The 55,371-nt window shown below is 66.4% G+C and carries 51 protein-coding genes and 4 pseudogenes (2 of these 55 cut by a window edge); 25 read left to right on the plus strand and 30 right to left on the minus strand.

The window, feature by feature from the left end:
- Nucleotides 1-185, plus strand: partial view of an ABC transporter permease gene (locus tag AC1RRW_RS15615; protein ID WP_492901675.1) — the 3' end only. It extends 598 nt beyond the left edge of the window; only the last 185 of its 783 coding nucleotides appear in the window; its start codon lies off the left edge, out of view; its stop codon occupies nucleotides 183-185.
- On the plus strand, nucleotides 182-1,261 hold the full coding sequence (locus AC1RRW_RS15620; RefSeq protein WP_492901676.1) for an ABC transporter ATP-binding protein: 1,080 nt from the start codon (nucleotides 182-184) through the stop codon (nucleotides 1,259-1,261). The genes AC1RRW_RS15615 and AC1RRW_RS15620 overlap by 4 nt, the downstream gene beginning before the upstream one ends.
- Nucleotides 1,262-1,288: 27 nt before the next feature.
- On the opposite strand, the gene AC1RRW_RS15625 is transcribed toward AC1RRW_RS15620, so the two are convergent.
- Nucleotides 1,289-2,206: an SMP-30/gluconolactonase/LRE family protein gene (locus AC1RRW_RS15625; RefSeq protein WP_492901677.1), complete on the minus strand. Its 918-nt coding sequence runs from the start codon at nucleotides 2,204-2,206 to the stop codon at nucleotides 1,289-1,291.
- A gap of 6 nt (nucleotides 2,207-2,212) precedes the next feature.
- On the minus strand, nucleotides 2,213-3,298 hold the full coding sequence (locus AC1RRW_RS15630) for a LacI family DNA-binding transcriptional regulator (RefSeq protein ID WP_492901678.1): 1,086 nt from the start codon (nucleotides 3,296-3,298) through the stop codon (nucleotides 2,213-2,215).
- A gap of 208 nt (nucleotides 3,299-3,506) precedes the next feature.
- On the opposite strand from AC1RRW_RS15630, the gene AC1RRW_RS15635 reads away from it, so the two are divergent.
- Nucleotides 3,507-4,445, plus strand: coding sequence for a nucleoside hydrolase (locus tag AC1RRW_RS15635; protein ID WP_492901679.1), 939 nt, complete (start codon nucleotides 3,507-3,509; stop codon nucleotides 4,443-4,445).
- 360 nt (nucleotides 4,446-4,805) lie between these two features.
- Here the strand turns inward: AC1RRW_RS15635 and AC1RRW_RS15640 are convergent, their stop codons facing one another.
- Complete coding sequence (locus tag AC1RRW_RS15640; RefSeq protein ID WP_492901680.1) at nucleotides 4,806-5,561, minus strand: IclR family transcriptional regulator; 756 nt, start codon at nucleotides 5,559-5,561, stop codon at nucleotides 4,806-4,808.
- 85 nt (nucleotides 5,562-5,646) lie between these two features.
- On the opposite strand from AC1RRW_RS15640, the gene AC1RRW_RS15645 reads away from it, so the two are divergent.
- From AC1RRW_RS15645 to AC1RRW_RS15675, 7 genes are all read left to right on the plus strand, one after another.
- Nucleotides 5,647-7,338, plus strand: a complete 1,692-nt coding sequence (locus AC1RRW_RS15645; RefSeq protein WP_492901681.1) for a thiamine pyrophosphate-binding protein — start codon at nucleotides 5,647-5,649, stop codon at nucleotides 7,336-7,338.
- 33 nt (nucleotides 7,339-7,371) lie between these two features.
- Nucleotides 7,372-8,175, plus strand: a complete 804-nt coding sequence (locus AC1RRW_RS15650) for a substrate-binding periplasmic protein (protein WP_492901682.1) — start codon at nucleotides 7,372-7,374, stop codon at nucleotides 8,173-8,175.
- 76 nt (nucleotides 8,176-8,251) lie between these two features.
- Nucleotides 8,252-8,920, plus strand: coding sequence for an amino acid ABC transporter permease (locus AC1RRW_RS15655; RefSeq protein WP_492901683.1), 669 nt, complete (start codon nucleotides 8,252-8,254; stop codon nucleotides 8,918-8,920).
- Nucleotides 8,920-9,672, plus strand: coding sequence for an amino acid ABC transporter ATP-binding protein (locus AC1RRW_RS15660; protein WP_492901769.1), 753 nt, complete (start codon nucleotides 8,920-8,922; stop codon nucleotides 9,670-9,672). The genes AC1RRW_RS15655 and AC1RRW_RS15660 overlap by 1 nt, the downstream gene beginning before the upstream one ends.
- On the plus strand, nucleotides 9,635-10,876 hold the full coding sequence (locus AC1RRW_RS15665) for an FAD-dependent oxidoreductase (protein WP_492901684.1): 1,242 nt from the start codon (nucleotides 9,635-9,637) through the stop codon (nucleotides 10,874-10,876). Before AC1RRW_RS15660 ends, AC1RRW_RS15665 begins: the two co-directional genes overlap by 38 nt.
- Nucleotides 10,857-12,005 (plus strand): acyl-CoA dehydrogenase family protein, encoded by a 1,149-nt coding sequence (locus AC1RRW_RS15670; protein WP_492901686.1) that lies wholly within the window; start codon nucleotides 10,857-10,859, stop codon nucleotides 12,003-12,005. Before AC1RRW_RS15665 ends, AC1RRW_RS15670 begins: the two co-directional genes overlap by 20 nt.
- Nucleotides 12,006-12,031: 26 nt before the next feature.
- Complete coding sequence (locus AC1RRW_RS15675) at nucleotides 12,032-12,388, plus strand: RidA family protein (protein ID WP_492901687.1); 357 nt, start codon at nucleotides 12,032-12,034, stop codon at nucleotides 12,386-12,388.
- Between the two features lie 159 nt (nucleotides 12,389-12,547).
- Here AC1RRW_RS15675 and AC1RRW_RS15680 read toward each other — a convergent pair whose 3' ends face one another.
- The gene (locus AC1RRW_RS15680; protein ID WP_492901689.1) at nucleotides 12,548-13,483 is read right to left on the minus strand and encodes an IS5 family transposase; all 936 of its coding nucleotides are present in this window, start codon (nucleotides 13,481-13,483) and stop codon (nucleotides 12,548-12,550) included.
- Nucleotides 13,484-13,625: 142 nt separating this feature from the next.
- On the opposite strand from AC1RRW_RS15680, the pseudogene AC1RRW_RS15685 reads away from it, so the two are divergent.
- Nucleotides 13,626-14,615: pseudogene (locus tag AC1RRW_RS15685) on the plus strand (IS481 family transposase); the annotation flags it as partial.
- A gap of 689 nt (nucleotides 14,616-15,304) precedes the next feature.
- Here the strand turns inward: AC1RRW_RS15685 and AC1RRW_RS15690 are convergent.
- The 7 genes and pseudogenes from AC1RRW_RS15690 to AC1RRW_RS15720 all read right to left on the minus strand — a co-directional run.
- Nucleotides 15,305-15,459, minus strand: a pseudogene (locus AC1RRW_RS15690) (IS630 family transposase); the annotation flags it as partial.
- Nucleotides 15,460-16,203: an enoyl-CoA hydratase/isomerase family protein gene (locus AC1RRW_RS15695; RefSeq protein WP_492901691.1), complete on the minus strand. Its 744-nt coding sequence runs from the start codon at nucleotides 16,201-16,203 to the stop codon at nucleotides 15,460-15,462.
- An 11-nt stretch (nucleotides 16,204-16,214) separates the two neighbouring features.
- Entirely contained in the window at nucleotides 16,215-17,843 is a 1,629-nt protein-coding gene (locus AC1RRW_RS15700; protein ID WP_492901693.1) for a class I adenylate-forming enzyme family protein, read from the minus strand.
- Nucleotides 17,844-17,957: 114 nt separating this feature from the next.
- Nucleotides 17,958-18,944 carry an ABC transporter ATP-binding protein gene (locus tag AC1RRW_RS15705; RefSeq protein WP_492901694.1) on the minus strand — a complete coding sequence of 329 codons (987 nt, stop codon included), beginning with the start codon at nucleotides 18,942-18,944 and terminating at the stop codon, nucleotides 17,958-17,960.
- A 165-nt stretch (nucleotides 18,945-19,109) separates the two neighbouring features.
- Nucleotides 19,110-19,895, minus strand: a complete 786-nt coding sequence (locus AC1RRW_RS15710) for an ABC transporter permease (protein WP_492901696.1) — start codon at nucleotides 19,893-19,895, stop codon at nucleotides 19,110-19,112.
- Between the two features lie 39 nt (nucleotides 19,896-19,934).
- A complete protein-coding gene (locus AC1RRW_RS15715; RefSeq protein ID WP_492901698.1) occupies nucleotides 19,935-20,732 on the minus strand; it encodes an ABC transporter permease in 798 nt (265 codons plus the stop codon).
- 61 nt (nucleotides 20,733-20,793) lie between these two features.
- A complete protein-coding gene (locus tag AC1RRW_RS15720; RefSeq protein WP_492901699.1) occupies nucleotides 20,794-21,891 on the minus strand; it encodes an ABC transporter substrate-binding protein in 1,098 nt (365 codons plus the stop codon).
- Between the two features lie 136 nt (nucleotides 21,892-22,027).
- Between AC1RRW_RS15720 and AC1RRW_RS15725 the strand changes: the two genes are divergently transcribed.
- On the plus strand, nucleotides 22,028-22,903 hold the full coding sequence (locus AC1RRW_RS15725) for a LysR family transcriptional regulator (protein WP_492901701.1): 876 nt from the start codon (nucleotides 22,028-22,030) through the stop codon (nucleotides 22,901-22,903).
- Between the two features lie 73 nt (nucleotides 22,904-22,976).
- On the opposite strand, the pseudogene AC1RRW_RS15730 reads toward AC1RRW_RS15725, so the two are convergent.
- Nucleotides 22,977-23,326 (minus strand): annotated as a pseudogene (locus AC1RRW_RS15730) (transposase); the annotation flags it as partial.
- Nucleotides 23,327-23,487: 161 nt separating this feature from the next.
- Between AC1RRW_RS15730 and AC1RRW_RS15735 the strand changes: the two are divergent.
- Nucleotides 23,488-23,654, plus strand: a pseudogene (locus AC1RRW_RS15735) (IS110 family transposase); the annotation flags it as partial.
- Nucleotides 23,655-23,670: 16 nt separating this feature from the next.
- Here AC1RRW_RS15735 and AC1RRW_RS15740 read toward each other — a convergent pair.
- From AC1RRW_RS15740 to AC1RRW_RS15750, 3 genes are read right to left on the minus strand one after another with little or no spacing between them, the layout of a single operon-like run.
- Nucleotides 23,671-26,907, minus strand: a complete 3,237-nt coding sequence (locus tag AC1RRW_RS15740; RefSeq protein WP_492901703.1) for an efflux RND transporter permease subunit — start codon at nucleotides 26,905-26,907, stop codon at nucleotides 23,671-23,673.
- Between the two features lie 27 nt (nucleotides 26,908-26,934).
- Nucleotides 26,935-28,113 carry an efflux RND transporter periplasmic adaptor subunit gene (locus tag AC1RRW_RS15745; protein WP_492901705.1) on the minus strand — a complete coding sequence of 393 codons (1,179 nt, stop codon included), beginning with the start codon at nucleotides 28,111-28,113 and terminating at the stop codon, nucleotides 26,935-26,937.
- A 49-nt stretch (nucleotides 28,114-28,162) separates the two neighbouring features.
- On the minus strand, nucleotides 28,163-28,792 hold the full coding sequence (locus AC1RRW_RS15750) for a TetR/AcrR family transcriptional regulator (protein WP_492901707.1): 630 nt from the start codon (nucleotides 28,790-28,792) through the stop codon (nucleotides 28,163-28,165).
- Nucleotides 28,793-29,048: 256 nt separating this feature from the next.
- Here AC1RRW_RS15750 and AC1RRW_RS15755 point away from each other — a divergent pair, with 256 nt between their 5' ends.
- Complete coding sequence (locus AC1RRW_RS15755) at nucleotides 29,049-29,846, plus strand: glutamine amidotransferase (protein WP_492901709.1); 798 nt, start codon at nucleotides 29,049-29,051, stop codon at nucleotides 29,844-29,846.
- On the plus strand, nucleotides 29,843-31,087 hold the full coding sequence (locus AC1RRW_RS15760; protein WP_492901711.1) for an NAD(P)/FAD-dependent oxidoreductase: 1,245 nt from the start codon (nucleotides 29,843-29,845) through the stop codon (nucleotides 31,085-31,087). Before AC1RRW_RS15755 ends, AC1RRW_RS15760 begins: the two co-directional genes overlap by 4 nt.
- Before the next feature lie 148 nt (nucleotides 31,088-31,235).
- Here the strand turns inward: AC1RRW_RS15760 and AC1RRW_RS15765 are convergent, their stop codons facing one another.
- From AC1RRW_RS15765 to AC1RRW_RS15815, 11 genes are all read right to left on the minus strand, one after another.
- The gene (locus AC1RRW_RS15765; RefSeq protein ID WP_492901713.1) at nucleotides 31,236-32,036 is read right to left on the minus strand and encodes a succinate dehydrogenase iron-sulfur subunit; all 801 of its coding nucleotides are present in this window, start codon (nucleotides 32,034-32,036) and stop codon (nucleotides 31,236-31,238) included.
- A complete protein-coding gene (locus AC1RRW_RS15770; protein WP_492901714.1) occupies nucleotides 32,036-32,398 on the minus strand; it encodes a virulence factor in 363 nt (120 codons plus the stop codon). The genes AC1RRW_RS15765 and AC1RRW_RS15770 overlap by 1 nt, the downstream gene beginning before the upstream one ends.
- Before the next feature lie 12 nt (nucleotides 32,399-32,410).
- Nucleotides 32,411-34,243, minus strand: a complete 1,833-nt coding sequence (sdhA, locus tag AC1RRW_RS15775; RefSeq protein WP_492901716.1) for a succinate dehydrogenase flavoprotein subunit — start codon at nucleotides 34,241-34,243, stop codon at nucleotides 32,411-32,413.
- A gap of 4 nt (nucleotides 34,244-34,247) precedes the next feature.
- Nucleotides 34,248-34,640: a succinate dehydrogenase, hydrophobic membrane anchor protein gene (gene sdhD, locus AC1RRW_RS15780; protein WP_492901718.1), complete on the minus strand. Its 393-nt coding sequence runs from the start codon at nucleotides 34,638-34,640 to the stop codon at nucleotides 34,248-34,250.
- 12 nt (nucleotides 34,641-34,652) lie between these two features.
- Nucleotides 34,653-35,066, minus strand: coding sequence for a succinate dehydrogenase, cytochrome b556 subunit (sdhC, locus tag AC1RRW_RS15785; protein ID WP_492901720.1), 414 nt, complete (start codon nucleotides 35,064-35,066; stop codon nucleotides 34,653-34,655).
- A 179-nt stretch (nucleotides 35,067-35,245) separates the two neighbouring features.
- Nucleotides 35,246-36,040 carry an amino acid ABC transporter ATP-binding protein gene (locus AC1RRW_RS15790; protein ID WP_492901721.1) on the minus strand — a complete coding sequence of 265 codons (795 nt, stop codon included), beginning with the start codon at nucleotides 36,038-36,040 and terminating at the stop codon, nucleotides 35,246-35,248.
- A complete protein-coding gene (locus AC1RRW_RS15795; protein ID WP_492901723.1) occupies nucleotides 36,037-36,951 on the minus strand; it encodes an amino acid ABC transporter permease in 915 nt (304 codons plus the stop codon). The genes AC1RRW_RS15790 and AC1RRW_RS15795 overlap by 4 nt, the downstream gene beginning before the upstream one ends.
- Before the next feature lie 6 nt (nucleotides 36,952-36,957).
- Entirely contained in the window at nucleotides 36,958-37,854 is an 897-nt protein-coding gene (locus AC1RRW_RS15800) for an ABC transporter substrate-binding protein (RefSeq protein WP_492901725.1), read from the minus strand.
- 38 nt (nucleotides 37,855-37,892) lie between these two features.
- Nucleotides 37,893-38,855: a substrate-binding domain-containing protein gene (locus tag AC1RRW_RS15805; protein WP_492901726.1), complete on the minus strand. Its 963-nt coding sequence runs from the start codon at nucleotides 38,853-38,855 to the stop codon at nucleotides 37,893-37,895.
- Between the two features lie 284 nt (nucleotides 38,856-39,139).
- The gene (locus AC1RRW_RS15810) at nucleotides 39,140-39,757 is read right to left on the minus strand and encodes a glutathione S-transferase family protein (protein WP_492901728.1); all 618 of its coding nucleotides are present in this window, start codon (nucleotides 39,755-39,757) and stop codon (nucleotides 39,140-39,142) included.
- Nucleotides 39,758-39,858: 101 nt separating this feature from the next.
- Nucleotides 39,859-41,160, minus strand: a complete 1,302-nt coding sequence (locus AC1RRW_RS15815; protein ID WP_492901770.1) for a DUF3422 family protein — start codon at nucleotides 41,158-41,160, stop codon at nucleotides 39,859-39,861.
- A 372-nt stretch (nucleotides 41,161-41,532) separates the two neighbouring features.
- On the opposite strand from AC1RRW_RS15815, the gene AC1RRW_RS15820 reads away from it, so the two are divergent.
- Entirely contained in the window at nucleotides 41,533-42,930 is a 1,398-nt protein-coding gene (locus tag AC1RRW_RS15820; protein WP_492901730.1) for a hypothetical protein, read from the plus strand.
- 3 nt (nucleotides 42,931-42,933) lie between these two features.
- On the opposite strand, the gene AC1RRW_RS15825 is transcribed toward AC1RRW_RS15820, so the two are convergent.
- The gene (locus tag AC1RRW_RS15825) at nucleotides 42,934-43,656 is read right to left on the minus strand and encodes a fused DSP-PTPase phosphatase/NAD kinase-like protein (protein ID WP_492901732.1); all 723 of its coding nucleotides are present in this window, start codon (nucleotides 43,654-43,656) and stop codon (nucleotides 42,934-42,936) included.
- A gap of 169 nt (nucleotides 43,657-43,825) precedes the next feature.
- Here AC1RRW_RS15825 and ppa point away from each other — a divergent pair, with 169 nt between their 5' ends.
- Nucleotides 43,826-44,365 carry an inorganic diphosphatase gene (gene ppa, locus AC1RRW_RS15830; RefSeq protein ID WP_492901734.1) on the plus strand — a complete coding sequence of 180 codons (540 nt, stop codon included), beginning with the start codon at nucleotides 43,826-43,828 and terminating at the stop codon, nucleotides 44,363-44,365.
- A gap of 108 nt (nucleotides 44,366-44,473) precedes the next feature.
- Here the strand turns inward: ppa and AC1RRW_RS15835 are convergent, their stop codons facing one another.
- Nucleotides 44,474-45,349 (minus strand): HpcH/HpaI aldolase/citrate lyase family protein, encoded by an 876-nt coding sequence (locus tag AC1RRW_RS15835; protein ID WP_492901736.1) that lies wholly within the window; start codon nucleotides 45,347-45,349, stop codon nucleotides 44,474-44,476.
- A 95-nt stretch (nucleotides 45,350-45,444) separates the two neighbouring features.
- Between AC1RRW_RS15835 and AC1RRW_RS15840 the strand changes: the two genes are divergently transcribed.
- From AC1RRW_RS15840 to AC1RRW_RS15870, 7 genes are all read left to right on the plus strand, one after another.
- Nucleotides 45,445-47,157 carry a serine/threonine dehydratase gene (locus AC1RRW_RS15840; RefSeq protein ID WP_492901772.1) on the plus strand — a complete coding sequence of 571 codons (1,713 nt, stop codon included), beginning with the start codon at nucleotides 45,445-45,447 and terminating at the stop codon, nucleotides 47,155-47,157.
- 60 nt (nucleotides 47,158-47,217) lie between these two features.
- Nucleotides 47,218-48,282, plus strand: coding sequence for a MaoC family dehydratase (locus AC1RRW_RS15845; protein WP_492901738.1), 1,065 nt, complete (start codon nucleotides 47,218-47,220; stop codon nucleotides 48,280-48,282).
- Nucleotides 48,283-48,378: 96 nt separating this feature from the next.
- Nucleotides 48,379-48,843, plus strand: coding sequence for a DUF29 domain-containing protein (locus tag AC1RRW_RS15850; RefSeq protein ID WP_492901739.1), 465 nt, complete (start codon nucleotides 48,379-48,381; stop codon nucleotides 48,841-48,843).
- Between the two features lie 7 nt (nucleotides 48,844-48,850).
- Nucleotides 48,851-49,474, plus strand: a complete 624-nt coding sequence (locus AC1RRW_RS15855; protein WP_492901741.1) for a hypothetical protein — start codon at nucleotides 48,851-48,853, stop codon at nucleotides 49,472-49,474.
- A gap of 124 nt (nucleotides 49,475-49,598) precedes the next feature.
- A complete protein-coding gene (locus AC1RRW_RS15860) occupies nucleotides 49,599-50,102 on the plus strand; it encodes a hypothetical protein (protein ID WP_492901742.1) in 504 nt (167 codons plus the stop codon).
- A gap of 367 nt (nucleotides 50,103-50,469) precedes the next feature.
- Complete coding sequence (locus AC1RRW_RS15865; RefSeq protein WP_492901744.1) at nucleotides 50,470-51,396, plus strand: ABC transporter ATP-binding protein; 927 nt, start codon at nucleotides 50,470-50,472, stop codon at nucleotides 51,394-51,396.
- The gene (locus AC1RRW_RS15870) at nucleotides 51,393-52,169 is read left to right on the plus strand and encodes an ABC transporter permease (RefSeq protein ID WP_492901745.1); all 777 of its coding nucleotides are present in this window, start codon (nucleotides 51,393-51,395) and stop codon (nucleotides 52,167-52,169) included. The genes AC1RRW_RS15865 and AC1RRW_RS15870 overlap by 4 nt, the downstream gene beginning before the upstream one ends.
- Here AC1RRW_RS15870 and AC1RRW_RS15875 read toward each other — a convergent pair.
- Both AC1RRW_RS15875 and AC1RRW_RS15880 read right to left on the minus strand, forming a co-directional pair.
- Nucleotides 52,166-52,975, minus strand: a complete 810-nt coding sequence (locus tag AC1RRW_RS15875) for a phosphate/phosphite/phosphonate ABC transporter substrate-binding protein (RefSeq protein WP_492901747.1) — start codon at nucleotides 52,973-52,975, stop codon at nucleotides 52,166-52,168. The genes AC1RRW_RS15870 and AC1RRW_RS15875 overlap by 4 nt on opposite strands.
- Entirely contained in the window at nucleotides 52,972-53,979 is a 1,008-nt protein-coding gene (locus AC1RRW_RS15880) for an ornithine cyclodeaminase family protein (RefSeq protein ID WP_492901749.1), read from the minus strand. The genes AC1RRW_RS15875 and AC1RRW_RS15880 overlap by 4 nt, the downstream gene beginning before the upstream one ends.
- Before the next feature lie 144 nt (nucleotides 53,980-54,123).
- Here AC1RRW_RS15880 and AC1RRW_RS15885 point away from each other — a divergent pair, with 144 nt between their 5' ends.
- Nucleotides 54,124-55,371: the 5' portion of a peptide chain release factor 3 gene (locus tag AC1RRW_RS15885; protein WP_492901750.1), read on the plus strand. 369 nt of this gene lie beyond the right edge of the window; 1,248 of the gene's 1,617 nt are visible here — the first part of the coding sequence; it begins with the start codon at nucleotides 54,124-54,126; its stop codon lies beyond the right edge, outside the window.

Consider the following 55,371-nt stretch of genomic DNA (forward strand, 5'->3'; position numbering starts at 1 on the left):
ATCAGTTCGTGACCTCCTATTTCCTGTCGCCGCCAGGCGTCACGACGCTGCCGGTCGAAATCTATGCCTCGATCCGCAAGGGCTTCACGCCCGAGATCAACGCCATTTCGACCATCATCATCATCGTGTCGATGCTGCTGCTCGTCGTCGTGTCCCGCTTCTATGCTTTTGGAGGCTCGAAATGAGCAGCGTCGACATTCGCTCGGTATCCAAGCGCTATGGCGACGTCGTCGCGCTCCACGAGGTCAGCTTGCAATTCGCCGAGCGCGAATTCTTCGGGCTGCTAGGTCCGAGCGGCAGCGGCAAGACCACGCTGCTGCGCTCGATCGCCGGCTTCGTCGAGCCAAGCAACGGCCAGATCCTCGTCGAAGGCTCCGACATCAGCCGCACCCCGACCTACAAGCGGAACATCGGCATGGTCTTCCAGAACTATGCGCTGTTCCCGCATATGACCGTGTACGACAACGTCGCCTTTCCGCTCTCGGTGCGGCGGGTGCCGGCGGCGGAGATCAAATCCCGGGTGTCGAAGATCCTGGAGCTGGTCCAGCTTGGGGGCTACGGCGCCCGCCGACCCAAGGAACTGTCAGGCGGCCAGCAGCAACGCATCGCCCTTGCCCGCGCCCTGGTTTCGCGTCCGCGCGTGCTGCTCCTCGACGAGCCTCTCGGAGCGCTCGACAAGAACCTGCGCACGCAGATGCAGATCGAGCTCCGACAGATTCAGCGCGAAGTCGGGATCACCACCGTGCTGGTCACGCACGACCAGGAGGAGGCGATGACCCTGTCAGATCGCATCGCCGTCTTCCAAAAGGGCGAAGTCGTCCAGCTCGGCCGCCCAGACGAGCTCTATGAGCGGCCGCGCAACGCCTTCGCGGCGGAATTCTTCGGCACGACCAATTTCTTCCAGGGCAAGGCGGCGGGCCGGCGTGGAGAACTCGGCATCGTCGGGCTGGAAGACGGCACGCCGCTGCTGACCAGTGATCGGTTGCCGGCTGCTGGACGACCGGTGACGGTGACCGTCCGGCCCGAGAAGTTCCTGATCTCGGCGGCCGCGGCGCCCACCGGAGACGATGCTGCGAACACACTGGCCGGAACCGTGATCCAGCCGGTCTATATGGGCGCATCCGTGATCTACCGGGTGGCGACGGCGGCCGGCGAGCTGACGGTCTTCCAGCAGAACCGCGAGGCGCGGCTGTTTGCGGTTGGCGGCGCGGTGCGGCTGAGCTGGCTGCCGCAGCATACGGTCGTGCTGTCCGACCCATAGGAACCGGTCCGGATATGGCGGGCCCGCTTAACCCGCTGTCTGGTGCGAGAACATCAGCTTGCCAGGGACATCGAGCTCGGCTGTGAAGACACAGCCGCTCTCAGCCTCGACAATATAGAGAGTGCGGTTCTGCGGGCCGCCATAGGCGAGGTTGGTTGGTGACAGGCCATCCGGCAGGTTGATCCGCAGCACCGGCTCGCCGAGCGGGCTGAACAGCCAGACCGCGCCGAGGCCGATATGCGCCACGGCGAGGCCGCCGGCACTGTCCAAGGCGATCCCGTCGGGGCCGACTCCGCCGGAGAGCCTGATGAACACCCCAACCTTCGAGACGGTGCCGTCGCGCAGCAAGGGCAGGCGCCAGATGGCATTGTCCCGTGTCACGGCAACATAGAGCGCCGTCTCGTCGAGATTCATCACCAGGCCGTTCGGGCTGGGCAGGCCGGCCAGGACGAGATCGAGCCCGCCGTCCGGCCGAAGGCGGAAGACGCGGCCCGTCGGATCGTGCAAGCCGGTCTGCCCTTGATCGGTGAAATAAAGATTGCCGTCGGCTGCGAAAAACAGGTCGTTGGCGCCTTTGAAACCCGCGCCGTCATAGGTGGTGCAGAGCGGAGTCACCGATCCGGCCTGCGGATCGAGCAGCATGATGCCGTGGCGGTGATCGGCGACGAAGATGCGTCCGTCCCGATGGATCTTCAGGCCGTTCGGCTCGCCGTCATATTCGGCGATCAGGTTGAAGCTCCCATCCGGAGAGACACGGAAGATGCGGCCGAACGCGACATCGACCAGATAAAGGTTGCCTTCGAGGTCGAAGGACGGCCCTTCGAGCAGGGAATGGCGGGGTGCGCTGCGCAAATGCAGGTCGAGCCAGGCCGAGCGCTGCCCCGAACGGCGCAGCGCCTCGGGCAGGCGCGTGAAGCAACGCGGAGTGACTGAACGGAGCGACATCGTCATTCAGCGCCCGACGGGCCGTGCTGCCGGGCGGGCACGGGGAAGCCCCGGTGGAGGCAAGGTGCTGCCGCGAACGATCAGGCTGACTTCGACCTCGGCAATCGGCAGGACCGGCTCGCCCTGGAGTCGGCGCAGTATGTAGTCGCCGGCAGCCGTTCCGATCTGGTCGGCCGGGATGCGCAACGTCGTCAGCGGTGGCTCGAGATGAGCGGCGTAGTCGAGGTCGTTGAAGCCCGTGACCGAGATATCGCGCGGCACCTCGACACCCAATGCCTTGGCTTCGATGATCGCGCCGAAGGCAAGCTGGTCATTGCCGCAGATGACGGCGGTCGGCCGCCCCGGCGCCAAGATCAGCGTCCGCATCGCGAGCCGGCCATCGAGGATGCGATAGGGATGCTCGACCAAAACCTGCGCCGCCAAAGCGAGGCCGTGGCGAGCAAGAGCGCGCTCGATGCCAGCCACGCGCGCGGCCGCGCGGTCATTGTTCTTGGTGCGTCCTGTCACGACGCCGATCGCAGAATGCCCCAGGCCGACGAGGTAATCGACGATCTGGCCGGCGGCCTGCATATTGTCGAAGCCAACTGATGGCCGCTCGACACTGAGCGTCCAGGTTTCGACATAGGGCACGCCCTTGCGCTCGATCATCGGCAGCAGTCGCGGATCGTGCTGATCTCCAACCAGCACGAGCCCGTCGACCCCATGGGTCAGCAGCGTCGTGACCTCGCGCAATTCCGTTTCCGGATTGTAGCCGCTGCTCGTCAACAGGAGCGTATAGCCGGCCTGGTCGAGCCGTCGTTGCAAGGCTGCGATCGCCATGGCGAAGCCGCCATTCTCGATCGCTGGGACGACGGCGCCCACCGTGCGGCTGCGACGGGAGGACAGTGCGCGCGCCGCACCGTTGGGCACATAGCCGAGCTCGACCTGGGCCTGCTCGATCCGGCGGCGCAGCGCTTCGCTGACATTGGCCGATCCGTTCAGGACCCGCGACACGCTTGCCGTGGACACGCCGGCATGTATCGCGACCTCGGCCAGGCTCGCCGATGGCTGATCGGCCTTCCTTGCGGAGCGTTTTCTCGCTTTTTCAGTCATTGTGCTCGAAGCGTCGTATTGAGAAGCCAATTCATGGAAGCGCTTACATCATTCTATCTGAAATCGCCAGCCGGGAGTTCGGCAGAGTACCTAATTTGCACACATGCCGCGATTGACGCCTGCTAGTTCGCATGCGAGCAATTTGTTAGCGTTTACACAAAGCGAATATCAGCTGGCCGCCGACGGCGGCAGTGCAATGGAGGGCGGCTTGCGGCGCGTCATCATCGACTGCGATCCTGGTCATGACGATGCGATCGCGCTGTTCATGGCGCTGGCCGCGCCACAGGCGCTCGACATCCTTGGAATCACTACGGTCGCCGGCAATATCGACGTCGCTCAGGCCGAACGCAACGCTCGGGCCATCTGCCTTGCGACCGGACGCGCCGAGATTCCGGTTCGAGCCGGCTGCTCCCGCCCTCTGGTCAACCCGTTCCGTGACGCTAGCGCTTTTCATGGACATAGCGGGATGGATGGCTGGACGCGCGGATTTCCCGCCACTCCCGCTCATCCCGAACATGCCGTCGACTTCATCGTCGCAACGCTGCGCGCGGCGGAAAGACCACTGACATTGCTGTGCCTCGGGCCTTTGACCAATATCGCCATGGCGCTGGTCAAGGATCCCGGCATCACCGCAAAGATCGAGGAGATCATCGTCGCGGGTGGGGCGCGCCGGACCGGTGGCAATGTCACGCCCTGCGCCACCTTCAACATCGCCTGTGACCCGCACGCAGCTCATGTCGTCTTCGACAGCGGCTGTCGACTGGCAGCCGTCGGGCTCGACGCCAGCAGCCAGGTCATCGTGGGACCAACGGAACTGGCGCGGATCAAGGCCCTCGGCACGCCCATGGCGGCGTTAGCCTACAACATCCTCGATTTCTTCAATCGAAGACGAGTCGAGGTCTACGGTTACAGCCCCGACCAGACGGCCATCATGGACCCATGTGTCGTCGCTTACCTGCTCGCGCCGGAGTTGTTCAGCGGACACGTCGCCAACATTGCGATCGAGTACCGCTCCGAACTGACGATGGGCATGACCGTGATCGACCTCCTCGGCGTCAGCGGTCGCATTCGGAATGCACAGTGGATCGACGGCGTCGACAGTGCAGGTGTCCTCGCGCTGCTTGAGCGCGCCTTACTGATAAGCTGACTTGCGGCTCTGCGGCCTCTCGATGGGTTCCGAAGGTTGAATCGCTAGCGTAGCAGGTGTGAGGTTGCGTAGCGACGAGGTGGTGGCGTGCCGGCGCCGTGATGATCTCGTCGTATGAACAGCGGAAGGCTGCTGGGCTGCGCTGATCTCCTCTTCGAGGGCCTCAGACGGTGAGCGGGAATTCGAGATGCTCACCAAGCTATCGCAAACTTCGATATCCGCCGGGAAGCTCTCGGCCGTATCGAGATCCTGCCGGCTTTCATGCGCTCCTGCTCAGTGGGCAGCAGGGTCCAGCTTCGAGCTGCCGTCGTTGAGACGAAAAAGAGCTGGCTGGTAGGGTAGTGCCCGGTGACGTTGCCTCTACATCCAGCTCGCGTCCGCCAGCTTCGTGCCGAGCTGCCGTGATAGCGTCACGAGAGAGTCGCGGACCGTCAGCTGTTCGACGCCGGACACATTCGCGACCGGGAAGGAGACGCTGAGCGCAGCATAACCCGCGTCGCCCGGCATCTGAAACGCGGTTGCGTAGGAGGTGATGCCGTCGATGACCTCCTGCCGTGTTGCGCCAACGCGACTCGTTCGGATCTCCGCCAGTTCGGCAAGCAAATGTTCCACTTCGCGCAACGTGTGGCTCGTGAAGCTCGGAAGCTGCTCGCGCGGATAGAGCGACCTGACGCGCGCGTCGTCGAGCCGGGCGAGAAGCGCCTTGCCCGCGGCTGTGGCATGGGCAGGCAGGCGGCTGCCGGCCTCGACCACGAGACGCACCGGATAGCCGCCATGGATGCCTTCAAGCACCACGATGTCGGTACCTGAGAGCGCGGAGATCCAGCAGGAGTGGCGTGTCCGGCGGGCGAGATCGTGCATCGCCGCCCGCAGGCTCTCGCGATGGGACGAGCGCGCCCCGTAGATCGTGCCTAGGCGAAGGGCCAGCGCTCCCGGCCGGTAAGTCCTGCCGCGCGGCTCCTGCTCGATCAACCCACCTTCCTTCATCGCCGCCAGCATCCGCGAAGCCGAGCTCTTCGGAATCCCGAGATGCTCGCTAACCCGAGACACGCTGAGCTCCGGAGTGGCGTCGTCGAAAAGCTGCAGGGCGCGGATCGCGTTACGGACGGATTTCATGTGCTGGCTTTTAAGGCTTGACGAGGGAAAATGTTTAAGTCTCAAATAGAGCATATAGTTCTACATTGTGCAACAGGCGATGATAATGGTCGCGACGGTCGGTGCGGGGATCGCACGCACGCTCAAAGCGTATGGGGTCACCTGCGTGTTCGGCATGGAGGATCCAGTGCACATAACTCACGGGTTCGACGGCAATGCCGTCCGCACCGTGACGGTGCATGACGAGAAGCACGGCGCGATCATGGCCCATGGCTATGCCAAGGCGACCAACCGCCCCGGCGTGTGTTTCGCCACCTGTGGACCAGGCGCCACGAACCTGATCACCGGCCTTCTCGAGGCGCAGAAATCCTCGATGCCGGTGATCGCCTTCGTGCAGGAGATTCCGATGCGCAACCGGGACCGGCACGCGGCCAGCGAAATCGATCATGCCGCCTGCCTGGCGCCTTACGTGAAGTGGATCGGCCGCATCGAGCTGCCGGAGCGCGCGCTGGAGATTACACGCCACGCCTTTCGCATCGCGACCTCCGGCCGCCCCGGCCCGGTCGTCGTGCTCTGCCCTCCGGACGTGATGTCGCAAGAGATCGCCGACACCGTCTATGCCGACGAGGACTATGCCGCCTTCCCCGCGACGCGCAGCCGCCCCGACGCGGCGAAGATGGCTCGGGCCGTCGACCTCCTTCTCGCCGCGAAGCGTCCGGCGATCCTCGCCGGTGGCGGCGTCATCATCTCGCAGGCCTGGGACGAGACTCTCGCCCTGGCGGAGCGCCTGCGCGCGCCGGTCGCCACGACGATGAACGGTAAGGGCGCGATTGCGGACGAGCACCCGCTCAGCGTCGGCGTCTCGGGCACCTCGACCGGCGGCCTCTACGGCCGCGGCAAGATCGCCAACACGGTCATCGGGGAGGCCGACGTGCTGCTGATCGTCGGCTCCCGCAACGGCCAGATCTGCTCCTTCAACTGGACGCTGCCGCGACCGGAGACGGCGGTGGTCCATATCGACATCGATCCGGTCGAGATCGGGCGCAATTTCCGCACGGCGGTACCGCTCGTCGGCGATGCGCGCGAGACGCTGCGCGACCTGCTCGACGCGCTCGGCGACAGCCGCGTCGCGGCCGAGGATCCTACGGCCAGGCTCGCGGCCCTGCGGCGGGACTGGGAGGCCTCAACGCGCGAGGTCTTCGCCTCGGAGCAGGTGCCGGTGCGGCCCGAGCGGCTGCTCCGCGAGATCTCGGCGCGCGTGGCGGACGGGAGCATCGTCGTCACCGACGCCAGCTACGTCACGGGCTGGGCCACCAGCCATATCGACAGTTCCGGCGCCGGCAATGCGATGATCTCGCCGCGGGGCACCGGCGGCATCGGCTGGTCGCTGCCGGCGGCGATCGGAGCCAAGCTGGCGCAGCCGGAGCGGAACGTTTTGTGCATCACGGGCGACGGCGCCTTCAGCTACGTTTTCAACGAGCTGGAGACGGCGGCCCGCTATCGGGTGCCGGTCGTCGTCGTGGTCTTCAACAACGCCACGCTCGGCTTCCAGAAGCACTATGAGGAGAAGCTGTTCGGCAGCTACCGCGAATGCGACTTTATGGAGGTCGACTATGCGGCTGTCGCCAGGGCGCTGCGCTGCGAGGGCGAGCGGATCACCCGGCCTGAAGACATCGGCTCCGCCCTCGACCGCGCCCTCGCCTGCGACAAACCCTACGTCCTGGACGTGATGATCGATCCCGAAGCCATGGCGCCGATCGTGGGCCTGGATCGCGAGCAGACGCTCGAATCGCATTGACGCTTCAGCCGATCACAACAAGAGGGGATGACGATGCTGAAACTGTTGAAGACAGCCTTCCTTGCCGCCGCTATCGCGCTTGCCGGCCTGGTGCCCGCCGGCGCGGGTGAAACGCTCGACCGAATTCTGAGCGAGAAGAAAATCCGCGTCGGGCTCGTGCCCGGCTGGCCAAAGTTCATCGTACTCGATCCGCAGACCAAGAAGTACATTGGGTTCCTTGCCGAGGATCTGCAGAACTTCGAGCAGCGCATGGGCATCAAGGTCGAATTCGTCGCCACCAACTGGGCCGGCATCGTCGCCGGACTGCAGGCGGGCACGTTCGACGTGATGGTGGGCGGCGGCATCACCCCGGAGCGCGCTGCCACCGTCGCCTTCGGACAGCCCTATGCGTTCTTCAACACCTCCGCTCTAACCCGGCCCGGCAATGCGGCCACCTCGCTGGCCGATCTTGACAAGGAGGGCAAGATCATCACCGTCGTCGCCGGGACGGCGATGCACAGCTATGCCCGCCGCCGCGTGACCAAGGCGAAGCTTTCGGCGCTCGCCGATTCCTCGACCGCCGTGCTCGAGGTCATGCAGGGTCGCGCTGACGCCTATATTGGCGACAACTGGACCAACTATGTCCGCGCCAAGGAGCGGCCGACGGAGCTGAAGCTGATCCCGTTCAAGGCCGACGAGACCGAATGGGGCGGGCTGGCCTATGCGGTCCGCTACAAGGATGCTGACGTGCTTGCGCTGCTGGATGCGTACGTGACCTCGATGAAGCTGCAGCGCTGGTATCACGACCTCACCGTCAAGCACGATCTACCGCCGGAAACCCCAGACGGTCCGCGCTGATCCTCAGGGCCGTGGGGCGCCCGCCGGACAGCCCCGCGGCCGTTTTCGCCAGCCATCGGTCCCGCAGCGAGCATCGATGAACTACCGCTTCGACTTCAGCATTCTCGATCGCTACGGCCCCTACATGGCGGAGGGACTGTACCAGACTGTCGGCGTCGCTTTCCCGTCGATCGTGCTCTCGACGCTTCTGGGCGCGTTGCTCGCCACGCTGCTGCTGGTGCGCAGCCGCTGGGTGCGCTGGCCCGCGGTGGCCTTCGTCGACATCTTTCGGACGGTCCCGGTAATCTGCCTGCTGTTCTGGGTGCACTACGTCATGCCAATCCTGTTCGGCACGCGCCTAAGTGCGGTCGAGAGCGCCATCATCTCGCTCAGTCTCAACGGCGCGGCCTTCGCCTGCGAAGCCTTTCGCGGCGGGTTGGAGGCGATCCCCAACACGCAGCGGCAGGCCTCGGAATCGCTCGGCTTCAACGGGCTGCAGACGCTGCGCTACGTCGTGTTCCCGCAGGCCTTCTTCGCCACGCTGCCGGCGGTCACCAACGTCCACATCACCATCATCAAGACCGTGCCGATCGCCGTCGTGATCGCGGTCCCCGAGGTGATGTTCCGCGCCCAGGAACTCACCGTGCAGTTCTTCCGCCCCCTGGAGCTCTACACCGGGGCGGCATTGCTCTACGTCGCCCTCGTCATCGCCTATACCATGCTGATGCGGCGCCTCGAGAAGCTTCGCAAATGGGAGCCGGTGTGATGGCGACCTCCGCCCCCTTCGTCGCCGCCCGCGAGGTGGTGAAGAACTTCGGTGCCCTCCAAGTGCTCCACGGTGTCTCACTCGATGTTGCTCCAAGCGAGACCGTAGTGCTGCTCGGCCCGAGCGGCTGCGGCAAGAGCACGTTGCTGCGCTGCATCAACGGGCTGGAGCGGATCGAGGGCGGCCGCATCAGCATCGACGGGCGCGATGTCAGCTCGGCCGGTCGCAAGGATTTGCTGGCGATCCGACTCGCCACCGGCTTCGTGTTCCAGAGCTTCAACCTGTTCCCGCACATGACGGTAATGCAGAATCTTACCATCGCCCCGCGCAAGCTGCTCGGCCGCAGTCGCAAGGAGGCGGAGGACACCGCGCGCGACCTGCTGGAGCGCGTCGGCATCCCGGAGAAGGCGAACGTCTACCCTTGCGCGCTCTCCGGCGGCCAGCGCCAGCGCGTCGCTATCGCCCGCGCTCTGGCGATGCGGCCGAAGCTGATGCTGTTCGACGAGCCGACCTCGGCGCTCGATCCGGAGATGCGCGAGGAGGTGCTCGCGGTGATCCGCAGCCTCCGCGAGCGCGAGCGGGTGGCGATGATCATAGTCACCCACGAGATTGGCTTCGGCCGCGACGTCGCCGACCGGGCCGTGCTGATGGATGGCGGACGCATCGTCGAGGAAGGCGCCGCCATCTCGTTCTTCCGCAATCCGCAGAGCGAGCGTGCGCGCAGGTTCCTGCGCAGCATCGTCAACGCCTGAGCGAGGGGCGGTCATGACCGTTCGCCATGCAGAGATCGCCGGTGGCGGCTTCGCCGGCCTCGCCGCCGCAACCGCGCTCGCGCGCTACGGCTGGAGCGTCATCCTGCACGAGCGCGGCCCGCAGATCCGCGCCTTCGGCTCCGCGCTGGCCCTGTCGGAGAACGGCCTGAAGGTGCTGGAGATGCTCGGCGCCTACGACGAGGCGGTGCGTGGCGCCTTTCCACTCAGCAATCGCGAGACGCGCGACGGCGCCGATCGCCTCGTCTCCGCCTACGATTGGAAGACCGAGAGCTCGACGCTGCGCATGTTCATGCTGCTGCGCAGCCGGGTGATCGAGGCGCTGAAGAATGCCGCGCTCGCAGCCGGGGTCGATATCCACACCGGCTCCGAGGTCGGCGATGCCGACCCGGCTGGCTTCGCGGTGATGGCGGATGGCACCCGCCGGCGGGCCGACCTGGTCGTCGTCGCGGACGGCGCCGGTTCGCGCGGCGCGGTGCGGCGGCGCTTGCTGAAGAAGCACCGGTGGTTCGCCGACGGCTCTACCCGCCTGTTGTTGCCGCTACGCGACAGGCTCGACTGGCGCGAGGGTACCTTTGCCGAGTACTGGAGCGGCAGGCGTCGCGCCATGCTCGCCCCGTGCAGCGAGAGCCATTTCTATCTCGGCCTGGTCGCCCGTCATGACGACCCGGTGGGAATCCGCGCTCCCATCGACGCGGCGAGCTGGAAAGCAACTTTCCCGCAACTCGCTCCCTTCATCGACGGAATCGGCGAGCAGGAGCGCTGGAGCTGGGACCGCTACCAGAGCGTAATCCTGAAGCGCTGGCACGAAGGCAGGGTCGTCCTGCTCGGCGATGCGGCGCATGCGATGTCGCCGAATTTCGGGCAGGGCGCCGCGCTCGCGATGGGCAACGCGCTGGCGCTCGCGGCAGTAGTCGACGAGGGCGGCGGGCTCGACGCGGCGCTCGACCGCTGGGAGGCGAGCGAGCGCCCGCTGATCGACCGCACGCAGCTGCTCTCGGGCCTCTACAGCAGCCTGATGGGCTGGCCGGAGGCTATGCGCTCGGCGGCGCTCTCAGCGATGGGGCGCTCCCGCTGGATTATGCGGCAGCGTACGCTCGCCGCCTATCATGTGCCGGCCGGCTATCGCCCGCTCGCCGCGCCGCAGCCCGGCCAGGACACCGAAGATGCCGTTCGAACTGCCTGACGCGTTCGACCGTCTCGCCGGCGAGGTCGCCGCTCTCGCCCGTGCGGAACTCGCGCAAGGTGCGGTCGGGCGGGCCCACGCGCCGGGCTTCCCGCGCGACGTGACGCGGCTGTTCGCCGCGAACGGCCTCACCGGCCTCGTCGCCGGCCGGGGCAGCGAGGATCGGCCGTCCGGCGTGCTGGCGGGCGTGGTCGCCGTGGAGGCGGCGGCGCGCATCTGTCCGCGCGGGGCCGACGCGCTGCATCAGGCCAATTTCGCCGCGCCGCTGCTGCTCGCCCGCTACGGCCGGAGCGCGCGCCAGCACGAGCTGCTGGCGGAGATCCTCGCCGGTCGGGCTCTCGTGCCGATCGCCGTCAGCGAGGAGCAGGCGGGCTCGCAGTCGGCGGCACTGACCACCCGCGCCAGGCGCGAGGGCGACACGATCCTGCTCGACGGTGCCAAGCGGTTCACGGCGAATTCAGCCGAGGCCGACGGTTTCATAGTCTATGCCTGCTTCGACGAGGGCGTCGGCGCCATCGGAGCCTTGCTGCTCGAGCCCGATGCGGAGGGCCTGTCCTACGGCCCGCCGACGCATTTCATGAGCGGCGAAACTTGGCGTGCGCTGCGCTTCAACGGCGTGCGCGCCACGCAGGACGCGGTGATCTTCGAGAGAGGCGGTTTCGTCGACAAGGCCGGTTTCTTCGACGTCGAGAAACTGGGCAACGCCGCCCGCGCTCTCGGTCTGGGCTGGTGCGCCCTCGATCTCGCCGTCGGCCACGCCGGCGAGCGGCGGCAGTTCGGTCGCCCGCTCGCCGAGTTCCAGGGCCTGCAATGGCAGCTCGCCGACGCGCGGCAGGCGCTCGAGGCAGCGCAACTCGTCCTCTACCGGGCGGCGGCGCGCGCCGACCGCGGGACGTCGCGTGGCGAGGATTCGTCCTGCGCGAAGCTGGCCTGCAACCGCGCCGCGATGGCAGCCGCCGATCTGGCCGTTCAGACGCTCGGCGGCCAGGGCTACTCCCAGGACGCGCTCGCCGAATACTGCTTCCGCAAGGCGCGCGGCCATCTCATCAACGGCGGCGTCATCGAGCTGATGCTGACCCGCATCGCCGAGGGCATCTTCGCCCGCAAGTTCCCGCAGCAGCCGGGCTGAGCCCGGACGATCTCAAGGAGGGCAAGATGCCGCTTCCCATCGACCGCCTCGCCCGCGGCCCGCGCATGAGTCAGGGCGTGCTCTGGAACGGCATGCTGGTGACCTCGGCGCAGGTCGCCGCCGACTTCTCGCTCGACGCCGGCGGGCAGACCAAGCAGGTGCTCGACAAGATCGGCGCACTGCTCGCCGAAGCCGGCCTCGACAAGGACCGCATCCTGTCTGCGACGATCTGGCTCGCCGACATCGCCGACTATGCGGTGATGAACGTCGAATGGGACGCCTGGGTCTCAAAAGAGGCCCCGCCGGCCCGCGCCTGCGTCGAGGCCCGCTTCTCGTCGCCGAAGATCCGGGTCGAGATCCAGGTGACCGCCGCCGCCTCCTGAGGAGGACGGGCTGCCGCGGTAGAGCAATAGCGGGCCCTTTTGTGGCTGCTCGATGCTAGGAGACCTGTGCGCGGGTCGGGGTAGACGGTTGTGGCCAATCTGTTTCGGGTAGCGTCACCATCGTCATCGTCGTTGCGCGCTGATCCGAGCCTTGCGCGATCAGATCACCGCCATGACGATCGATTGTGTACGCTTGAGGCTGTAGGCGATGGCGGTGAGGTGAACCTGGACAGCGGCTTTGGCGAGACCGCGCCATCGCATCCGGCGCGGGCCATGGCGGCGTTTCCATGTCCCGAAGATCTTCTCGATCCTGGCGCGGACGCGGTGGATCGGCTGGTTCCAGGCCAGGGGGCGGGCCTGGGCCTCGGCCTGGTCGCGTCCCCACATGCCGGTTGCCACGACGCACGGTGTTCCGCCCCTGGCACGGACCGCGTCACCAGAATGCGGACCGCGACAGGCCCTGTCGGCGAACACCTCGCCGGGATCGTCCGGCATGGCATCGGGGCCGGCACGTCCATCGTTGACGTTGGCCGGGGTGACCGAGACCTTCTCGACCGAGGCGCTGGTGGCATCCGCGCCGACATGGGCCTTGTAGCCATGAACCGCCGGCTTGCCCTTGTGCTTCACCCATCGGCCATCATCGTCCTTCTCGCTCGCCGAGGCGATGACCGTGGCGTCGACCATCGTGCCGGTCTTGACCGCTACCGCACTGGCCTTGAGCTGGGCCGTCACGGCCTCGAACAAGGTCCGGTCGAGGCTGGGCTCGATCAGCTTGCCGCGATAGCGCACGAAGGCGGTGCGCTCCGGCGTCGCCTCCGAGCGGGAGAACCCGCGGAAGCGGCGGAACGAGGCGCGGTCGTCGAGCGCCTCGGCCAGCTTCACGTCGGACAGATCATGCCAGACCGACAGCGGCAGCGCCTTGAACATCGCCAGTGGAGGCCAGGCCGGCTCGCCTTTTGCCGCCGGATAGAGCGGCCCGGGCAGCTCCGCGATCGGCTTCCAGTCGAGCAGGCCCGCGAGCTCGTCCAGAGACGACGAACTCCGCGATCCGATCTCAAAGCCGAGTTGCTCCTGACCGATCGAACGATGCGCCATCGCCGCTCTCCAACTCCGGAAAGCTCAATGGAATCAGCTATCAACGGCACCGTCTACCCCAACCCGCGCACAGGTCTCCCGCTAGATGTTTGATCCCGCGCTTTGATGGTGCAATCTCGACGCAGGAATCGAGGGATGCGCTATGGGCCAGGTTCACCATGGGAGCGCCACGACGACAGCGGCGGTCCGTCGAGCGATACAGCATGGTCAAGAGAGCCTGAGGGCTCTGGCCAAGCGCTACGGGATCAATCAGAAGACCGTCGCGAAGTGGAAGAAGCGAACCTCGGTCGCCGATGTGCCGACGGGGCCGAAGACCCCGACCTCGACGGTGCTGTCGATCGAGGAAGAGGCGGTGATCGTCGCCTTTCGGCGGCATACCCTGCTGCCGCTCGACGATTGCCTCTACGCGCTGCAGCCGACGATTCCGAGCCTGACGCGGTCATCGCTGCACCGCTGCCTGCGGCGCCACGGGATCAGCCGCCTGCCTGAGATCGAAGGCGAGACGACCGCGAAGACGAAGTTCAAGAGCTATCCGATCGGCTTCTTCCACATCGATCTCGCCGAGGTGCGGACCGCCGAGGGCAGGCTCTACATGTTCGTCGCTATCGATCGCACCAGCAAGTTCGCCTTCGTCGAGCTTCATCGTGAAGCCAAACAGCGCGCGGCCGGCGACTTCCTCCGGCGGCTGATCGAGGCGGTGCCCTACAAGGTCCACACCGTGCTGACCGACAATGGCATCCACTTCACGACACCGGGCGCCGGGGGCTCGGCGGTCCCGCTCATCAAGGAGGCGATCGCGAACGGAGAGCTGTTCCGCGCCCATGCCTTCGAACTCGCCTGCGCCCAGGCCGATATCGACCACCGCACCACAAAGCCGAAGCATCCCTGGACCAACGGTCAGGTCGAACGAATGAACCGCACAATCAAGGACGCGACCGTCAAGCGCTACCACTACGACACCCACGACCAGCTCGAACGGCGCCTCGCCGACTTCGTCACGGCCTACAACTTCGGCCGGAGACTGAAGACCCTCAGAGGCCTCACGCCCTACGAGTTCATCTGCAAACGATGGACGATCGAACCAGAAAAGTTCAAGCTCAACCCACTCCACCAAATGCCGGGATCAAACACCACCGATCACGCCCATGGGCCAGTGAATCACGAAACCGCCCAGCACGGTAGGTTCTTGCGGGTCTCCAGCTGGGAGGAGTGGCAGGCGCTTGCCGGCTGGTTCGGCGCGGTCCTGCAGGAAGAAGACTGGCGGGCCAGGATGCAGCAGATACCGGGCTCAGTCCTCGCGGCCAGCCCCAATCTCGAAGCGCTGCCGCGCCGCAGCAACCGTGACGTAAAGGACCATATCGCGCGCGAAGCCACGCTGAAGGCGATGACGGTTTCGACATACGCCACAGAGCGCATGAGCTTCGTGCAGGGATACGTTCGCCGCCTTGGTGTCTCGCTGAGCCGAACCCTGCCTTATCACGAGCGCTTCATGGCGGCGTGCCTCGCCGCGGAACTTGCGTATCTCGATGTCTTCCGTCAGCGGGAGAGCCGGCTCGGCGGGATCGGTACGGCCCATCCCGATACGACAGCCGGCCCGTGGCGTAAGGCGCGTCCGGCGATGCCCGCGATGCCCGAACCCACTGCCGTGCAGAATGCGCCCGTCGCGTCGACGGCGGTCGGCAAGACGCTCACCGACTGCGCGACCAAGTGGAGCGAAAACAGGCATCTGGCGCGCAAGCAGGTCAGGCCCGAATATCTGCGGGAGATGGAGCACACCATCTCCGATTTCACGATGCACGCCAAGGTCAAGGATATCGGCGAGATGCGCGCTTCGTCCTGGAACCAGATCTCGATGGGCTTTCGACGGGCTATCGTGCCGACATGGGCTTCGAGCCTGCGCGCGAAGTTTTTCTGAACGCCGCGATCACCTCGCCATCCGGTTCCGGATGACGCGGGCACGCGCTGAATGAGAGCCGTCAGAACTTGGCTGCCCGCCTTTCGGCAAAGGCCTTCATGCCCTCAGTAGCATCAGGTCCGCTCATAAGCATGTCGCTGGTCCGCTTCTCGAACTTATCGAAGGCCGACAGACCCTCCGCGCCGAAGATACGCAGGCCTTCCTTGATGGCGGCAACGGTATCTGGTGAATTGGCGGCAACCGCCTTCGCCAGCGTCATTGCTTCCTCGAGTGCCCTGCCCGGCGGTACAAGCCGATTGAGAAAGCCGTTCGCCATCGCCTGCGCTGCGGTAACCGGGACTGCGGTCATCATCATCTCCACCGCTGCGGCCCGCTTCATGGCGAGCGGCAGACCAATAATCTGCCGGCCGACTGGAAGCATCCCGATCTTGGCCCCCGGCTGACCGAAAACTGCATTTTCAGAGGCGATCCTCAGGTCAGAGGACATCGCAAGCATCAGGCCCGCCGCATGGCAGTGGCCGTTTACGGCCGCGACCACGGGCTTACGCATCTGCGCGGGAAAGGAGCACGGGTCGGGGCTGAGCGGCATAATGGATGCGAGTTCGGTGAGGTCATGGCCGCTGCAGAAGGCAACATCGCCCGCGCCGGTCACCACCACCGCCCGAACATCCGGATCGCGCTCGGCCTTCTGGAAAGTCGCCAGTAAATCCTTTTCCATCTTGTGGTCGATGGCATTGCGTTTGCGTTCGTTATCGATCGTGATCAACAGGACATGCCCAATCATCTCGGTGCGAATGGTTCCCATGTTCAGTTTCCTCAGTTCCACCACTTCTCGAGCATACGATCGTAGGATCCATGCCGAAGGTCGGGCTTTGCGACAATTAGCTTGCGCTTCTGGACGCGGTTGGAATCCGTCAACGGGAACTCCGAGACATATTCGATGTAGCGGGGCACCTTGAACGAAGCCAGATTAAGCTTGCAATGCTCAAGCAGCATTTCGGGCGTGATCTGCTCGGGGCTTAGGCCATCGCCAAGCTGGATGTAGGCTTTCACTTCCTCGCCGGTATGTTCGTCCGGCACTGGCACGATGGCGACCTCGATCACCTCGGGAACGGAACGCAGCACCGTTTCGACCTCGCGCGCCGCGATATTCTCGCCGCTGCGACGTACCGTGTCCTTTAGGCGCCCAACCAAATAAAAGAAGCCGTCGCTGTCCCTGCGCCCGAGATCGCCAGTGCGGAACCATTCACCGCGGAACGCGGATGCCGTAGCTTCCGGGTTGCCGAAATAGCCCTGCAGGATTCCTGGTCCCCGGACACAGAGTTCGCCATCCTTGCCCACGGCCACCGGCTTGCCGTTCTCGTCGAGAATCGCGATCTCGCGAAACGGCATTGCCACGCCGATTGTGCCAGTATCGGTCGTTGCCGCGATCTTGTGAGCTGGGACCATAGTTCCTCCGCCGATCTCGGTCATTCCATAGAAATTCTGGACCAGAAAGGCGAAGCGCTCCTGGAACAGCTTTTGCTCGCCCGAGGCCAGGGTGCCAAGTCCGCTCGAGCCAATCTTCATGCGATGATTGTGATCCTCGGGACGGGGCGGCTCCTTGCTGATCGACAGAAACGGCAGGCAGTATTCGCAATCGTAGGTCGCGACATCGATCATGAAGCGCTTGGCTGAGGGCTTGCGCGGAACGACCAGACAGCCACCGGAGAACATTGTGTTCATCAGAATGCGCTGGGGCACCATGTAGAAGAACGACAGGCTGGCATAGAAACGCTCGATCTTCGTGGCGAACATTTCTACCGAGGTCAGGCCCAAAATGATCCAGTAGCGATGAGACAGCATGCAGGCTTTTGAGAAGCCTGTTGTGCCGGACGTATACTGCAAATTCAGGATGCGGTCCGGATCATAGGGTGCCGGCGGCACGCAGGTCGTAGCCCGTTCTTGGATATCGGCCCAACTCCTGAACGCCCCTGATGCCTTGCCGATGACGACGACATGTTCATCGGGTACGCCGGCGCGCTCGGCATCCTCTACGATCGGAAGCAGTTGCTCCTCCACGATTATGTGGGTGGCCATGGATGTCTCAAGGACGTAGGTAACCTCACGAGGCGTATATCGAGCATTGACCGGCACCATGACCGCGCCGAGCTTCGCCAGCGCAAGCCAACTCACCGGGAATTGCTCGACGTTCCAAGCCATGACCGCGACATGGCTGCCTTCGCGAATGCCGAGGTGATAGAACGCGTCCGCTGCTCTGTCGACGAGGGCCAGAACCTCTTTCCATGTCTTGCTGATATTGTCGTCGATGAAATGCCAAGCAGGCCGGTCGGCATATTTCCGGGCCGTTTCAACAAGCAACTCGTAGACAGATTCCGGCAGGCGCAGGCGCTCGAGGCGCGCCTGTATCTCCGGGGCCTCTTCCGTTCTGAAGTCGGTGAACATTCATCAAATCCCTTGGTAATTATCACGCAAGCAAAATCATTCCCGGCGGAGGCCGCCGGACCTTTGTTCGCAATCGTGGAAATGCCGCCTCCGGGAGGTCGGCGGAGATGTCATTCAGTCATGTTCAATCAGGATCGCATCCTCGGCCCTCCAGCCGATAAAGACCGTATCGCCTGCATGGAAATCGCCTTCCTGTCCGTTGACCTGAGCGACCAGCTCCGCTCCAAAACACTGGAGCCGGATTTTCTGGAACGGTCCCAGATACTCGATCCATTGGATGATTGCCGTGAACTCAGCCAAATCGGTCCGGCCGGCCGAGACCCGGACATTTTCGGGGCGGATCAGGAGGCGCATCTCCTTCGCATCCGGTGCCCGGCCGGAGACGCGCACCGCCTGCCCGTCGCTCACCACGATCCTGCCGCTGGCGGGGGCGTCGGCGATCTCAAGGCAGTTCGCATCGCCCAAAAAATGAGCGCCCCAGGTCGAGCGAGGCGACCGGTAGAGGTCGCGTGGCGTTCCGCTCGCGTAGATCTTGCCGTCGCGCACGATCACGATCCGATCAGACAGGCTCATCGCTTCCTCTTGGTCATGGGTCACGTAGAGCATCGGCACGTGCAGGCGCTGCTGCAGTGAACGTATCTCGAACTGAAGGGTCTTGCGCAGTGCGCGGTCAAGCGCACCTAGTGGCTCGTCCATCAGAAGAATGGCCGGCTGGAAGACGACGGCACGGGCAAGCGCCGCGCGCTGGGCTTGTCCGCCTGAGATTTCCGACGGATAGCGATTGGCCTGAGCGGTCAATCCGACCATGCCGAGCGCCTCAGCGACCAGCGTCTTTTTCTTCTCAGCATCAACCTTCCGAATCTCGAGCGGAAAAGCAACGTTCTCTGCGACCGTCCGATTGGGAAACAGAGTGTAGCGCTGGAAGACCATGCCCACGCGGCGCTTGTGCGGCGGCGTCTGCGTTACGTCCTTGCCTTCGAAGAGGAGCCTTCCGCTGTCGGCATAGGCCGATCCCGCAACGATGTTTAGAAGGGTCGACTTTCCCGAGCCGCTCGGTCCCAGGACGGTCAGCAATTCGCCGCTGCCAACCGAGATGCTCATGTTTTGGAGCGCCGTGAAGGCGCCATACCTGACAGTGACGTTTTCGACGCTGATGGCGGGTTGCGACTGCGGGGCGCCCGTCGAGAATGGGGTCGCTGTGTCCGTATTCATAAATCCTGCTTCGTTTGCAGACTGGTCCATCGTTAGGCTGGCGCTAGCGTCCATTTACGCCTCCACGGAGGCGCGCTGCTCTACCTTGCGGGAGCGTCGCAAGGCGATCCCACCAAGCAATGCGGCGCAGATGAGCGTAATGACCAGCAGCAAGGTCGAGACGGCGGCCAGTGCCGGAGTACTCTCCTGCAACAGGAACGAAAACATCCTGCTCGGTAACGTCGGGACGACTGCGGGTCCGATGAAAACCGCCAGGGTCACTTCATGCCATGAACTCTCGAACGACAGGATCAGGCTCGATACGATGCTCGTGGCGACCAGCGGAACCATCACCTTGGCCACGATCTGCCGCGACTTCGCGCCCAGAGTACTCGCCGCCGTCCAGAAACTGCGTTCGATTGAATCAAACGCCGTGATGGACAGGATGACCGTCACTGGCAGCGCCATTGTCGCCTGGGCGATCGCCAGCACCCATTTATCTCCGAGAAGACGAAGCGGCACCAAAACCTGGAACAGACCGGTTGCCACCACGATGTGGGGAACGAGCATCGGCGATAGCAGGAGTAATCTCATTCCCGTGCCAATCGGCCCGAAGTGATAGACCACAAAGCCGACAAGGCTCCCGGCCACTGTCGCGAGGATCATCGAGATCAACCCGATCTCGAGCGACATCGAGGCGGAACTCAGCCACTCGCGGCTTGTCAAGACGTTGTCGTACCATCGCATGGAATAGGAGTCGGGCGGGAAGGTCAGGATGTCGGCAGCAGTGAAGCTCGCCGGCAACATGATTGCGATCGGTGCGAGTAGGAACAGGAAGTATGCGGCAACGAAGACATACATCCCCGCAGTCAGGAGAATCTTATTTCTACGCATCGCCGGCTACCTGCTCGATCTCAAGAAGCTGCCGCCCACAATACGGAAACCGACCGAGGCAACGACGGCTAGGATCGCTGCAAGAATAACGCCTTGAGCAGTGGCTAGGCCCGCGCCGTTCTTGTTGTTGAACACCAGATCGGCATGAATCTGGGTTCCGACCATTGACTCCCCGGGCCCACCTAGAAGTGCCGGTGCGACGAAGAAGCCAGTCGCCATGGAAAAGACCAGCACCGAAGCCAGGACTACGCTGTCGCTGACTTGAGGCCAGTAGGCGCTGCGGAAGGCCTGCCACCAGTTTGACCCAAGCGTGCGGGACGCAAGCACGATGTCGCTATCGACGCGGCGCATCGCACTGAACATGATCAACGCGGCATAGGGCGTCATGAACTGGATCATGGCGATAACAACGGCCGGGCGAGTGTAGAGCATCATCCGCGGCTCCGAAACCAACCCGAGCTGCACCAGAAACCCGTTCACAGGGCCTTTATAGGCCAGCAGAACCTGCCAGGCGTAAGTTCGCACCAGCATGGAGATTGCCAGCACCACGGTCATGGTCGCCACGAAAAAACCCGTGGCAACCTTCCCCGACTGGGCGAAGAACATGCAGACCGGGAAAGCAAGGCCGATGCTGACGATGGTGACGACGATGGCGATGGCCAGCGTGTTCAGCAGAACCTCGCTGTAAGGAGCCTGGGTCAGAACGACTTCGAAATTGAGAAGTGACCAGACTCCATTCGCCCGGAATGCGCCGACAAAGCTGACTGCGATAGGCAAGACAATCACGAAGAGGATCAAAAGCATCCCCGGCGCCAGCAGGCCGTATCTCAGCCCCGCGCTATAACCAGACCGCCTTGCCATTGGATCAGTTTCCGTAGCGACCGGTAGCCACCCAACTGGACCACATCGCGCCGATCCTTTCTTCGTTCTCCGACCACCACTTGGCATCCGCCACCAGGCCAACGGCAAGGTTGACGGGATTGGTCGGAAGGTTCGCGAAAACTTCCGGCTCGAGAAAATCGCCGACCTCGGGTCGTGAACCGGAATAGTTCATGAGCTTGGCGAATTTTGCCTGCCGCTCCGGATCCTGCATGTAACGGAGAAGGGCGAGAGCCGCCCTCGGGTTCTTTGCGCCCTTGGGAATCATATACCAGTTTTGATTGAGGATATTGCCCTTCCAGACGATGCCCAGCGGCATACCCTGCTTTTTGCCAACCAGAGCGCGACCACTCCATGCAGAGCCCGCGACAAACTCGCCGGAACTAACACCGGATATAGGCTGGTCGCCAGCCTTCCAGAAGCTGCGCACATATGGCCGAATTTCATTGAGGCGCTCGAATGCCCTCTTCACATTTTGATCGCTGATCGGGAACACGTCCTTTGGTTCCACTCCCATCGAAAGTAGCGCGAAAACCAAATTGCTCGGATCGTTCTGCAGGGTGCGCGGTCCCGGGAAACGCTTGATATCCCAGAAGTCTGCCCAACTTTTCATCTCGCCCGCGACCTTGCCGGCGTTGTAGATGAGGACGGTGGCGTAGGGTGAACCCCAGACGCCATAGTCCGTGTAGGAGCCAGGGGACATCTTGTCGGAAAGCCCCTGCCACGCGTCGGCTGGCAGCTGCTGGAGGATGTTTGCTTCCAGGGCAAGCGGATACTCCTGCGCGCCGATCGTGTTGAATATGTCGAATGGAACGTTACCACTTTCTATCAGCGACACGGACTGCTGGAAGGTGCGGCCAGGAGTTGCATAGGAAACGACCGATACGCCACACTCCTTCTTGAAATCGTCCCAATAGGCAGACTTCATGTTATTGACGAGCGATCCGCCCGTTGTGCTAAAAACGACCTCTTTTTCGAGAGGCTGCTCCTTTGTTCCCGGCCAGCAAGCGTCAGCGGAATAAGCGATACTGCACGAAGCGATGAGAGCAATCGTCGAAAGCGAGAGATGCAAAGTACGTCCCATCGGAGTTCCCTCTTTTCTGTCAGGATTGTCCTGAGCGGTTGGGCCAGAGTTTAGTCAGCGAAGCTGCGGCCTGTCGATAAAAAGTGTTTAATTTATATATAAGGATAATGTATCAGACGGAATGGACCTACGTCAGATGGAAGCATTGGTGGCCGTCGCGCACCTCGGCAGTTTTCGCTCTGCGGCGAACCGGCTGAATATTTCGCAGCCGGCAATTTCGTCCCGCATCTCCTCGCTCGAGGAGGAACTGGGAGAGGTGCTGTTCGTGAGGGATTGCCGGCCGGTCCTCCTGACTGACCGGGCTAAACAAATCCTGCCCTACGCGGAGCAGATGCTTGATCTGGCGCAGCACGTTCGCCCCCTGCAGGGATCCGGTGCTCCAAAGACAGTGGAAAATATCAGGATAGGAACGAATAGCAGCCTGGTGAGCGCCTGGCTGCCTGAGCTTTCTTGGCGCCTTACCAGCGCAATACCAAATCTTACGATCGATATCGAAGTGGGCACGAGTTATCGTCTACGCGATCGGATGATGAAAGGTGCAGTGGACATATGCCTCTCCCATGCCCCGGAGGATATTCCTGGCACGCGCCGGGAATATCTTTGTGAGATGCATGCCGTCTGGGCCGCCCGTCCGGAAGTGGTGAAAGCCAACCGCCGCCTGACAACCTTTGAGCTTTCGCACTACCCAATTGTAATATTCGGCACGCCAGGTGAGTACTATACGATTATAGAACACGCGTTTCGTGCTATTTCTCGTTGGCCGCTGCCTCATATGACCACGAATTACGCGGACATGATCGTGCATTCTATGAAAAGACTTCCTTGCGTCGGACTGGTGATGCGCGATAGCATTGCCCGCGAACTTGCTGACGGCACACTCATCGAAATCGACTGCGAGCTTAAGATGCCGAAATATGTTGTCTATGCGTGCTACTCATTGACTCGGAACGTCCGTCTTGTTCGAAATTGCGTTCAGCAATGCGTGGATTTTTGTCGAAGCAGCGAGACCTGACTCACTTCTCAGACACCAATCTCTGATTGGGGTTATTGAGGTCAGCGACGAGGGCCTGGGCGTGGTGTTTTCACTCGCGCCGCTTGCGCTCGTAGAAGGCCTTGGAAAGCGGATACTTTGCGGACACGGCGCAGAAGGCGCTCTGGAAGAAGACGCGCTTGAGAGCCTTGTCGCCTCAAAGGTTCGGGGCCATGTCCGGGCCTTTCCGGACTGGCGCAGCACGGGGGCGAGGCCTGCGGCGGCAGCCATGGCCTCGGCGCAAGCGAAGCGGCTGATGTTGTCTGCCGTGGCGATGAACTCGGCAGTCAGCATGGCCCCCATCCCCGGCAGGCTGCGGATAAGGGCCGCGTCAGGGTGCTGCTCGAGCAAGCCTTGCAGATCGGCGTCCAGGCGGGCCAGACGCTCCTTCACGGCGAGCGCCTCTGTCGTCTCGATCCAGATGCCGAGAATATCCTCGGGGCCGTCCTTCGCGAAGACAGCCCGAGGGTCTCGTCCCGCCAGCAACTGATCCAACGTGTCCTTCTTGTGATCATGAGCGCCCTCCATCGGCGTCACTATGGCCCCGGACACAAAATCCCCGACAGTCCCTGGTCGCGGCCCGCCACGACCCCACCCTCAAGGCTTCCGCGACAGGCTCGCCGCCGCCGGCAAGCCAAGGCTCGTGGCTCTCATCGAGACAGCCCAAAAACTCGTCGCAATCCTCAACGCTGTCATCCGGGGCAGACAACCATGGCGCGAACAAACCGCTTGACCAACAAGACAGTCGCTCACTCCGCCGCCAGTCTCGGCGGTGGCGGCGGCAGCTTCATCTGGCCGGCCTCCGCCCGCGCGCCCTGCGCCCGTCCCGGCGCGTGCTCGTCGATCGGCTGCCACAGGCTCTCGTCCTCGGGCTTCGAGAAGAAGCGCCCGAAGATCCAGCTCACCAGCCGCTGCAGGCCGTCCATCACCGTGTAGAAGCTCGGCACGAAGACGAGCGAGAGCACGGTCGAGACGATCAGGCCGCCGATCACCGCGATCGCCATCGGGGCGCGGAACTCGCCGCCGTCGCCGACGCCATAGGCCGAGGGGGCCATGCCGGCCGCCATGGCGATGGTCGTCATCACGATCGGCCGCGCGCGCTTGCGGCCGGCCTCGATCAGCGCGGTGAAGCGGTCCTTGCCCCGCGCCTGCTCCTCGACCGCGAAATCGACCAGCATGATCGCGTTCTTGGTGACGATGCCCATCAGCATCAGCAGCCCGATATAGACCGGCATCGAGACCGGCTTGTCGGCCGCGAGCAAGGCGATGACGACGCCGCCGAAGGAGAGCGGCAGCGAGAGCAGGATCGTGATCGGCTGGAAGACCGAGCCGAAGAGCAGGATCAGCACCGCCAGCACCAGCATCAGCCCGGTGGTCATCGCCTGGATGAAGCCCTGCACCACCTCGCCCTGGATCTCGGCGTCGCCGGTCGCGGCGATCGCGACGCCGTCCGGCAGGCCGACCTCCTCGACGATGGTGTTGAAGGTCTCCTGCGCCGTGCCGAGCTCGAAGCCGCGCTTGAGGTCGGCGCCGATCTGCGCCCGCCGCGCGCGGTCGTAGCGGTCGATCGAACTGGGGCCTTCGCCGAAGCCGATCGTCGCGACGGCGGTGAGCGGGATCGAGACGCCGCCGGCATTGGTGACGCGCAGCGCCGCGACATTGCGGATGTCAGTGCGGGCCGCCTCGTCGAGCTGGACGCGGATCGGCACCAGCCGGTCGCCGGCGTTGAACTTCGCGAGGTTCGCGCCGACATCGCCGATGGTCGCGACGCGCACCGCCTCCGAGATCGCCTCCGGCGTGACGCCGAGATTGGCGGCCTCCTCCAGCTTGGGCGTGACCCGCAGTTCGGGGCGCGACAGCGAGCCCGAGGTCGCGACGTTGAGATAGCCGTCGACCTTGCGCATCCGGCTCTCGATGCGGGCGACCGCCTCGTCCAGCGCCGCCCCGTCCTTGGCGAGGACCGAGAAGGCCATCTCGCGCTCGCCGCGCTCGTTGACATACCAGGCGCGGACATCCGGCACGCTCGCGAGTTTTTGCGCGATCACGGCCTTGATGTCCTTCTGTCGCTCCTTGCGCTCGCTCTTCGGCAGGAGCTTGATGGTGACGGCGGCGCGGCGGATTTCGCGCGTGCCGGTCGGCGAGGAGCCGCCGAGCACGAAGACCTGCGTCACCTGCGGGATCTCGCGCAGAACGTCGACGATCTTGTCGGTGGTGACGCGGGTGTCCTCCAGCGTCGAGCCCGGCGGCAGCTCGATCGAGGCGACGACGCGGCTGGTGTCCTCGTCGGGGATGAAGCCGGTCGGCAGCAGCGCCGTCGCCTTGATCGAGACGAAGAGGAAGCCGAAGCCGATCAGCAGCGTGACATAGGCCATGTTGAGCGGCAGCTTGCGCCAGCGTCCCGAGCCGTCGAGCCGGGGCAGCACCGGGATGCGCAGGCGGGCCAGCGAGCCCTTGAGCAGGCCGACATAGGCGCCCATCACGAAGCCGTCCTTCGGGTCCTGATGCTTCACCGGCTTCATCAGATAGGCCGCCATCATTGGCGTGATCAGGCGCGCCACCAGCAGCGAGAACAGCACCGCGACCGCGACCGTCAGGCCGAACTGGCGGAAATACTGCCCCGCGACGCCGCCCATGAACGAGACCGGCGCGAAGATCGCCACGATCGTCAGCGTGATCGCGATGACGGCGAGCCCGATCTCGTCGGCGGCCTCCATCGCGGCGCGATAGGGCGACTTGCCCATGCGCATGTGCCGGACGATGTTCTCGATCTCGACGATGGCGTCGTCGACCAGGATGCCGGTGACGAGCGTGATGCCGAGCAGGCTGACGAGGTTGAGCGAGAAGCCCATCAGCTCCATCGCCCAGAAGGTCGGGATCGCCGAGAGCGGCAGCGCGATCGCGGTGATCAGCGTGGCGCGCCAGTTCTTCAGGAACAGGAAGACGACGAGCACGGCCAGCCCCGCGCCCTCCAGCAGCGTCGTCATCGCGGCCTTGTAGTTGCCGTAGGTATAGGCGACCGCGTCGTCGATCGGCTTCAGCACGACGTCGGGGTGGCGCTTGTTGAGCTCGGCGATGCGGGCGGCGACGACCTCCTTGACCGAGAGCTCGCTCGAACCCTTGGAGCGGAACACCGCGAAGGTGACGACCGGCGACTTGTCGAGCCGGCCGAAGGAGCGCGGCTCGGAATTCGAATCCTCGACGCGGCCGAGTTCCTTGAGCCGGACCTCGCGGCCGCCCGTGAGCGCGATCTTGGTATCCGCCAGGTCGGCGACGCTGCGCGCGCCGGCGAGCGTGCGGATCGCCTGCTCCTGCCCGCCGACCTCGCCGCGCCCGCCGGCGAGGTCGACATTGGTGGCGCGGATCTGGCGGTTGACCTCGCCGGCGGTGATGCCGAGCGCGAGCAGCCGGTCGGGATCGAGCGAAATGCGGATCTCGCGGTCGACGCCGCCATAGCGGTCGACCCGGCCGACGCCCTTCAGCCCCTGCAATTCGCGCGCGACGACGTCGTCGACATGCCAGGAGAGCTGCTCCAGCGTCATGCCGGGCGAGGCCGCGCCATAGGTCAGGATCGACTGGCCCTCGACATCGATGCGCTGGATGATCGGCTCGTCGATGGTGCGCGGCAGGTCGGCCCTGATCTTGGCGATGGCGTCCTTCACGTCGTTGACGGCGCGATCGGTGTTGATCTCGAGCCGGAACTCGATGACCGTCTGCGACTGCCCGTCGGTCAGCGTCGACAGCACGTGCTTGACGCCGGTGATGTTGGCGACGGCGTCCTCGACGCGCTTGGAGACCTGGCTCTCTAGTTCGGCCGGGGCCGCGCCCGACTGCGTCACCGTGATCGAGACCAGCGGCACGTCGATGTTCGGGAAGCGCGTCACCGGCAGCTTCGCGAACGACATCACGCCGAGCACGCAGAGCACGACGAAGAGCAGGATCGAGGGGACCGGCTTGCGGATCGACCAGGCGGAGAAGTTGAAGTTCACGGGCTTTGCCTCAACAAGAATCTGGCCTCACTGCGTCGCGACCGGCGTGATCATGTCGCCGTCGCGCACGAAGGTTCCGGCCCGCGCCACGACGGTCTCGCCTTCCGCGACGCCGGAGACGATCTCGGCCCGGCCGTCGCCGGCGAGGCCGAGCTGGACCTGCCTGGTCGTGACCTTGCCGTCCTTGACGCTCTGGACGGTCGGTCCCGAGCGCGCATAGGTGATCGCCGAGAGCGGCAGCGTCACCGCCGTCTTCCGCCCGGTCTCGATGACGCCGCGCGCGAACGCGCCGACCGAGACCGGCTGGCCGCCCTTGAGCGCAACGCGCAGCCGCCCGAGCCGCGAGGCCTTGCTGACCTCCGGCGCGATCAGCCGGATCGACCCTTCGAGCGCAACGCTGCCGCCAGCCTGCAGCACGGTGACGCGCTGGCCGAGCTTCAGCCCGGGCAGCTCGACCTCGGCGACCTCGGCCTCGAGTTCGATCGCGCCGTCGGCGACGAGGCGGAAGAGCGGATCGGCAGCGGCCATGGCGGCGGTCGCGCCGAGCTTCGCGTAGCGGCGGCTGATCGTGCCGGCTGAGGGCGCCTTGATCTCGGTGCGGGCGAGCTTCACGTCGATGTCGCGGCCCTGCGCCTTCGCCAAGGCGAGATCGGCATTGGCGATCGCCAGCGCCTGCCGGGACGAGTTCAGCTTGGCCTCGGCCGCGCGCGCGGCCGCGTCGCGCTGGTCGTAGGTCTCGTTCGAGACGTTGCCGGAGCTGCGAAGCTGCTTGGTGCGGTCGAAATTGTTGTTGGCCGCGACGAGATTGGCCTGCGCCTCGACGATCTGGGCGTTGGACTGGGCGATCACCGCCTCGGCGCGGGCGATCTGGGCGTCGTTCTGCGCCTTCTGCACGTCGAGCGTGGTGCGCGAGAGCCGCGCCAGAACCTGCCCGACCGCCACCGTGTCGCCCTCCTCGGCCAGGATCTCGACGATCTGCAGGCCGTCGATCTCGGGCGAGACCAGGACCTCGTCGCGCGCCACCATCGAGCCGGAGACGACGACGCTCTGGACGATCTCGGTCGTCTTCGCGACGGTCACCGTGACGGAGGGGCCGGCCGAAGGCGCGGTCCGGGCCGCCGCGGGAGCAGGCGTCTGCGCCCGTGCGCCGGCAAGCGGCAGAAGTGCGAGCACGGCGAGAGACGGCAGGGACAGGAGGCGGAGCATCGGAAAGGCCTTCATCGATGAGGCAGGCAAGGCGGACGCATTGTCATGGTCAAACGTCCTCGCGCGGCAGGAGCAGCACCTGCGCCAGCCCGCGCATGGCGGTGAAGAGCGTCTCGGACGCCATCGCGGCGTCGAAGCCCGGATCCACGGCGCGGCGGCAAAAGAAGCCGTCCGCCATCATGAAGACGGCCTGGAGGAAGCGGGCGTCGTCGAGGTTTTCGGGCAGTTCGCCGCTGGCCTTCGCCGCCGCGATCGCCTGCGCCAGACCGCCGATGACGGTGCCGTCGATCGCGGCGCACATCTTCGCCATGTCCGGGTTGCGCGCCGCTTCGGCCCAGATCTGCAGGCAGATGATCGCCTTCTCGCGCGGTTCCTCGACGAGGTGGCTGCGGCCGAGCGCCTCCAACTGGTCGAGCAGCAACCCCTGAGCCGGATCCAGACTGGCGAAATCCTCGGCGATCTGGTTGCGGTCGCGCTCGGCCATGCCGGCGATGATCGCATCCTTGGAGCTGAAATAGCGGTAGAGATTGCCCGGACTCATCCCGGCCTCGACCGCGACGTCGTTCATCGTCGCGGCGTGGAAGCCGGCGCGCGCGAAGACCCGCTCGGCCGCATCGAGTATGCGGGTCTGGCGCTCGCTGACGGAGCGGTCGGGCAGGCGCGCAAGGGAAGTCGGCACGGGTCGCTCGCAATCCGAAGAATGAGAATGAACGTTCATTCTCATACCTGACGGACTGCCGCGCGTCAAGCGCGAAGATGTTTCAGGACATGTCCGGGCCCGTGAACCGCTACGTCCGGAAACTGGCGATCCATGCGATTCGGACGCCCTCGCCATGCACGGATGGCGCACAAATTGCTTGCCGGGGCCGTATCGCGACCGCATTCTGACGGCATGAATCGTCCGCGCCGGCCGGGGGACGAAACCGAAGCCCGTGATGAACGACCAGACTTTCCGTCTCCGCAACCCCCGCAAGATCCGGGCGCCGTCCCTGACAGGCCCGGAGCCGGCGCCGCTCAAGCCCGTGCTGGTCGTGCTGCATCAGGAGCATTCGACGGCCGGCCGCGTCGGCCGGCTCTTGCAGGCGCGCGGCCATGCGCTCGACATCCGCAAGCCGCGCTATGGCGACACGCTGCCGGAGACGATGGCCGACCATGCCGGCGCGGTGATCTTCGGCGGGCCGATGGGGGCCAACGATCCCGACGACTTCGTCAAGGCCGAGATCGACTGGATCGGCGCCTGCCTGAAGGAGGACGCGCCCTTCCTCGGCATCTGTCTCGGCGCGCAGATGCTGGCGAAGCATCTCGGCGCGCGGGTCTACACCCATGAACAGGGCCGCGCCGAGGTCGGCTATTACCCGCTCGACCTGACCGAGGCCGGCAGCCGTCACGCCGCGAAGGCCGGCTTCGCCTGGCCGGGAACCGTCTATCAATGGCATCGCGACGGTTTCGACTGCCCGAGCGGGGCCGAATGCCTGGCGACCGGCGGCGATTTTCCGGTCCAGGCGATCCGCGCCGGCAGCAAGGTCTACGGCATCCAGTTCCACCCCGAGGTGACGCCGGCGATGATGTGCCGCTGGTCGATCCGCGGCCATGAGCGCACCCTGATGCCCGGCGCGCAATTGCGCCATCTCCATCTCGAAGGCTGGTATCGCTACGACCCCGCGATCCGGATCTGGCTCGACGGTTTCCTCGATCACTGGCTGAAGGTCCCGGCCGCGGCTGAACCCGCGTGAGCCGCACGGCTCTCGTGCTGGGCGCCGGCATGGTCGGCGTCTCCTGCGCGCTCTCGCTGCAGAAGCGCGGGCTCAACGTCACGCTGCTCGACCGCAAGGAGCCGGGCTCGGAAACCTCCTACGGCAATGCCGGCGTGATCAGCCGCGCCTCGATCCTGCCGCTCAACAATCCCTCGCTCTGGCAAAGCCTGCCGGCCTATCTGCGCAACGACCATCCCGCGATCCGCTATCGCTGGGGCCATCTGCTGCGCAATCCGGGCTGGATCATGCGCTTCCTCGCCGAGGCGCGGCCCTCGCGCCTGCCGCTCCGGATCAGGGCGCTCGACAGCCTGACCTCGCGGGCCCTGCCGCTGCACAAGGCGCTGATGGATGAGGCCGGGGTGCGCCACCGCCTGCGCGAGACCGGCTCTCTGAAAGTCTGGCGCAGCGACGCCGGGCGTGAGAAGGCGCGGGCCGAGAAGCTCTGGTTCGAGGGCCATGGCGTGCGCTGCGAGGTCCATGACCGGCAGGGCCTCTCGGCGCTGGAGCCCGACCTGAACCCGATCTTCTCGGCCGGCCTGCTCCAGATGGATTCGGGCTCGGTCGACTGGCCGCAGGCGATCGTGCAGGCCTATGCGGCGCTGTTTTCCGCGCGCGGCGGACGGGTGGCGACGGCCGCGATCGAGGGCCTGTCGAGGACGGCCGACGGCTGGAGCGCGCGGACGGATGGCGGGACGCATCGGGCCGGAATCGCGGTCGTGGCGCTCGGCCCCTGGAGCGCCGATATCCTGAAGCCGCTCGGGCTGAACGTGCCGCTCGATGCCGAGCGCGGCTATCACCGGCATTACCGCGCCGAGCCGGGTCGGAAGCTCTCGCGCCCGTTCCTCGATGTCGAGGCGGCCTATATGCTGGCCCCGATGGAGAAGGGATTCCGCCTGACCTCGGGCGTCGAGCTCGCCCATCGCGACGCGCCCGACGACCACGCCCAGATCGACGAGGCGTTCCCGAAGGCGCGCGAGGCCTTCGCGCTCACCGAGGCGGCCGAGACCACGACCTGGCGCGGCTCGCGACCGACCTTGCCGGATTCGCTGCCGATGATCGGAGAGGCGCCGCGAAATCCGGGCCTCTGGCTCGCCTTCGGCAACCAGCATATCGGCTTCTCGACCGGGCCGGTGACGGGGGAAATCCTGGCCGCGCTGGTGTCAGGCGAGACGCCGGCCGCCGACCCGACGCCGTTCAGGCCGGAACGGTATATCGGCTGAGCGTTACCGCTTTCGCATCCCGCGATGATGACCACTGCCGTCATGCTCGCCCTTGTGGCGAGCATCCACGTCTTGGTCGCAGCGCGCGGCGGCGGAAGACGTGGATGGTCGGGACAAGCCCGACCATGACGGAAAATGGTGCGCCCGCTCAGACCTGACGGGCAACCATCATCTTCTTGACCTCCGCGATCGCCTTGGCGGGGTTCAGCCCCTTCGGACAGGCGTTCGCGCAGTTCATGATGGTGTGGCAGCGATACAGCCGGAACGGGTCTTCGAGATTGTCGAGCCGCTCGCCGGTCGCCTCGTCGCGCGAGTCGATCAGCCAGCGATAGGCCTGCAGCAGCGCGGCCGGCCCGAGATAGCGGTCGCCGTTCCACCAGTAGCTCGGGCAGGAGGTGGTGCAGCAGGCGCACAGAATGCACTCGTAGAGTCCGTCGAGCTTCTCGCGGTCGGACTTCTCCTGCGCCCATTCCTTCTCGGGCGAAGGCGTCGTGGTCTTGAGCCAGGGCTCGATCGAGGCGTGCTGGGCGTAGAAATTGGTCAGGTCCGGCACGAGGTCCTTGATCACCGGCATGTGCGGCAGCGGATAGATCGCGACCTTGCCCGAGTTCTTGCCTTTCACCTGGCCGCATTCGTCGATGCCGGTGGTGCAGGCGAGCCCGTTCTTGCCGTCCATGTTCATGGCGCAGGAGCCGCAGATGCCCTCGCGGCAGGAGCGGCGGAAGGTCAGCGTCGGGTCGATCTTCGACTTGATCCAGATCAGCGCGTCGAGGACCATCGGCCCGCAATCCTCGCGGTCGACCCAATAGGTGTCCGTGCGCGGGTTCTCGGTGTCGTCCGGGCTCCAGCGATAGACCTTGAACTCGGTCAGGTTCCTGGCGCCGGCCGGCTTCGGCCAGGCCTTGCCCGGGACGAGGCGGGAGTTCTGCGGAAGGTTGAATTCGGCCATTACGACGACTTTCTTTTCCGCCGTCTCGAAGGATCGATGACAGGCAGGAGATCGTTGTTTTCTTCGATCCGGAGCATGCGAAGATCGCGCACCGAGGGCACGAACCAGTCGAATTCCAGCGCCAGATCCTGCATCACGGCGATGCACTCCGTCGCGTCGATGTCGTCGACGGCGAAGTACACCAAGCCCTGCTTGTTCTCGAAGCCGTTATCTTCGAGAAACCGCCGGACATCCGAGTAAGCATTCCGCCAGGACGGGTTGTGATAAAGCTGCTCGAGCAATTCGGTATCGAAGTCGAAAGTCACCGCATACACGCGCTGGTTCCTTCTTGGACGATTATGACCGAATGTCGCGGCAACCATCTGAGATGATCCTCAATACACCCGCGCCTTGGGTTTGATGTACTCGATGTCGTTCGACAGCGTGTAGGTGTGCACCGGCCGGTCGTCGAGCGAGATGATGCGCTTCTCGTCGTCGATCCAGGCCAGCGTGTGCTTCATCCAGTCCTTGTCGTCGCGGTCCGGATAGTCCTCGCGTGCATGTGCGCCGCGGCTTTCCGGGCGGTTCAGCGCCGAATCCATCGTCACCACGGCCTGGGTGATCAGGTTGTCGAACTCCAGCGTCTCGACCAGGTCCGAGTTCCAGATCAGCGAGCGGTCGGTGGTGGCGATGTCGGTGATGCCGCCCCAGACCTCGTGGATCAGCTTGTGGCCCTCTTCCAGCGTCTCGCCGGTGCGGTAGACCGCGCAATTGTCCTGCATGATGCGCTGCATGCGCCCGCGCAGTTCCGCCGTCGGCGTGCCGCCCGACGCGTTGCGGTACTTGTCGAGGCGGGTCAGCGTGAGGTCGGCCGAGTTCTTCGGCAATTCGGGCTGCTTTTCGCCGGCGCTCACCGTCTCGGCGCAGCGCAGCCCCGCGGCGCGGCCGAAGACGACGAGGTCGATCAGCGAGTTGGAGCCGAGCCGGTTCGCGCCATGCACCGAGACGCAGGCCGCCTCGCCGATCGCCATCAGGCCGGGCACCACGGTGTCGGCGTTGCCGTCGACCTTGGTCAGCACCTCGCCGTGAAAATTCGTCGGGATGCCGCCCATGTTGTAATGCACCGTCGGCAGCACCGGGATCGGCTCGCGCGTGACGTCGACGCCGGCGAAAATCTTGGCGCTTTCCGAGATGCCGGGCAGGCGCTCGTGCAGGATCTTCGGGTCGAGATGGTCGAGATGCAGGTAGATGTGGTCCTTGTTCTTGCCGACGCCGCGTCCGCCCCGGATCTCCATCGTCATCGAGCGCGAGACGACGTCGCGCGAGGCGAGGTCCTTGGCCGAGGGGGCATAGCGCTCCATGAAGCGCTCGCCCTCGGAATTGGTCAGGTAGCCGCCCTCGCCGCGCGCGCCTTCGGTGATCAGGCAGCCGGCGCCGTAGATGCCCGTGGGATGGAACTGCACGAACTCCATGTCCTGCAGGGGGAGGCCGGCGCGCAGCACCATGGCGTTGCCGTCGCCTGTGCAGGTATGGGCCGAGGTCGCCGAGAAATAGGCCCGGCCGTAGCCGCCCGTCGCCATGATCGCCATCTTCGAGCGGAAGCGGTGCAGCGTGCCGTCGTCGAGCTTGAGCGCGATCACGCCGCGGCAGGCGCCGTCCTCGTCCATGATCAGGTCGATGGCGAAATACTCGATGAAGAACTCGGTGTTGTAGCGCAGCGCCTGGCCGTAGAGCGTGTGCAGCATGGCGTGGCCGGTGCGGTCGGCCGCGGCGCAGGTGCGCTGGGCCGGCGGGCCCTCGCCGAATTCGGTGGTCATGCCGCCGAAGGGGCGCTGGTAGATCTTGCCGGCCTCGGTGCGCGAGAACGGCACGCCCCAGTGCTCGAGCTCGTAGACGGCGGCCGGCGCGTTGCGCACCAGATACTCGATCGCGTCCTGGTCGCCGAGCCAGTCCGACCCCTTGACGGTGTCGTACATGTGCCACTGCCAGGTGTCCTTGCCCATGTTGCCGAGCGAGGCGGCGACCCCGCCCTGCGCCGCGACCGTATGCGAGCGCGTCGGGAACACCTTGGTGATGCAGGCGGTCTTCAGCCCGGCCTGCGAGCAGCCGACCGTGGCGCGCAGGCCCGCGCCGCCGGCGCCGACGACGACGACGTCGAAGGTGTGGTCGGTGATCGGATAGGCCTGCCCGGCGTAAGTCGCGGTGGAGCGGGCTCTGGTGATCGCCATGGGATCAGCCTCCGAACGAGAGCTTCAGCAGCGCGAAGGCGCAGGCCGCGCCGATCGCGATCGCGAAGAAGGTGTTGGCCATCACGGCGGCGATCTTGAGGCCCTCGCCATGGACATAGTCCTCGATGATGACCTGCATGCCGAGCCGCATATGCACCGCGCCCGAGATGACGAAGAGCAGCAGCAGGATCGCCACCAGCGGGTTCGACAGAACGGCCACGGCCGCCGCATAGGGCTTGCCGACGAGCGCGATCACCACGCCGAGGAAGACGAGCGTCAGGACGACGTTGGCGACGGCGGTGACGCGCTGCAGCCAGAAATGCCCGGTGCCGGATTTCGCCGAGCCGAGGCCGCGGACGCGGCCGAGCGGGGTGCGCATCGAGGAGTTGGAGTGCATCGTCTCGCCTCCTCAGCGCAGGGCCAGGGCCGCGATCCAGACCAGGATCGTGAGCCCGCCGGAGACGACGACGCTGTATCTGGCGAGGTTCATGCGGGTGTCGGGGTCATAGCCATGACCCAGATCCCAGACGAAATGGCGCAGGCCTCCGACCATGTGGTGCAGCAGCGCGAAGGAATAGCCGAACAGCACGAGCCGGCCGAGGATCGAGCCGGCGACCCACTGGGCGGTGTCGTAGGCGGAAGGGCCGGAAGCGGCGGCGACCAGCCAGGCCGCGATCAGCACCGTGCCGACATAGAGCGCAGACCCCGTGACGCGGTGCGCGATCGACATCGCCATGGTCCAGGACCAGCGATAGATCTGCAGATGCGGCGACAGCGGACGCGCCGCCTGTTTGACCTCGGCCACTCTGATCGTCTCCGGCATGCAGGTTCGCGAAGCGAACGGAATTATCCCTTTGGGATCGTCGAGACCCCTTTGGGATCATTCTAGGGTGCTTCGGCTCTGTAACCAAACCGCCCCTATGCCGCAATGCGACGCGGCGAAGAGGGATGACAGATCGTCGAATTTGTCATTGCGGGCGGCGGCGCCGGCCCCGCCGGCGCTCAGACGCCCTGGATGAAGCGGCTCAGGAACAGGCGCGTGCGTGGATGCGTCGGGTTGGCGAGCACCTCGTCAGGCCTGCCCTGCTCGACGATCAGGCCGCCATCCATGAACACGACCCGGTCAGCGGCCTCGCGGGCGAAGCCGACCTCGTGGGTGACGACGATCATGGTCAGGCCCTGCCCGGCGAGATCGCGCATCGTCGCCAGAACCTCGCCGACGAGTTCGGGATCGAGCGCCGAGGTCGGCTCGTCGAACAGCATCAGGCGCGGCCTGATCGCGAGCGCGCGGGCGATCGCGACGCGCTGCTGCTGGCCGCCCGAGAGCTGGCGCGGATAGGCGTCGGCCTTCTCGGTCAGGCCGATGCGGGCGAGCAGCTCCATCGCATAGGCTTCCGCCGCCTTGCGCTCCTGCCCGTGCACGCCGACCGGGGCCTCGACGATGTTCTCGAGCGCGGTCATGTGCGGGTAGAGATTGAACTGCTGGAAGACCATGCCGATCTTGCGCCGCGGCACCGCGATGGCGCGGTCCGAGAGCTTGATCAGCCGGTTGTTTCGCAGCTGGTAGCCGACCTGCTCGCCATCGACCTCGATCGAGCCGCGATCGATCGCCTCGAGATGATTGATGCAGCGCAGGAAGGTCGACTTGCCCGAGCCCGAGGGGCCGAGCACCACCACCACCTCGCCCGGCGCCACGTCGAGGTCGATGCCCTTCAGCACCTCGTTGCTCCCGAAGGCCTTGTGGACGTTGCGGGCGCGCACCAGCGGCGCTGCCGTCTCCGAGCCGGCCGGGATCATGCCGCCTCCTCGAGCCGCATCGCCGCGCGCGCCTTCATGTCGGCGTCGGACGCGCCGCGTTCGCCGCGCGCGTAATAGCGCTCGATGAAGCCCTGGCCGACATTCAGGATCGAGGTGATGACGAGATACCAGATCACCGCGACCATCAGCATCGGGATGATCTCGAAGGTGCGGTTGTAGACCGCCTGCACCGAATAGAGCAGGTCGGCCATGGCGATGACGCTGACCAGCGAGGTCGCCTTGATCATGCTGATCAGCTGGTTGCCGGTCGGCGGCACGATGGCGCGCATCGCCTGCGGGATGATGACCCGGCGCAGGGCCCGGGCCCGCGTCATGCCGAAGGCGTCGGTCGCCTCGACCTGGCCCTTGTCGACCGAGAGCAGGCCGCCGCGGATGATCTCGGCCATATAGGCCGCCTCGTTGAGCGACAAGCCAGCGATCGCGGCCGTCATGGGGGTGATGACGTCGTTGGTGTTCCAGCTGACCAGAGTCGGCCCGAACGGGATCGAAATCGAGATCTGCGGGAACAGCGTCGAGAGATTGTACCAGAAGATCAGCTGCACCAGGAGCGGCGTGCCCCGGAAGAACCAGATGAACAGCCCCGCCAGCGAGGAGAACAGCCGGTCGTTGGAGAGCCGCGCGATCGCCAGCACGAGACCGAGCGCGGTGCCCAGCACCATCGCGATCAGCGTCAGGCCGAGCGTGACCGAAAGCCCGCGCATGATCGAATCCGCCGTGAACCACTGGCGCACGACAGGCCATTCGAAATTCCTGTTCCAGGCGACGATCCAGAGGAAGTTCGCCGCCACCGCGAGCGCGAAGGCCCAGAGCAGCCAGCGGCCCCATTCCGGCGGCCTGTGCGCATTGGCGACGTCGCGCGGGCGAGCCTCATCGGCGGCGTTCCGAGCCATCTGCGATCAGTTCTTCGACAGGTTGATGCCGGCCTCGGGGATCATGTTGTTCTCCAGACCCCATTTCTTCATGATCGCCGCATAGGCGCCGTTCGCCATCAGGAGCCTGATCGCATCCAGCAGCACCTCGCCGAGCACCGAGCCCTTGGGCACGACCGCGCCCTGATAGAGATCGGTGAAGCCGTTCGGCTTTCCGATGGCGGCGAGATCGAGCTCGCCGTTCGACTGCTGCACGAAATAGGTCAGCGGCGCCTGCGAGGAGAAGAAGGCGTCGGCGCGCTTCGAGCGGACCGAGAGGATCGAGGTCGGCTGGTCGGTGTAGGACTGGACGGTCAGCGCCGGCTTGCTCTCGGCGGCGCATTTCTCGGCCTGGGCCTTGATCACGCGCTCGGCCGAGCCCGCCGCCATCACCGCGATGCGCTTGCCGCAGGTGTCCTCGAGGCTGCCTATGCCGGCCGGATTGCCCTTCTGCACGGCGAAGACGACGTATTCGCGCACCCAGTCGACGAAGTCGTTGGCCTCCTGCCGCGTCTTGAAATCGCCGACGGGACCGAGCGCGAACTGGTAGCGGCCGGACTTGATGCCGGTCAGCAGCGCCGAGAGGCCGCTCACGGTCGCATGATCGATCTTGATGCCGAGCAGCTGCGCGATCGCGTCCTGCAGATCGGCGCTGGCGCCGGTCATCGTGTCGGGGCCGGTGACGATCTCGTAGGGCGGGAAGGAGCCGTTGTTGACCGAGATCATCTTGCCGGCCTTCCGGATTTCCTCCGGGAGTTTCGCCCGCAGCGCCTCGTTGACCTGCTGGACCGGAATCGGCGCGGCCGACTGCTGCGCCAGCGCCGGGGCATGGAACAGCGCGAGCGCGAGGCCCGCGGCGTAGGCGAGATGGCGGATGGCGATCATGGTCGGTCCCCTTTTCGTCGTGTGTCGCGAGGCAGGTTTCATGCCTGCGCGTCGGGAAACAGCGTCTCGGGCGTGAGCGCCGTGTCGGAGAGCTTCTGCGCCCGAACCTCGTTCAGGAACGCGGCGATCATTGTGCGGTTCGCGGCCAGTCCGCTCGCGTTCCAGCCGTCCGGCAGGTCGCGGCCGCTCCGGCCGAGCTCGTCGACGACCCAGGGCGTGGTGTCGGCGTATTTGCGCCGCTTCTCCAGCCAGACGCGCTGAGACACGTCGATCAGATCGCTCAGCTCCCGCGCGACCCAGGGGTGCTTCGCGGCGAACGTCGCCTTGAGTCCGAGGATATGGATGCCGGGCACGTAGCCGACCGCGTCGAAATAGGCCCGCTCGGCCGCCGGCACGTTGGGCAGGAGATGGCGGAAGGCGGCATCGGGCGAGAAGAAGCCCGCCGGCATGAAGGGCGTGAAGACCGCGTCGAGCCCGCCATCGGCCAGCAGCTCCAGCATCGGCCGCTCGCCGGGAACCGCCTCGATGCGGCCGGGCCTGGCGTAGGGGCCGAGCCGGTCGAGGATCGGATGCTCGGCGGTCAGCCGCCCGGCGAACCAGGTCGCGTCCTCGATGCCGACGCCCTCCCGTGCGAGCGCCGCGCGCGTCCAGGTGTTGCCGGAATCCTGCCAGCCGGTGACGCCGATGCGGCAGCCCCTGAGCTGGTCGAGCCGGGTAAGCTTGCTGTCGCTCGCCACGATGACGCAGCGATGGCGGAAGCCGCGCATGACGAAGTTCGGCACGCCGACGGTCGCCGTCTCGCCGCGGCCGCGGCCGGTCGCGTAGCGGCTGAACGAGATCTCGCTCGCATCGTAAGCGGGGTCGTTGGCGAAATCCTCCGGCAGCGCGCCGACGCGGTCGACCTTCACGTCGAGGCGCTCGGACCCGACGTCTCCGAGCACGAGCGGCGTCATGTAGTCCCAGTCGCGCAGGGCAAGGCGGACGGTCAGCTTCACCGGCATCTCCCGATCGAACGGCTGTCGCCGCGCGTGGCGGCAGAGTTCTATGTTCGCCGCATCCGATCAAGAGCGTCGAGCGGCCGGGCCGCATGCATGGCAGGCGGTCGCGGACGGGATCGGCCCATCCGCTGGCACTCTGCCCTATTCGCCCCGGCGGCGCTGCAACGCCAGGGTTGCGGGACAAGATGCCCGGGCGGGTATGCAGCCTGTCTGTCTGACTCGTCGCGACGGCTTACCACATCTCCCCGGCAAGGCGCAGGGTGTCGCGCCAACGACGGCACAACGCCTCACGCCGCCTGCCCATCTTCCGGCACACCGTCCTTCTCCAGGGCTCGCTGCAGCGCCGGGCGCGACATCACGCGGCCGAGATAAGCCTCGAAAACCGGCAGGCGCGGCAGCACGCCGAGGATGTTCATGCCGAAATGGATGCCGCTGCCGAGCTGCGTGTCGGCGGCGGTGAAGCGCTCGCCGGCGGCGTATGGCTTGTCTCCGAGCCGCCGTTCGAGATTGGCGACGGCGTCGCCGAACGCGCCGAAGGAAACCCCGCGCGGCTCATAAGCGACGCCGAGCGCCTTCGTCGCCAGCACGGGGTCGAGCACGGCGTCGGCATAGACCAGCGCGGTCAGATAGGCGGAACGGTCCGGATCGCCGATCGCGGGAGCGAGGCCGGCGTCGGGAAAGGCCTCGGCGAGATAGATGCAGATCGCGGCGCGTTCCGTGACGATCGTGCCGTCATGGACGATGGCCGGCACCTTCTTGTGCGGCTGGATCCTGCGGTAGTCCTCGGGCGCGCCGCCCTGCGAGCGGATGGCGACGGTCTTCATCTCATAGGGCTGGCCCAACTCCTCGAGCAGCCAGAGCACGCCGAAGGAGCGCGATTGCGGGGCGTGGTAGAAGGTCAGCATGAACATGTCTCCGGGACTGGGCTCGACCCTGTTTCTGTCAGGGCGATGGCAGGAGAGCTAGCCTTCGCTTGTGTCAGGATGCGGCAGGAGCATCGGTCGTTTCAGTCGGTGTGCTGGCCATGTCCGCGCCGGATCCGCCGGACGGCCGCCCAGACGCCGAGCAGCGCGAACGGCACGAAGATCGCGGTCGCGACGCCGGGTTCGAGCTTGAGCCAGCCCGAATCCTTCGCGCCCTTGGCGATGTAGCCGAACAGGCTGACGACGTAATAGCCGATCGCCGCGACCGAGAGCCCCTCGACCGTCTGCTGCAGGCGCAATTGCAGGCGGGTGCGGTCGTTCATCGCGGCGAGCAGGTCGCGGTTCTGCTGTTCAAGCGCGACGTCGACGCGGGTGCGCAGCAGATTGGCGGCGCGCGCCAGCTTGGTCGAGAGATCGGCCTGGCGCTCCTGCAGCATCTGGCAGGTGCGCATCGCCGGCGCCATCCGGCGCGCCAGGAAGGCGGCGATCGTCGGCCAGCCGGCATGCGCCTGCTCGCCGATGGCGAGCAGGCGCTGCTGCACGATGGTGTCGTAGGCGCGGCTCGCCCCGAAGCGGTAGTTCGAGGAGGCGGCCTCCGATTCGAGCCTGGCGGCCAGCGCCGTCATCTCGTCGAGCAGCGCGTGGTCGGCGGCGAGCCCGCCGGTCGCGGTCATGGTCGAGGCGATCCTGACCAGCGTCTCCTCGGTGCGGCGGACCGAGGGCGCGATGCGCTGCGATTCCGGCAGGCCGAGCAGCGCCAGCGTGCGGTAGGTCTCGATCTCGAGCAGGCGCTGCGCCAGCGCGCCGGCGCGCGGCGGCGTCAGGGCCCGGTCGAGCACGAGGATGCGGACGAAGCCGTCGGTCCCGGCGCGGAAATCCGTGGCCGCGATCGCGACCCCGCCATCGACCAGCGCGGCCGCCAGGCTCGACGCGTCGAAGAGCGCGTCGAGCGCGCTGGCGCCGTCCTCGGGCATAAGGTGCAGGTCGACCGCGACCAGATGCGGGCCGGGCTGCGGCAGGGCCCGCATGCCATGCGGCAGCAGGCCCGTCGCCGGCAGGAACGGCACAGCCTCGCTCGCCCGCAGCTCCCAGCTATAGGTCGTGAACTCGCTGTGCTGCTCCCAGCGCAGGCTGGCCTCGGCGAAGCGGGCGCGATGGTGCTTGGCGCCCTCCTGCGGAGCGGGCACGCCACGCTCGGCGCAGAAGCGCGCCAGCGCCGCGCGGTCCGCCGCGGCCTGGGCCGAATCGGTCAGGAAGGCGAAATGCAGGAACCGTCGCGGCGTCTCGACCGCCGCGAACGGCCTTGCATGGACCTCGCCGAGGACCGCGCCGCGCTCGGGATGGGGAATGAGCCCGCCTGCCTCAGCCTCGCCATTCTGGATCATGCCGTCGCGCGCCCCCGCGCCGGGTTCGACGCCGGCGCACGTCATGACAATGGCTTAAACGCCCGGCGACGGCCAGAGCCCCGCGGCGCCGCGGCGGCGACCGGGTCGGCGGCCGTCACGATCCGACACATGAATGCGAGCGGCCGCCTCATTCGCGCCACCTGAAGGACAGATCGATGTCCCATCCCGACGCTGTGATGAGGCGTGCCGGCGGTTCCTAACGCTTCGTTAACCACGCTGGCGCAACCTCTCCGTCACGGAGCCGCGTCCGGGTTTCACCATCCGGGTCCGCAGACGGCGCCGTCACGTGGCCGCGATCTTCGGGAGATCAGCGGCCACGCCTCGCCAGACATCCCGAGCTGGATTTGAGGCATGACGGCGCAACTCACCTTCGCACGGGCGGCCTTCGCGGCCGGGGCGCCGGCCGCGCCGCCGCCGCCGGTCGAAAAGGGCGGCGTCGAGCGAGCCGTGGCCCCAACGTGCGCCGTCGAGGAGATCGCCGTCGAGCCCTCGCCGGCCGCCCGCGCCGGCCTCGCCGCCGGGCTGACGCTGGCGCTGCGCTTCGTCCAGGCGCGCTTCCTCTCGGTCTGGGGCCTGCTCGTCGCCGCCGCCCTGTGTCCGGCGCAGGTCTTCGCCGATTTCGCGCTCTACGCGGCGCTGGCCAATTTCGTCGCGATCGCGGCGCTGCTGCGCTTCGAGGCGGTGTTCTTCCAGAACAGCGATCGCGAGCGGCTCGGGCGCGCCTTCCGGCTCGCGGTCGCGGCGGGCTCGGCCTTCATCTGCGTCGTGACGCTTCTCGTCGTCGTCGCGGTCGCCGCCGACTGGGTCGTCGCGGCCTTCGGCGCGCTCTTTCTCGTCTCGCTGGCGGGCCGGGCCGTGATCCGGCTGCTGACCTCGGAGGCGACGGCCGAGGGCGATTTCGCCACGATCGGCAACAGCAACATCGTCCAGGCGCTGGTGCAGCCCGGCATGATGATCCTGCTGATCTGGCCGCTCGGCGCGACCTCGCTGGCGCTCTTCGCCGCCGACGCGATCGGCCATGTCGTCGCCGCCTTCTATCTGCTCTGGCGCCGGCGCGGGGCCTTGGCGCGGCTGGTGCGCCCCGCCGCCTGGTCGCGGCCGGAGCTGCGCGAATCGGCCAGCCGCTGGCGCGCGGCGCCGCGTTTCCTGCTGCCCTCGGCGCTGCTCTCCTTCGGCTTCATGATCATCCCGCTGCTGGCGCTGCCGATGACCAGCAACGCCCTGCTCGCCGCCCATGTCGCGCTCGCCATGCGGCTGCTCGAGGTGCCGACGCAGATGTTCGCCGCCGTCTCGGTGCCGCTGGTGCTGTCGAGCCTGCGGGCGCGCGCGGGCCGGGGCCGGCAGCAATGGGTCCGCTTCGTGACCCTGTGTCTGTTCGTGGCGGCGGCCGGCCTGTTCGCGGCGATCGCCTTCGCGGCGATGGGCGCCGACGTCATGCTCGACGGCACGCAATGGGCGGGCATCGGCGAGGTCGTCGCGATCATGGCGCTGTTCTATGGCGGCATCGCCCTGGTCGCGCCGCTGCACGAGATCGCCTCGCTCTCGCGCCATCCGCGCCGGCAGGTCGCCACCAACGCGCTGGCGCTGGTCGCGGCCGGCATCGTGATGCTCTGGTTCGGCACGCTCTCGCTGGCGCTGCTCTGCGCCATCGGCATCGTCTCGCTCGGCCGGATGGTCGCCCATGTCCAGTTCGCCTGGACGCGGCTCGGCATCGACGCGATCGGGCCCGCGCCGGCGCTGCGGAGCTGAGACCTATTCGCGCCGGATGATCCGGTCGGCCAGGAGCGAGGACAGGAACCCCGGCTTGAACTCGCGCTCCAGCCGCTCGGGGTCGTAATCGCTCGCGACCCAGTCGAGGAAGGCCTTGCCCTTGCTCAGCCCCTCGCGGCGATAGGCCTCGAAGAAGGCGTCGAGGATGCCGGTCTTGGCGAAGCGGAAATGACCGTAGCGCAGCGAGAGCTGCTTTGCCGCCTCGTCGAGCGGCCGGTTCTCGTGGATCAGCAGATAGAGCGCCGCGAAGAAGCCGGCCCGGTCGGCGCCCGACTTGCAGTGCACCAGCGCGGGCTCCTCCAGCGAGGCGAAGAAGGCCTTCGCGCCGAGGATCGTCTCGCGGTCCGGCGCGCCGCGCGAGCGCAGCACGAAATCGACCAGCGTGATGCCGTGGCGCTCGCAGGCCTCGCGCTGCAGCGGCCAGGAGCCGTGCTCGCGCCCGCCGCGCAGGTTGACGATCGTCTTCAGGCCCTGGCGCGCGAAGGCGGCGATCTGCGTCGGCGCGGGCTGGGCCGCCCGCCACAAGGCCGGCGTGACGCGATGGGCGTTGAGATAGACCATGCGGAAGACGCCATGGTCGACCAGCAGCATGTTGGCCCAGGCGCGCAGGCGGTCGATGCCGCCACCGAGCGGCCGGTCCCAGCGCGCGATCCGGGCCATGCGGCGCGCATAGCGTTCCTCGTCGGGGCGCAGGCGGTTCAGCATGGGGCGGACCCGCAAGCGGGGCAGGACGGGCGGTTCATGACCAGCGCGATACCAGCGCGGGCCGCGGCAGGCAAATTCCGGGACAGGCCGGCATAAGGTCGGGCTTGGCCTTTTGCCGCCTATCGCGCATAAGGCGCGCCGGATTTCCGCTTTCCCACAGGTCAAGACCATGCGCCTCGACGCGATCTCCATCGGCAAGAACCCGCCCGACGAAGTCAACGTCGTCATCGAGGTCGCCATCGGCGGCGAGCCGATCAAATACGAGATGGACAAGGAAGCCGGCACGCTCTTCGTCGACCGCTTCCTCTATACGCCGATGCGCTATCCGGGGAATTACGGCTTCATCCCGCATACGCTCTCGGAGGATGGCGACCCCTGCGACGTGCTCGTCGCCAACACAAGGCCGCTGATCCCCGGCTCCTACATCGCGGTCCGCCCGATCGGCGTGATGATGATGGAGGACGAGGCCGGCGGCGACGAGAAGATCATCGCAGTGCCCGTGCCGAAGCTGACCAAGCGCTACGAGAACGTGCACAACTATACCGACCTGCCGAAGATCACCCTCGACCAGATCCAGCACTTCTTCGAGCACTACAAGGATCTCGAACCCGGAAAATGGGTCAAGCTCACCGGCTGGGGCGACGCCGCCAAGGCCAAGCAGCTCATCGCCGAGGCGATCGAGCGGGCCAAGGCGGCGAAGCCCGGCTGAACCCATCGTCCGTCATGGTGGCTCTTGTGGCGACCATCCACGTCCTTGCTCGGCTCAAGGCGTGGTCAAAACGTGGATGCTCGGGACAAGCCCGAGCATGACGGGGAACTAACCTCCGATCGCCTCACTCAACGCCACCACCCGCCGCGCCATCTCGGCATGCAATCGCTCGACCATGCGGCCGTCGAGCTTGATCGCGCCCTTGCCGGCGTTCTCGGGCTGGTCGAAGGCGGCGATGATCGCCCGCGCCCGGGCAAGCTCGGCCTCGTCGGGCGCGAAGACGGCGTTGGCGACGGCGACCTGGGAGGGGTGGATCAGCGTCTTGCCGTCGAAGCCGAGGTCGCGGCCCTGCCCGCACTCGGCCTGGAAGCCGGCCTCGTCCCCGATGTCGTTGTAGACGCCGTCGAGGATGTCGATGCCGTGGGCGCGGGCCGCGAGGATCGCGCTCGTCAGCCAGGGCAGCATCGGCGCGCGGCCGGGGACGAAGCGGGCCCGCGTCTCCCTGGCGAGGTCGTTGGCGCCCATCACGAAACAGGCGAGCCGGCTCGTCGGGGCCCGCGCGGCCCGTGCGATCCTCTCGACGTCGAGGATAGCGAGCGGGGTCTCGATCATCGCCCAGATCGCGATCGCCGGATCGGCCCAGCGGCTGGTCAGCGTGTGGCCGATCTCGATCAGCGTCTCGGGCGCCGACACCTTCGGGATCAGAATGGCGTCCGGTTTTGCGTCGGCCGCCGCCGCGAGGTCGGCCGCGAACCAGGGCGTCTCGATGCCGTTGACGCGGATGACCAGTTCGCGCCGGCCGTAGCCGCCGGCCCTGACCGCGGCGCAGACTTGGCTACGCGACATCTCCTTGGCGTCGGGCGCGACCGCGTCCTCCAGATCGAGGATCAGCGCGTCGGCCGCGATCTCGCGGGCCTTTTCGAGCGCGCGGGCGTTCGAGCCCGGCATGTAGAGCACGCTGCGGCGCGGGCGGATCGGGGTCATGGCGTCTCTCCTGACGGCTCTTCGCTGCACTGCACACTAGACGCGGCCGCGATGCAACGTCAGTGCTGCGAAAGACGGATGACGGAGGCGTGACGATGGGCTGGGTCGCGGGCGTCGACGGGTGCAAGGCGGGCTGGATCGCCGCTCTGATGCCGCTGGCTGGCGACGCAGCGCCGCGCTTCGTCGTCGCGAGAAGGCTGGCGGACCTGCTCGACGGGCCGGATGCGCCGCGGATCGTCGCCGTCGACATGCCGATCGGCCTGCCCGAGCGCGTCGCGGGGTCTGGACGCGGACCGGAACAACTGGTCAGGCCGCTGCTCGGCCAGCGCCAGTCCTCGGTCTTCGCGATCCCGGCACGCGCCGCCGTGGAGTCCGCCGGGTATGGCGAGGCCTGCCGGCTTGCGCTCGCCACCTCCGAGCCGCCGCGCATGGTCTCCAGGCAGGGCTTTCACCTGTTCCCGAAAATCCGCGAGATCGACGCGCTGCTGAGAGCCGAGCCCACCCTGCGCGACCGCGTCCATGAGGTGCACCCCGAGCTGGCCTTTGCGACCATGCGGGGTGCGCCACTGCTGCATCCCAAGAAGATCAAGGGCGCGATCAACCCCGCCGGCATGGCGGAACGCGGGGCACTGCTGATCACGTCCGGTCTCCCTGCGGAGACCGTGAACGAACGACCGCCCAAAGGCGCGGCCGCCGACGACGCGCTCGACGCCCTCGCCGCGCTGGTCGTCGCCCGGCACATCGCCGCCGGGCGTGGCAGGCCCTTCCCCGATCCGCCGGGACGCGATAGCCACGGCATCCCCATCGCGATCTGGACCTTTGTGCCGGAGCGCGCGCCCGCCAAGGACATCGCCATGACCGACCGCCCCGTTCCCCGCCCGATGATCGAGGTTGCGGCCGCGCGCATCGCCGGGCATGCCCGCGTCACGCCGGCGATGCGGTTGGGAACCGGCGCGTTCGGCAGCGCCGCCGACATCTCGCTGAAGCTCGAATGCCTTCAGCATGCCGGCTCGTTCAAGACGCGCGGCGCCTTCAACAACCTGCTCTCGCTGCCAGTGCCGGCGGCCGGCGTCTCGGCAGCGTCCGGCGGCAATCACGGCGCGGCCGTTGCCTATGCCGCCCGCGAGCGCGGCGTGAAGGCGACGATCTTCGTCCCCGAAATCTCGCCCGCGGCCAAGATCGAGGCGATCAGGCGCTTCGGGGCCGATGTCCGGATCGGCGGCGCGCAATATGACGACGCCCAGGCCGCCTGCGACGCCTTCGTCGCCGAGACCGGCGCGCTGAAGGTCCACCCCTTCGCGGCCAAGGAGACCATCGCCGGCCAGGGCACGCTCGGGCGCGAATGGGATCTGCAGGAACCGGACCTCGACACCGTGCTGGTCGCGGTCGGCGGCGGCGGGCTGATCTCCGGCATCGCCGCCTGGTTCGCGGGCTCGAAGGTCAGGGTCGTCGGCGTCGAGCCTTCGGGCTCGCGCGCCCTGCAGGCGGCGCTGGAGGCGAAAGGCCCGGTCGAGGTCGAGGTCGCCTCGGTCGCGGCCGATTCGCTCGGCGCGCGCAATGTCGGCCCGCTGGTCCACGAGGTCTGCAAGGACGCCGTCGACCATGTCGCCCTGGTCGAGGACGAGTGGATCACCAGGGCGCAGGGCGTGCTCTGGCGCGATTTCCGGCTCGCGGTCGAGCCCGGCGGCGCGGCTGCCTTGGGAGCGCTTCTGTCGGGAGCCTACGTGCCGGCGAAGGGCGAGCGTCTCGGCGTGCTGGTCTGCGGAGCGAATGTTGATCTCGGCAAGCTGGCCGCGATTGTCGGCTGAGGACTGGACGCCGCCGCGCGCCGCTGCGCACACTCCCGGCGCGCAACCGAGCCAGAGCCCATGTCCGAGCCGACGCCAAAGACCAGTCCCGGCCGCTTCTTCGAGGATTTCCGCCTCGGCGAGACCATCGTGCATTCGCCGCCGCGCACGGTCCGGGCCGGCGACGCCTCGCTCTACAGCGCGCTCTACGGGCCGCGTTTCGCCGTGCAGGCGTCGGACGCCTTCGCCAAGGCGATCGGCTATCGCGACGCGCCGGTCGACGACCTGCTCGTCTTCCACATCATTTTCGGCAAGACCGTGCCGGACATCTCGCTGAACGCCGTCGCCAATCTGGGCTATGCCGATGGCCGCTTCCTGAAGCCTGTCCATGCCGGCGACACGCTGGCGACGACGTCGGAGGTAATCGGGCTGAAGCAGACCTCGGCCGGGGACGCCGGCATCGTCTATGTCCGCTCGATCGGCCGCAACCAGGACGCCGAGATCGTGCTGAGCTATGCCCGCTGGGTCCTGGTGCGCAAGCGCCAGCCCGGCACGCCGGCCCATGCCGAGCAGGTGCCGGATCTGCCCAAGGCCGTGCTGCCGGAGGAACTCGGCCAGGGCTGCCCGCAAATCGAGCTCTCGGCCTATGACGACGCGCTCGCCGGCTCGCCCTTCCGCTGGGGCGACTATGCCGTCGGCGAGAAGATCGACCATGTCGACGGCATGACCGTCGAGGAGGCGGAGCACCAGATCGCGACGCGGCTCTACCACAACACGGCGAGGGTGCATTTCGACGCCTGGTCGGCGCGCGAAAGCCGCTTCGGCAAGAGGCTGATCTATGGCGGCCACGTCATCAGCCTGGCGCGGGCGCTCTCCTTCAACGGGCTCGGCAACGCCTTCCACATCGCCGCGATCAATGGCGGCCGGCACGTCTCGCCGCTCTTCGCCGGCGACACCGTCTTCGCCTGGAGCGAGGTGCTGGAAGCGGCCGAACTGCCCGGCCGCAGCGATGTCGGCGCGCTGCGCCTGCGCCTCGTCGCGACCAAGAACCGGCCCTGCGGCGAGTTCCCGTTCCAGCACGATGGCGGCCATTACGACGACGGCGTCATCCTCGATTTCGACTACTGGGCGTTGCTGCCGAGGTGATGCCGCGGCCAGGTCAAGCAACCGGATGCAAATCGGCGAGCAAGTTGGAAGATCGCCCAATATCGACTAATCTGCCGAGGCAGCAGGAGCGCATCGATGGGTAACGGCAAGGTTAAGCCGCTCTACAACCCGGCCACCGACATTGAAGACGATCTTTACCTCTGGTGTTACGAGCAGGCGGAGTTGCTCCGCCATCGTCGCTTCGGTGAACTCGACCTGCCCAACCTGATCGAGGAGTTGGAGAGCATTGCGCGCAAGGACAAGCATGCCCTGACCTCGGCTTATCGCGTCCTTATGCAACACCTGCTGAAGTGGCAGTTCCAGCCGCAGCTGCGCAGTGCTTCCTGGGAGATCACGATCAGGGCGCAACGACGTGAGATCGAAACGCTCGAGGAGCAGAATCCTTCGCTCGCTGCGAAAGTCGATGATCTTCTCTTGCCGGCTTACGAGAGAGCTCGCCAGGATGCGATCGCGGAAACGCGCCTCCCTCATTCGCTTTTTCCTGAGACCCGCCGCTACGCTATTGGCGACATAAGGAATTTCGACTGGCTGCCCGACTAGCCCGCCCATGTCCCTGCCCAACCGCGTCGCGCCCGACGGCAGCCTGTTCGCCCACCCGGCGCGCGGCATCCTGTTCGGCAATCGCGGCGGGCGCTTCCATGATCCGGCGACGCGGGCGCCGCCAAGGCGGACCCATGCCAGCCGGCAATGGATCTGCTGCGTGCTCGAATTCAAGGGCCGGCGGCGAGCCGTCTGGGGCAGGTTCTATACCGAGCTGTTCTTCTGCGACGAGGTCACCGCGCTCGCCGCCGGTCACCGCCCCTGCGTCGAATGCCGCCGGGCGGAAGCGCACGCCTACCGCGCCGCGCTGATGCAGGGTCTCGGGTTCGGCGGGACGCCGCTCTTTCCCGAGATCGACCGGCTGCTCGACGGCGAGCGCCGCGACGGGCGGGCCAAGCGCTTCCACGAACTGCCGGCCGAGAGCCTGCCCGACGGCGCGGTGATCGCGCGGGACGATGGCTTCCTCGCGCTCAGGGGCGGCGCGGCGCTGCTCTGGTCGCCCGCCGGTTATGCGATGAGGCTCGCCCGCCCCTCCGGCCTCGTCCGGGTCGTGACCCCGCCGGCCTCGCTGGCCGCGCTTGCGAACGGCTATCGACCGCTCTGGCACCCCTCGGTCACAGCCTTCGCCTGATTTGCCGGAGTCGTCGCTTGCGGGCGTCATGGGCGCGGCGCATCGTGCCGCGACGACGGGAGCAAGGCGATAAGGCCGGCCGGCGGCGTCATGACATCCAGTGTCCTTGGATCGGGGGAAGACCATGTTGCGGACCATTCTCGTCGCGCTCGCCATCGCGCTGGGCGCAAGCATGCCGATATCAAAACCCGCGCTCGCCGGGCCGCTCCCGATCACCGGCGCCGATCCCGTCGCGATCGTGACGATCCCCGACGACTGGCCGGACTCCAAGGTCGCACGCGGCATCCAGTTCAAGACGCCGGACGAAGAGGTCTATGTCTGGTTCGAGCTGATCGCGCCGGGCGAGATCGATACGGTGCAGAAGGAGCACGACAGCTATTTCGACAGGGAGGGCGTCAAGATCACCGGCGCGTCGGAGACCACCAAGCAGGAGATCAACGGCCGGTCATGGTCCTTCACCGAGCTGAAGGCGACGAGCAAGGACGGCCCCTCGATCATCCGCTATGTCGCGATCAACCCGAACGTCGCGGGCAAGATCATCCTGATGACCTACTGGGCCTCCGAGGACGGCCACAGGCAGTACGACGCGGCCATGACAAAAATCTTCAACAGCATCGCCTTCAAGTAAGCGGCGCGTGCCCCGTCCAGGGAACTTTCGCCGCCGCGACGGCGTTGCCCCCGCATCCTGATCCAACTGGGGGTTTGTCCATGCGTTCGATTGCTCTGTGGCTGCTCGGCGTGCCGATTCCGGTCATCATCCTGCTCTGGTTCTTCATGCGCTGAGCAGGCGCTTCGCGAGATGTCGGGACGGCCGGGTTTGCGACCCGGCCATCTCCGTTTCGGGACGACGCCGCCGTCGCCGGCATCGGCTTTCGGCCTCCTGACGCGACACGTCATGGCGGGCGGGCACGGAACCGCTCCACGCATGGCGGCTGCCCGCGGACAGATCGTCCGCCATCATCGAAATAGTCGACGCTTTCACCTATATGGCGGCCATGACCGCGATCATTTCCGTCTCCAATCTCTCCAAGACCTATGCCTCCGGCTTCCAGGCCCTCAAGGCCGTCGATCTCGAGATCCGCCGCGGCGAGATCTTCGCTCTGCTCGGGCCCAACGGCGCCGGCAAGACCACGCTGATCAGCATCATCTGCGGGCTGGTGACGCCGAGCACCGGCACGGTTCTGGCCGACGGCCACGACATCTCGCGCGACTACCGCGCGGCGCGCTCGGCGATCGGGCTCGTGCCGCAGGAGCTGACGACCGACGCCTTCGAGACCGTCTGGTCGACCGTCTCCTTCAGCCGCGGCCTCTTCGGCAAGGCGCGCAATCCGGCCCATATCGAGCAGGTGCTCAAGGACCTCTCGCTCTGGGACAAGCGCGACACCGAGATCCGCCGGCTGTCCGGCGGCATGAAGCGGCGCGTGCTGATCGCCAAGGCGCTGAGTCACGAGCCGCGCATCCTGTTCCTCGACGAGCCGACCGCCGGCGTCGATGTCGAGCTGCGCCAGGACATGTGGGAGATGGTGCGCAAGCTGCGCGAGGACGGCGTCACCATCATCCTGACCACGCACTACATCGAGGAGGCCGAGGAGATGGCCGACCGCGTCGGCGTGATCAGCAAGGGCGAGATCATCCTGGTCGAGGAGAAGAGCGAGCTGATGCGCAAGCTCGGCCGCAAGCAGCTGACCCTGTCGCTGCAGGAGCCGCTGACCGAAATTCCCTCCGCGCTCGCCGCTTTCGACCTGTCGCTGGCGGCCAACGGCTTGGAGCTCGTCTACAGCTACGACACCAAGGCCGAGCGCACCGGCATCACCGCGCTGCTGCAGGCCTTGAGCGAAAACGGCATCCGCTTCCGCGACCTCCAGACCAGCCAGAGTTCGCTGGAGGACATCTTCGTCAGCCTGGTGAGGAGCCGGTCATGAGCGCGGCTTTCATCAACTGGCATGCCATCGTCGCGATCTATCGCTTCGAGATGGCCCGCACCTGGCGCACCCCGATGCAGAGCATCCTCTCGCCGGTGATCTCGACCTCGCTCTATTTCGTCGTCTTCGGCGCGGCGATCGGCTCGCGCATGCAGTCGATCGACGGCGTGCCCTACGGCGCCTTCATCGTGCCCGGCCTGATCATGCTCTCGCTGCTGACGCAGAGCATCGCCAACGCCTCCTTCGCGATCTACTTTCCGAAGTTCACCGGCACGATCTACGAGCTGCTCTCGGCCCCCGTCGCATGGTGGGAGGCCGTGATCGCCTATGTCGGCGCGGCCGCTACGAAGTCGATCCTGCTCGGCCTGATCATCCTGGCGACCGCGACGCTCTTCGTGCCGCTGCGGATCGAGCATCCGTTCTTCATGCTGCTCTTCCTCGTGCTGACGGCGACGACCTTCAGCCTGTTCGGCTTCATCATCGGCATCTGGGCCGACGGTTTCGAGAAACTGCAGGTGGTGCCGCTCCTGATCGTGACGCCGCTCGCCTTTCTGGGCGGCTCGTTCTACTCGATCGAGATGCTGCCGCCTTTCTGGCGCGTGGTGACCCTGTTCAACCCTGTGGTCTATCTGATCAGCGGCTTCCGCTGGAGTTTTTACGGGGTCGCCGATGTCGGCGTCGGTGTCAGCCTCGGCATGACGATGGTCTTCCTGGCGGCGTGCATCGCCGCGATCGCCTGGATTTTCCGGACGGGGTATCGGCTGAAGAACTAGCCAGGCTGCCGGTAGCCGGCGGCGTCGGCCTGCCCGGCGGCGGCGAGGAGCGGCTGGTAGGTTTCCGCCTCGACCTCCGCGAAGCCATCCAACGCCAAAGCCGCTAGCAAAAACCGCCCCTCGTCATCGTCCGAGACATCCAGCAACGCCGTCCGCAAGCGCGCGACGATCGCCTCAGCGACCCCGGTCGACGCCACCAGCAGCGGCATCGGCGTCGGTTGCGTCGTCTCGACGACGCGCAGCCGCGCCGCCGTCTCCGGCTCATGCGCCAGCAGCAGGTCGTGCCAGTAGGAGTCCAACGGCCCGATATCAATCTCGCCGGCGAGCAGCGCGTCGACCACGCGCCGCGGCGTCGGCAGCGGTCCGATGCTGGCGGCGTAGAGCGGTTCGTCGCCACGGCGATGCGGCAGCAGATGCGAGCGCAGGGCGTTGAAGCCCGATTGCGAGTGCTCGACCGTCCAGCCGAGGCGATGACCGAAGCTCTGCTCCAGCGTCGCGATGGCGCTGTCGGCCCGGACGACCAGACGCGTGGCGTAACAGGGACGGCCGCCCGCGAGCGGCGACGAGGGGACGGGGGCGGCGACCGGCTGAACCGGAAAGCCCCCGGTCGCGAAGGGATAGCCGCAGATGAAGGCGAGCCCGAGACCGGCGCGGGTCCAGAGGTCTTCCAGCGGAGCCGGCGCGACGTGAGGGATGACGGTCAGCGGAACGCGCGTCAGCCGCGACACCCGCTCGAACAAAGCCTCCCACGCCGCGGCGACAGTCGGGTTGACCGCATACATCCGCGCATTGGCGATCAGGCTCACGCGTAGCGCAGCCGCTGGCCGAGGCCCATCGCCTTCGCCTTGGCCAGCATGACGTCGCCGAGCGCGATGTCCGAGAGCGACAGGCCGCGATGCCAGAACAGAATTGTCTCGTCCTCGCGCTCGCGGCCGGGTTTCAGCCCCGCGACGATCTCGCCCATCTCGGCATGGAGCGTCTGCTCGGAGAGCTTGCCGGCCTCGACATGGGCGCGCAGCGAGCCGAACTGGCCGCCCTTGCACTGGCCCCAGTCGTCGACCACGAGCTTGCTCATGATGTCGGTCAGCGAGAGCTCGACCGCGCTCATCGTGCCATAGGGCACGACGAAGGCGCCAGGCTTGATCCACTCCGTCCTGAGCATCGGCTCCGGCGCATCGAGCCGCGAGGCCTCGACGACGATGTCGGCGCCCTCGACGCATGAGCGCCAGTCCTCGGTCACCGTCACCGGCTTGCCGAGATCGGCCGAGAGTTTCGCGCCAAAGGCGTCACGGCTTTCCTTGCGGCGGGAATGGACGCGGATCTCGTCGAAATCGAACAGCGAATCGAGCAGGCGGACGTTCCAGTAGGCGGTGCCGCGCGCCCCGACATGGCCCAAAATCTTCGAGTTTTTCCGAGCGAGATACTTGGCCCCGATCGCGGTGATCGCGCCGGTGCGCATGTCGGTGAGATGGCTGCCGTCGACGATAGCGGTCGGCACGCCGGTCGCCGGATCGAGCATCAGCAGGAGGCCCATTTCGGAAGGCAGGCCGAGCTTGTAGTTGTCGACGAAGTCGCCGATCACCTTGACGCCGGCCCGGTTCATCGGCGCGCGAAAGGCCCCGCGCAGCACGTTGAAATGGCCGTTGGCGGCCTTCGGCATCAGATGCATGCGCGGCTCGATCACGCTCTCGCCCCGGCCCTGCGCCGCCAGCCCCGCCTCGACGGCGTTGATGATCTCGGCATCGGTCAGGTTCAGCGCCGCGACGTCGAGCGCGTTGAGGAAGTCGATATAGAGCGGATCATGGGACAAAGGCGATCTCGTTACGGTCGGGACGGCGATGATGGCGAGAGTGGACGGCTCGGCGGGCCCGCGCAAGGACGGTGGGCGAGCCTCGCGGTTGCGCGGCGCGCGGGCGCGATTGACTTCGCCGGGCGCATCCTGTCTTCAACCGGCATGACCGACACCTCGACCATCGACCGCGCGGACGCGGCTCCGCATGCGCGCCGGCGCACCTTCGCGATCATCTCGCATCCCGACGCCGGCAAGACCACGCTGACCGAAAAGCTGCTCTATTTCGGCGGCGCGATCCAGCTCGCCGGCGAGGTGCGCGCCAAGGCCGGCCGCCGCCAGACCTCGTCCGACTGGATGAAGATCGAGCGCCAGCGCGGCATCTCGGTCGTCACCTCGGTGATGACCTTCGAATATGACGGCCACGTCTTCAACCTGCTCGACACGCCGGGCCACGAGGACTTTTCCGAGGACACCTACCGCACGCTGACGGCGGTCGATTCCGCCGTGATGGTGATCGACGCGGCGAAAGGCATCGAGGCGCGCACCAAGAAGCTGTTCGAGGTCTGCCGCCTGCGCGACATCCCGATCGTCACCTTCATCAACAAGGTCGACCGCGAGACGCGCGACCCCTTCGAGCTGATCGCCGAGATCGAGAACACGCTGGCGCTGGACGTAGCCCCGATGACTTGGCCGGTCGGGCGCGGGCGCGAATTCGTCGGCACCTACGACCTCAAGGCCAACACCTTCCGCCGCAACCAGAAGGGCGACGAGAGCGCGCAGGACCAGACGGTCTCCGGCTTGGACGATCCGCTCTTCGACGAGCTCCTGCCGCATGGCGGGGCGCAAGCCTGGCGCGAGGAGGTGTTTCTCGCGGCCGAGGGCCTGAAGCCGTTCGACATGCAGTCCTTTCTCGAGGGCCACATGACGCCGCTCTATTTCGGCGCGGCGCTGCGCGACTACGGCGTGCGCGACCTGATCGATGCGCTGGGAGCGCTCGCGCCGAGCCCGCGTGCGCAGATCGCCGACAAGCGGGCGATCCAGGCGGGCGAACCCAAGATGACCGGCTTCGTCTTCAAGATCCAGGCGAACATGGACCCCAACCACCGCGACCGCATCGCCTTCATGCGGGTCTGCTCGGGCAAGCTCTCGCGCGGCATGAAGGCGAGGCTGGTGCGCACCGCCAAGCCGATGCCGCTGAACGCGCCGCAATTCTTCTTCGCGCGCGATCGCTCGATCGCCGAGGAGGCCTTTGCCGGCGACATCGTCGGCCTGCCGAACCACGGCACGCTCAGGATCGGCGACACCCTGACCGAGGGCGAGGACATCGTCTTCAAGGGCGTGCCCTCCTTCGCGCCGGAAATCCTGCGCCGGGTCAAGCTCAAGGACGCGATGAAGGCCAAGAAGCTGCGC

The sequence above is a fragment of the Allobosea sp. GW821-FHT12C12 genome (assembly GCF_058807355.1).

What these genes read in the sequence shown, in the direction of transcription:
- AC1RRW_RS15620 (WP_492901676.1), top strand. Translation starts at nt 182, where the DNA reads ATGAGCAGCGTCGACATTCGCTCGGTATCCAAGCGCTATGGCGACGTC.
- AC1RRW_RS15625 (WP_492901677.1), bottom strand. Translation starts at nt 2,206, where the DNA reads ATGTCGCTCCGTTCAGTCACTCCGCGTTGCTTCACGCGCCTGCCCGAG.
- AC1RRW_RS15630 (WP_492901678.1), bottom strand. Translation starts at nt 3,298, where the DNA reads ATGACTGAAAAAGCGAGAAAACGCTCCGCAAGGAAGGCCGATCAGCCA.
- AC1RRW_RS15640 (WP_492901680.1), bottom strand. Translation starts at nt 5,561, where the DNA reads ATGAAATCCGTCCGTAACGCGATCCGCGCCCTGCAGCTTTTCGACGAC.
- AC1RRW_RS15645 (WP_492901681.1), top strand. Translation starts at nt 5,647, where the DNA reads ATGGTCGCGACGGTCGGTGCGGGGATCGCACGCACGCTCAAAGCGTAT.
- AC1RRW_RS15650 (WP_492901682.1), top strand. Translation starts at nt 7,372, where the DNA reads ATGCTGAAACTGTTGAAGACAGCCTTCCTTGCCGCCGCTATCGCGCTT.
- AC1RRW_RS15655 (WP_492901683.1), top strand. Translation starts at nt 8,252, where the DNA reads ATGAACTACCGCTTCGACTTCAGCATTCTCGATCGCTACGGCCCCTAC.
- AC1RRW_RS15660 (WP_492901769.1), top strand. Translation starts at nt 8,920, where the DNA reads ATGGCGACCTCCGCCCCCTTCGTCGCCGCCCGCGAGGTGGTGAAGAAC.
- AC1RRW_RS15670 (WP_492901686.1), top strand. Translation starts at nt 10,857, where the DNA reads ATGCCGTTCGAACTGCCTGACGCGTTCGACCGTCTCGCCGGCGAGGTC.
- AC1RRW_RS15675 (WP_492901687.1), top strand. Translation starts at nt 12,032, where the DNA reads ATGCCGCTTCCCATCGACCGCCTCGCCCGCGGCCCGCGCATGAGTCAG.
- AC1RRW_RS15680 (WP_492901689.1), bottom strand. Translation starts at nt 13,483, where the DNA reads ATGGCGCATCGTTCGATCGGTCAGGAGCAACTCGGCTTTGAGATCGGA.
- AC1RRW_RS15695 (WP_492901691.1), bottom strand. Translation starts at nt 16,203, where the DNA reads ATGGGAACCATTCGCACCGAGATGATTGGGCATGTCCTGTTGATCACG.
- AC1RRW_RS15700 (WP_492901693.1), bottom strand. Translation starts at nt 17,843, where the DNA reads ATGTTCACCGACTTCAGAACGGAAGAGGCCCCGGAGATACAGGCGCGC.
- AC1RRW_RS15705 (WP_492901694.1), bottom strand. Translation starts at nt 18,944, where the DNA reads ATGAGCATCTCGGTTGGCAGCGGCGAATTGCTGACCGTCCTGGGACCG.
- AC1RRW_RS15710 (WP_492901696.1), bottom strand. Translation starts at nt 19,895, where the DNA reads ATGTATGTCTTCGTTGCCGCATACTTCCTGTTCCTACTCGCACCGATC.
- AC1RRW_RS15715 (WP_492901698.1), bottom strand. Translation starts at nt 20,732, where the DNA reads ATGCTTTTGATCCTCTTCGTGATTGTCTTGCCTATCGCAGTCAGCTTT.
- AC1RRW_RS15720 (WP_492901699.1), bottom strand. Translation starts at nt 21,891, where the DNA reads ATGGGACGTACTTTGCATCTCTCGCTTTCGACGATTGCTCTCATCGCT.
- AC1RRW_RS15725 (WP_492901701.1), top strand. Translation starts at nt 22,028, where the DNA reads ATGGAAGCATTGGTGGCCGTCGCGCACCTCGGCAGTTTTCGCTCTGCG.
- AC1RRW_RS15745 (WP_492901705.1), bottom strand. Translation starts at nt 28,113, where the DNA reads ATGCTCCGCCTCCTGTCCCTGCCGTCTCTCGCCGTGCTCGCACTTCTG.
- AC1RRW_RS15755 (WP_492901709.1), top strand. Translation starts at nt 29,049, where the DNA reads ATGAACGACCAGACTTTCCGTCTCCGCAACCCCCGCAAGATCCGGGCG.
- AC1RRW_RS15765 (WP_492901713.1), bottom strand. Translation starts at nt 32,036, where the DNA reads ATGGCCGAATTCAACCTTCCGCAGAACTCCCGCCTCGTCCCGGGCAAG.
- AC1RRW_RS15770 (WP_492901714.1), bottom strand. Translation starts at nt 32,398, where the DNA reads ATGGTTGCCGCGACATTCGGTCATAATCGTCCAAGAAGGAACCAGCGC.
- sdhA (WP_492901716.1), bottom strand. Translation starts at nt 34,243, where the DNA reads ATGGCGATCACCAGAGCCCGCTCCACCGCGACTTACGCCGGGCAGGCC.
- sdhD (WP_492901718.1), bottom strand. Translation starts at nt 34,640, where the DNA reads ATGCACTCCAACTCCTCGATGCGCACCCCGCTCGGCCGCGTCCGCGGC.
- sdhC (WP_492901720.1), bottom strand. Translation starts at nt 35,066, where the DNA reads ATGCCGGAGACGATCAGAGTGGCCGAGGTCAAACAGGCGGCGCGTCCG.
- AC1RRW_RS15790 (WP_492901721.1), bottom strand. Translation starts at nt 36,040, where the DNA reads ATGATCCCGGCCGGCTCGGAGACGGCAGCGCCGCTGGTGCGCGCCCGC.
- AC1RRW_RS15795 (WP_492901723.1), bottom strand. Translation starts at nt 36,951, where the DNA reads ATGGCTCGGAACGCCGCCGATGAGGCTCGCCCGCGCGACGTCGCCAAT.
- AC1RRW_RS15800 (WP_492901725.1), bottom strand. Translation starts at nt 37,854, where the DNA reads ATGATCGCCATCCGCCATCTCGCCTACGCCGCGGGCCTCGCGCTCGCG.
- AC1RRW_RS15805 (WP_492901726.1), bottom strand. Translation starts at nt 38,855, where the DNA reads ATGCCGGTGAAGCTGACCGTCCGCCTTGCCCTGCGCGACTGGGACTAC.
- AC1RRW_RS15810 (WP_492901728.1), bottom strand. Translation starts at nt 39,757, where the DNA reads ATGCTGACCTTCTACCACGCCCCGCAATCGCGCTCCTTCGGCGTGCTC.
- AC1RRW_RS15815 (WP_492901770.1), bottom strand. Translation starts at nt 41,160, where the DNA reads ATGATCCAGAATGGCGAGGCTGAGGCAGGCGGGCTCATTCCCCATCCC.
- AC1RRW_RS15820 (WP_492901730.1), top strand. Translation starts at nt 41,533, where the DNA reads ATGACGGCGCAACTCACCTTCGCACGGGCGGCCTTCGCGGCCGGGGCG.
- AC1RRW_RS15825 (WP_492901732.1), bottom strand. Translation starts at nt 43,656, where the DNA reads ATGCTGAACCGCCTGCGCCCCGACGAGGAACGCTATGCGCGCCGCATG.
- ppa (WP_492901734.1), top strand. Translation starts at nt 43,826, where the DNA reads ATGCGCCTCGACGCGATCTCCATCGGCAAGAACCCGCCCGACGAAGTC.
- AC1RRW_RS15835 (WP_492901736.1), bottom strand. Translation starts at nt 45,349, where the DNA reads ATGACCCCGATCCGCCCGCGCCGCAGCGTGCTCTACATGCCGGGCTCG.
- AC1RRW_RS15840 (WP_492901772.1), top strand. Translation starts at nt 45,445, where the DNA reads ATGGGCTGGGTCGCGGGCGTCGACGGGTGCAAGGCGGGCTGGATCGCC.
- AC1RRW_RS15845 (WP_492901738.1), top strand. Translation starts at nt 47,218, where the DNA reads ATGTCCGAGCCGACGCCAAAGACCAGTCCCGGCCGCTTCTTCGAGGAT.
- AC1RRW_RS15850 (WP_492901739.1), top strand. Translation starts at nt 48,379, where the DNA reads ATGGGTAACGGCAAGGTTAAGCCGCTCTACAACCCGGCCACCGACATT.
- AC1RRW_RS15855 (WP_492901741.1), top strand. Translation starts at nt 48,851, where the DNA reads ATGTCCCTGCCCAACCGCGTCGCGCCCGACGGCAGCCTGTTCGCCCAC.
- AC1RRW_RS15860 (WP_492901742.1), top strand. Translation starts at nt 49,599, where the DNA reads ATGTTGCGGACCATTCTCGTCGCGCTCGCCATCGCGCTGGGCGCAAGC.
- AC1RRW_RS15865 (WP_492901744.1), top strand. Translation starts at nt 50,470, where the DNA reads ATGACCGCGATCATTTCCGTCTCCAATCTCTCCAAGACCTATGCCTCC.
- AC1RRW_RS15870 (WP_492901745.1), top strand. Translation starts at nt 51,393, where the DNA reads ATGAGCGCGGCTTTCATCAACTGGCATGCCATCGTCGCGATCTATCGC.